The 57,671-nt window shown below is 72.8% G+C and carries 42 protein-coding genes and 1 pseudogene (1 of these 43 running past the window's edge); 21 read left to right on the forward strand and 22 right to left on the reverse strand.

What is annotated here, in order from left to right:
* Positions 1-113: 113 nt before the first annotated feature.
* Complete coding sequence (locus Dsi01nite_RS44100; protein WP_203852420.1) at positions 114-752, forward strand: hypothetical protein; 639 nt, start codon at positions 114-116, stop codon at positions 750-752.
* Between the two features lie 28 nt (positions 753-780).
* On the opposite strand, the gene Dsi01nite_RS44105 is transcribed toward Dsi01nite_RS44100, so the two are convergent.
* Positions 781-1,989: an MFS transporter gene (locus Dsi01nite_RS44105; protein WP_203852421.1), complete on the reverse strand. Its 1,209-nt coding sequence runs from the start codon at positions 1,987-1,989 to the stop codon at positions 781-783.
* Positions 1,990-2,155: 166 nt separating this feature from the next.
* Between Dsi01nite_RS44105 and Dsi01nite_RS44110 the strand changes: the two genes are divergently transcribed.
* The gene (locus Dsi01nite_RS44110; RefSeq protein ID WP_203852422.1) at positions 2,156-5,383 is read left to right on the forward strand and encodes an alpha-L-rhamnosidase-related protein; all 3,228 of its coding nucleotides are present in this window, start codon (positions 2,156-2,158) and stop codon (positions 5,381-5,383) included.
* A 41-nt stretch (positions 5,384-5,424) separates the two neighbouring features.
* On the opposite strand, the gene Dsi01nite_RS44115 is transcribed toward Dsi01nite_RS44110, so the two are convergent.
* Both Dsi01nite_RS44115 and Dsi01nite_RS44120 read right to left on the reverse strand, forming a co-directional pair.
* Positions 5,425-6,426 carry an acetamidase/formamidase family protein gene (locus Dsi01nite_RS44115; RefSeq protein WP_203852423.1) on the reverse strand — a complete coding sequence of 334 codons (1,002 nt, stop codon included), beginning with the start codon at positions 6,424-6,426 and terminating at the stop codon, positions 5,425-5,427.
* The gene (locus tag Dsi01nite_RS44120) at positions 6,423-7,838 is read right to left on the reverse strand and encodes an APC family permease (RefSeq protein WP_203852424.1); all 1,416 of its coding nucleotides are present in this window, start codon (positions 7,836-7,838) and stop codon (positions 6,423-6,425) included. The genes Dsi01nite_RS44115 and Dsi01nite_RS44120 overlap by 4 nt, the downstream gene beginning before the upstream one ends.
* A 561-nt stretch (positions 7,839-8,399) precedes the next feature.
* On the opposite strand from Dsi01nite_RS44120, the gene Dsi01nite_RS44125 reads away from it, so the two are divergent.
* Positions 8,400-9,833, forward strand: a complete 1,434-nt coding sequence (locus Dsi01nite_RS44125; protein WP_203852425.1) for a phenylacetate--CoA ligase family protein — start codon at positions 8,400-8,402, stop codon at positions 9,831-9,833.
* Between the two features lie 941 nt (positions 9,834-10,774).
* Here Dsi01nite_RS44125 and Dsi01nite_RS44130 read toward each other — a convergent pair.
* The 4 genes from Dsi01nite_RS44130 to Dsi01nite_RS44145 all read right to left on the reverse strand — a co-directional run bounded on the left by Dsi01nite_RS44130 (position 10,775) and on the right by Dsi01nite_RS44145 (position 17,500).
* The gene (locus Dsi01nite_RS44130) at positions 10,775-13,801 is read right to left on the reverse strand and encodes an AfsR/SARP family transcriptional regulator (protein ID WP_203852426.1); all 3,027 of its coding nucleotides are present in this window, start codon (positions 13,799-13,801) and stop codon (positions 10,775-10,777) included.
* A gap of 113 nt (positions 13,802-13,914) precedes the next feature.
* Positions 13,915-15,357 (reverse strand): FAD-binding oxidoreductase, encoded by a 1,443-nt coding sequence (locus Dsi01nite_RS44135; protein WP_203852427.1) that lies wholly within the window; start codon positions 15,355-15,357, stop codon positions 13,915-13,917.
* Between the two features lie 202 nt (positions 15,358-15,559).
* On the reverse strand, positions 15,560-16,306 hold the full coding sequence (locus tag Dsi01nite_RS44140; RefSeq protein ID WP_239136622.1) for a sulfite exporter TauE/SafE family protein: 747 nt from the start codon (positions 16,304-16,306) through the stop codon (positions 15,560-15,562).
* Positions 16,307-16,339: 33 nt separating this feature from the next.
* Positions 16,340-17,500, reverse strand: a complete 1,161-nt coding sequence (locus Dsi01nite_RS44145; protein ID WP_203852428.1) for an MFS transporter — start codon at positions 17,498-17,500, stop codon at positions 16,340-16,342.
* 64 nt (positions 17,501-17,564) lie between these two features.
* On the opposite strand from Dsi01nite_RS44145, the gene Dsi01nite_RS44150 reads away from it, so the two are divergent.
* Positions 17,565-18,587, forward strand: coding sequence for an ArsR/SmtB family transcription factor (locus tag Dsi01nite_RS44150; protein ID WP_203852429.1), 1,023 nt, complete (start codon positions 17,565-17,567; stop codon positions 18,585-18,587).
* Here the strand turns inward: Dsi01nite_RS44150 and Dsi01nite_RS44155 are convergent.
* The 12 genes from Dsi01nite_RS44155 to Dsi01nite_RS44210 all read right to left on the reverse strand — a co-directional run bounded on the left by Dsi01nite_RS44155 (position 18,570) and on the right by Dsi01nite_RS44210 (position 30,783).
* Entirely contained in the window at positions 18,570-20,099 is a 1,530-nt protein-coding gene (locus Dsi01nite_RS44155) for a S8 family serine peptidase (protein WP_203852430.1), read from the reverse strand. The two genes, Dsi01nite_RS44150 and Dsi01nite_RS44155, sit on opposite strands and share 18 nt — an antisense overlap.
* Before the next feature lie 280 nt (positions 20,100-20,379).
* Complete coding sequence (locus Dsi01nite_RS44160; protein ID WP_203852431.1) at positions 20,380-20,937, reverse strand: hypothetical protein; 558 nt, start codon at positions 20,935-20,937, stop codon at positions 20,380-20,382.
* On the reverse strand, positions 20,937-21,578 hold the full coding sequence (locus tag Dsi01nite_RS44165) for a hypothetical protein (protein ID WP_203852432.1): 642 nt from the start codon (positions 21,576-21,578) through the stop codon (positions 20,937-20,939). Before Dsi01nite_RS44165 ends, Dsi01nite_RS44160 begins: the two co-directional genes overlap by 1 nt.
* The gene (locus tag Dsi01nite_RS44170; protein ID WP_203852433.1) at positions 21,575-22,918 is read right to left on the reverse strand and encodes a cation:proton antiporter; all 1,344 of its coding nucleotides are present in this window, start codon (positions 22,916-22,918) and stop codon (positions 21,575-21,577) included. The genes Dsi01nite_RS44165 and Dsi01nite_RS44170 overlap by 4 nt, the downstream gene beginning before the upstream one ends.
* Positions 22,918-24,189: an ATP-grasp domain-containing protein gene (locus Dsi01nite_RS44175; RefSeq protein ID WP_203852434.1), complete on the reverse strand. Its 1,272-nt coding sequence runs from the start codon at positions 24,187-24,189 to the stop codon at positions 22,918-22,920. Before Dsi01nite_RS44175 ends, Dsi01nite_RS44170 begins: the two co-directional genes overlap by 1 nt.
* A 13-nt stretch (positions 24,190-24,202) precedes the next feature.
* Positions 24,203-24,586, reverse strand: coding sequence for a nuclear transport factor 2 family protein (locus Dsi01nite_RS44180; protein WP_203852435.1), 384 nt, complete (start codon positions 24,584-24,586; stop codon positions 24,203-24,205).
* Positions 24,587-24,733: 147 nt separating this feature from the next.
* Complete coding sequence (gene gntD, locus Dsi01nite_RS44185) at positions 24,734-25,765, reverse strand: guanitoxin biosynthesis L-enduracididine beta-hydroxylase GntD (protein WP_203852436.1); 1,032 nt, start codon at positions 25,763-25,765, stop codon at positions 24,734-24,736.
* Positions 25,747-26,643, reverse strand: a complete 897-nt coding sequence (locus Dsi01nite_RS44190) for an MBL fold metallo-hydrolase (RefSeq protein ID WP_203852437.1) — start codon at positions 26,641-26,643, stop codon at positions 25,747-25,749. The genes gntD and Dsi01nite_RS44190 overlap by 19 nt, the downstream gene beginning before the upstream one ends.
* Complete coding sequence (gene ddaH, locus Dsi01nite_RS44195; protein WP_203852438.1) at positions 26,640-27,449, reverse strand: dimethylargininase; 810 nt, start codon at positions 27,447-27,449, stop codon at positions 26,640-26,642. Before ddaH ends, Dsi01nite_RS44190 begins: the two co-directional genes overlap by 4 nt.
* Before the next feature lie 11 nt (positions 27,450-27,460).
* A complete protein-coding gene (locus tag Dsi01nite_RS44200) occupies positions 27,461-28,711 on the reverse strand; it encodes an ATP-grasp domain-containing protein (protein WP_203852439.1) in 1,251 nt (416 codons plus the stop codon).
* Positions 28,712-28,716: 5 nt separating this feature from the next.
* Positions 28,717-29,793, reverse strand: a complete 1,077-nt coding sequence (locus Dsi01nite_RS44205; RefSeq protein WP_203852440.1) for an NAD(P)/FAD-dependent oxidoreductase — start codon at positions 29,791-29,793, stop codon at positions 28,717-28,719.
* A 21-nt stretch (positions 29,794-29,814) separates the two neighbouring features.
* Positions 29,815-30,783, reverse strand: coding sequence for a TauD/TfdA family dioxygenase (locus tag Dsi01nite_RS44210; protein ID WP_239136623.1), 969 nt, complete (start codon positions 30,781-30,783; stop codon positions 29,815-29,817).
* Positions 30,784-31,051: 268 nt separating this feature from the next.
* On the opposite strand from Dsi01nite_RS44210, the gene Dsi01nite_RS44215 reads away from it, so the two are divergent.
* From Dsi01nite_RS44215 to Dsi01nite_RS44270, 12 genes and pseudogenes are all read left to right on the forward strand, one after another.
* On the forward strand, positions 31,052-32,332 hold the full coding sequence (locus Dsi01nite_RS44215; protein ID WP_239136624.1) for a SidA/IucD/PvdA family monooxygenase: 1,281 nt from the start codon (positions 31,052-31,054) through the stop codon (positions 32,330-32,332).
* A gap of 19 nt (positions 32,333-32,351) precedes the next feature.
* Positions 32,352-32,726, forward strand: coding sequence for a cupin domain-containing protein (locus tag Dsi01nite_RS44220; RefSeq protein ID WP_203852443.1), 375 nt, complete (start codon positions 32,352-32,354; stop codon positions 32,724-32,726).
* A 1-nt stretch (position 32,727) separates the two neighbouring features.
* Positions 32,728-34,380 (forward strand): class I tRNA ligase family protein, encoded by a 1,653-nt coding sequence (locus Dsi01nite_RS44225; protein ID WP_203852444.1) that lies wholly within the window; start codon positions 32,728-32,730, stop codon positions 34,378-34,380.
* 8 nt (positions 34,381-34,388) lie between these two features.
* Positions 34,389-35,657: an MFS transporter gene (locus Dsi01nite_RS44230; protein ID WP_203852445.1), complete on the forward strand. Its 1,269-nt coding sequence runs from the start codon at positions 34,389-34,391 to the stop codon at positions 35,655-35,657.
* Between the two features lie 77 nt (positions 35,658-35,734).
* On the forward strand, positions 35,735-37,525 hold the full coding sequence (locus Dsi01nite_RS44235; RefSeq protein ID WP_239136625.1) for an ABC transporter substrate-binding protein: 1,791 nt from the start codon (positions 35,735-35,737) through the stop codon (positions 37,523-37,525).
* Positions 37,522-38,790 (forward strand): ATP-grasp domain-containing protein, encoded by a 1,269-nt coding sequence (locus Dsi01nite_RS44240; RefSeq protein ID WP_203852447.1) that lies wholly within the window; start codon positions 37,522-37,524, stop codon positions 38,788-38,790. The genes Dsi01nite_RS44235 and Dsi01nite_RS44240 overlap by 4 nt, the downstream gene beginning before the upstream one ends.
* Positions 38,787-39,260 carry a cobalamin B12-binding domain-containing protein gene (locus Dsi01nite_RS44245; protein WP_203852448.1) on the forward strand — a complete coding sequence of 158 codons (474 nt, stop codon included), beginning with the start codon at positions 38,787-38,789 and terminating at the stop codon, positions 39,258-39,260. The genes Dsi01nite_RS44240 and Dsi01nite_RS44245 overlap by 4 nt, the downstream gene beginning before the upstream one ends.
* Before the next feature lie 56 nt (positions 39,261-39,316).
* Positions 39,317-40,570, forward strand: a pseudogene (locus tag Dsi01nite_RS59020) (methylaspartate mutase); the annotation flags it as partial.
* Between the two features lie 39 nt (positions 40,571-40,609).
* A complete protein-coding gene (locus Dsi01nite_RS59025) occupies positions 40,610-41,623 on the forward strand; it encodes an asparagine synthetase A (RefSeq protein ID WP_203852493.1) in 1,014 nt (337 codons plus the stop codon).
* The gene (locus Dsi01nite_RS44260; RefSeq protein WP_239136627.1) at positions 41,620-42,876 is read left to right on the forward strand and encodes a glutamate synthase-related protein; all 1,257 of its coding nucleotides are present in this window, start codon (positions 41,620-41,622) and stop codon (positions 42,874-42,876) included. The genes Dsi01nite_RS59025 and Dsi01nite_RS44260 overlap by 4 nt, the downstream gene beginning before the upstream one ends.
* On the forward strand, positions 42,873-43,208 hold the full coding sequence (locus tag Dsi01nite_RS44265; RefSeq protein ID WP_203852449.1) for an avidin-fold protein: 336 nt from the start codon (positions 42,873-42,875) through the stop codon (positions 43,206-43,208). Before Dsi01nite_RS44260 ends, Dsi01nite_RS44265 begins: the two co-directional genes overlap by 4 nt.
* Positions 43,209-43,216: 8 nt before the next feature.
* On the forward strand, positions 43,217-44,227 hold the full coding sequence (locus Dsi01nite_RS44270) for an asparaginase domain-containing protein (RefSeq protein ID WP_203852450.1): 1,011 nt from the start codon (positions 43,217-43,219) through the stop codon (positions 44,225-44,227).
* Between the two features lie 6 nt (positions 44,228-44,233).
* Here the strand turns inward: Dsi01nite_RS44270 and Dsi01nite_RS44275 are convergent, their stop codons facing one another.
* Positions 44,234-45,688 carry an AAA family ATPase gene (locus Dsi01nite_RS44275; RefSeq protein WP_203852451.1) on the reverse strand — a complete coding sequence of 485 codons (1,455 nt, stop codon included), beginning with the start codon at positions 45,686-45,688 and terminating at the stop codon, positions 44,234-44,236.
* Positions 45,689-45,874: 186 nt separating this feature from the next.
* Between Dsi01nite_RS44275 and Dsi01nite_RS44280 the strand changes: the two genes are divergently transcribed.
* The gene (locus Dsi01nite_RS44280; protein ID WP_203852452.1) at positions 45,875-46,027 is read left to right on the forward strand and encodes a hypothetical protein; all 153 of its coding nucleotides are present in this window, start codon (positions 45,875-45,877) and stop codon (positions 46,025-46,027) included.
* Between the two features lie 10 nt (positions 46,028-46,037).
* Here Dsi01nite_RS44280 and Dsi01nite_RS44285 read toward each other — a convergent pair whose 3' ends face one another.
* Positions 46,038-49,019, reverse strand: coding sequence for an AfsR/SARP family transcriptional regulator (locus Dsi01nite_RS44285; protein WP_203852453.1), 2,982 nt, complete (start codon positions 49,017-49,019; stop codon positions 46,038-46,040).
* Between the two features lie 466 nt (positions 49,020-49,485).
* Here Dsi01nite_RS44285 and Dsi01nite_RS57850 point away from each other — a divergent pair, with 466 nt between their 5' ends.
* Complete coding sequence (locus Dsi01nite_RS57850) at positions 49,486-50,931, forward strand: ricin-type beta-trefoil lectin domain protein (RefSeq protein WP_239136628.1); 1,446 nt, start codon at positions 49,486-49,488, stop codon at positions 50,929-50,931.
* A gap of 93 nt (positions 50,932-51,024) precedes the next feature.
* Positions 51,025-51,921 carry a TIGR04222 domain-containing membrane protein gene (locus tag Dsi01nite_RS44295; protein ID WP_203852454.1) on the forward strand — a complete coding sequence of 299 codons (897 nt, stop codon included), beginning with the start codon at positions 51,025-51,027 and terminating at the stop codon, positions 51,919-51,921.
* Between the two features lie 2 nt (positions 51,922-51,923).
* On the opposite strand, the gene Dsi01nite_RS44300 is transcribed toward Dsi01nite_RS44295, so the two are convergent.
* Entirely contained in the window at positions 51,924-52,475 is a 552-nt protein-coding gene (locus Dsi01nite_RS44300) for a restriction endonuclease (protein ID WP_203852455.1), read from the reverse strand.
* A gap of 56 nt (positions 52,476-52,531) precedes the next feature.
* On the opposite strand from Dsi01nite_RS44300, the gene Dsi01nite_RS44305 reads away from it, so the two are divergent.
* Positions 52,532-54,355 carry a WD40 repeat domain-containing protein gene (locus Dsi01nite_RS44305; protein ID WP_203852456.1) on the forward strand — a complete coding sequence of 608 codons (1,824 nt, stop codon included), beginning with the start codon at positions 52,532-52,534 and terminating at the stop codon, positions 54,353-54,355.
* Positions 54,356-54,361: 6 nt separating this feature from the next.
* Positions 54,362-57,671, forward strand: partial view of a CHAT domain-containing protein gene (locus Dsi01nite_RS44310; protein ID WP_203852457.1) — the 5' portion only. 128 nt of this gene lie beyond the right edge of the window; only the first 3,310 of its 3,438 coding nucleotides appear in the window; its start codon is at positions 54,362-54,364; the stop codon falls past the right edge of the window.

Below are 57,671 nucleotides of genomic sequence, written 5' to 3' on the forward strand. Positions count from 1 at the left end.
TCGGTTTCGGGGCGCCTGAGCCTCGGCACGCATCCGCCGAGCGCCATGCCGTCCCGGAGCCGCGTCACGGTGTTCCCGCGCGGCACCACGCCGTGTCGGACCTCGACCATGTCGTGTCGGACCTCGACTCCACCGTGCCGGGCCCCGACTCCACCATGCCGGGCCTCGACCGAGCCGTGCCGGGCCTCGACCATGTCGTGCCGGGCCTCGACCGCGCGGTGCCGGGCCTCGACCATGTCGTGCCGGGCCTCGACCGCGCCGTGCCGGACCTCGACCGCGCCGTGCCGGACCTCGACCGCGCCGTGCCGGACCTCGACTACACCCTGCCGGACCTCGATCGCGCCGTGCGGGAGCCGCGGCACGCGTCCGCGCGGCGTCATGCGGTGCCGGACCCGCACTACGCCGTCCCGGAGCATCGCAACTCGGGGTCCGCGCGGCACTACGCCGTGCCCGAGCCGCGCCACGAGGTCTCCGCGCAGCACTACGCCACGCGGTCCCCGCGCCACTCCGTCCCCGGGCGGCACCACGCCGTGCCGGAGCCACGCCACGCCGTCCCGGAGCCGGTTCACGAGCTTCAGGAGCAGAGCCGCGCGGTCCCGGGCCCGCGCCACGCCGTCCCCGAGCCGCGCCACGCCGGTCCCGTCCCGGACCACGGGGTCCCCGCACCGGACAGCACCGGTCCCGTGCCGCAGCCGTCCACCCACTCGCACAGGGACTGGTCAATGCCCGGGGACGAGCTCTTCGGTCCGTGACCCGAGGCCTCCGTGACGGCGGGCGGGCTCAGTCGCGCTCGGCGGGGCGCAGGGCGCGCAGGCCGGTCAGGGCGAGCGCCGTCGTGCTGCCCGCCGCGGCCACCGCCACCAGCAGCCCGCCCCGCGCGCCCGCCCCGTCGACCGCCAGGCCCGCGACCGTCGCCGCCACCGCCCCGCCGGCCGCGCTCGCCGAGCCGAGCCACGCGAACGCCTCCGTCAGCACCCCACGATCGACCACGGCGTCGGCCAGCGTCGAGCCGAGGACCAGCACGACCGGCACGGCGACCGCGGTCAGCAGCACCCCGGCCGAGACCCCCGCCAGGACCACGGCGGGGGAGCCGCCGGCGAGCAGCGGCAGGCTGCCGAGACCCAATGCGAGCGCCGCCACGGCGAGCTGGATGCGGGGTTCCGCGTGCCAGCGGCGCTGGCCGTACACCACGACCGCGAGAAGCCCGGCGCCGTTGGACGCGGCGAACAGCACCGCCGCCAACCCCGGCGTGCCACGCTCCAGGGCGAACGCCGTCACCGCGATCGACATCGTGCCGAAGAACCCGCCGATCGTCGTGTTGACCCCGACCAGCAGCATGAACCCGGGTCGCAGCAGCGCGCGGCGGTGGTGCGCGTGCCCGCCGTCCCGCGCGAGGACCGGGGGCTCGGTGCGCCGTTGCAGCGCCAGCATCGACCCGCCGGCGACCACCAGCGCGGCGGCACTCAGCGTGCCGAGCACCGGCCGGCCGGCCGCGGCGATGGTGCTGACCAGGGCCGGGCCGACGAGGTACGCGACGCTGTTGCTCAGCGACTCGAGGGCATACGCGGTCGGCAGCGCCGGTTTGCGCTCCCCGTCCAGCAGCGCCGACCAGCGGGCCAGCGCCGCCGCGCTCAGCTGCGGCAGGCTCGCGCCGACCAGCGCACCCGCGGCGGCGAGGACCCAGCCCGGCGCACCGTAGCCGGCGCTGAGCACGAGCGCGGCGACGGCGACGGCGTGCACGAGGGCGGCCGGCAGCAGCACGCGGCGCTGCCCGAACCGGTCGATCAGCCGCCCGACCTGCGGCCCGACCAGGGCGTCGGCGACCGCGAACGCGCCGGTGACGACGCCGGCGGTGGCGTAGGAGCCGGTGGCGGACCGGACCAGCCAGACGATGCTGAGGCTGGTCATCGCGATCCCGACCCGGCCCGCGGCGGTCGGTATGAAGAAGGCGGCGGCGCCCGGTGTGCGCAGCAGCTCCCGGTACGTCATCCGCTCGAAGCCTACGGCAACCGCCAGCGGTACGCCTGCCAGCCGAGGTGCGCGGCGACGACCGCTGTGCATTGACAGTGGGGATCGACCCTCTTAACGTAATGCCAACACCGTCGACTGAAACGTTTCATCACCTTCGACACGGCCGCCACCGTGGAGGTTCACCATGACCATCCGTCGCCTCGTGCTGCTCGCAGTGCTGACCGTCCTCAGTGGCGCCCTGGTACCCCTCGGCTCTCCGACTGTTCCAGCTCACGCCGCATCCACCTGGGGCGCCGGCCGGTGGATCTGGACCGGGTCGAGCACCACCGACCAGTGGGTCGCGTTCCGAGGGGTCGCTGACGTCGGCGCTGTGCCGTCCAGCGCGGTCACCCGGTTCGCGGCCGACAGCAAGTACTGGCTCTGGGTGAACGGCACCTTGGTCACGTTCGAGGGTGGGCTCAAGCGTGGGCCCGATCCGACCGGCACGTACTACGACGAGCGGGACCTCGCGCCGTTCCTGACCACCGGACGCAACACGATCGCGGTGCTGGTGTGGTACTTCGGCAAGCAGGGTTTCTCGCACAACAGCAGCGGCCAGGGTGGTCTGCTGGTCGACGGTGACGTCTTCCGCTCCGGACCGACCTGGAAGGCGACCGTCCACGCCGGCTACCAGCATGAGACCGGCGGCACGCAACCCAACTACCGCCTCGCCGAGTCCAACGTCTTCTACGACGCACGCGCTGCGGCGTCGATGGCCGACTGGCAGAGCGGCGGCTACGCGGATGGCACGTGGGGTTCCGCGGTGGACAGGGGAGCGCCCGGCGCCGCGCCGTGGAACGGATTGGTCAAACGCCCGATCCCACCGTTCCGGTTCAGCGGCCTGCGTGACTACGTCAACGCCGCCACCCTGCCCACCGGCGGCACCGGCGGCACTGTCGTCGCCACCCTGCCGTCCAATCTGCAGGTCACCCCGTACCTGCGGGTCGACGCGCCGGCCGGGGCCGTCATCGGCATGCAGACCGACCACTACACCGACGGCGGCGAGCCCAACGTCCGCGCCACCTACGTGACCACCGGAGGCGTGCAGGAGTTCGAGGCGCTCGGTTGGATGAGCGGGACCGCCGTGCGGTACACCGTGCCCAGCGGCGTCAGGATCCAGGCGTTGCGGTACCGCGAATCCGGCTACGACACGGACTTCGCCGGCGGGTTCGACAGCGATGACCCGTTCTTCGACACCCTGTGGCAGAAGGCCGCGCGAACCATGTACGTCAACATGCGCGATACCTACTTCGACTGCCCGACCCGGGAACGCGCCCAGTGGTGGGGCGACGTCGTCAACCAGCTCAAGGAGGGCTTCTACACCTTCGACCCGCGCTCCCACGATCTGGGTCGCAAGGCGATCGCCGAACTGGCCGCCTGGCAGAAACCGGGAGGGCAGCTGTACGCGCCGGTGCCGGCCGGAAACTGGGGCAGCGAACTGCCCACCCAGATGCTCGCCTCGATCTGGTCGCTGTGGACCTTCTACACCTACACGGCCGACGCCGCCACGGTCAGCGCCGCATACCCGGCCGTCAAGCGGTACCTGAACCTGTGGACGCTCGACGGCGACGGGCTGGTCGCCCACCGGGCCGGCGACTGGGACTGGGAGGACTGGGGCGGCGACATCGACGCGCGGGTGCTCGACAACGCCTGGTCGTATCTCGCCCTCGACACCGCGATCAAGCTGGCGGAGTTGTCCGGCGACACCGGCGACGTCAGTGCCTGGCAGGCCCGGAAGGCCAGCATCGCCGCCAACTTCAACCGGGTGCTGTGGACCGGCACGGCCTATCGCTCGCCCGGCTACAGCGGCGACACCGACGATCGGGGCAACGCCCTGGCCGTCGTTGCCGGGCTGGCCGAGCCGGCGCAGTACCCGGCGCTGAAGGAGGTGCTGCACAGCCACTTCAACGCCAGTCCCTACCTGGAGTTCTACGTCCTGGAGGCGCTCTACCAGATGCAGGATCCGCTCGGCGCGGTCGCCCGGATGCGGGCCCGCTACGCCGACCAGGTCAACGACCCCGGATACACCCTCTGGGAGGTGTGGAACAAGAACGGCGGCACCGACAACCACGCGTGGAACGGCGGCCCGCTCTATGCGCTGTCCGCGTATGCCGTCGGCGTTCGACCGACCGCCCCCGGGTATCGCACGTTCCAGGTGAGCCCGCAACCGGGCGCATTCACCACCCTGCACAGCGTGGTGCCGACGGTGCAGGGCAGCATCGATGTCCGCTTCGACCGGCCCACCCCTGCCGTCGCCACCCTGCGGGTCAGCGTCCCAGCGGGCACCAGCGCCCGGGTCGACGTGCCGACGCTCGGACTGACCGGCGTGACCATCAGCCGCGACGGCACCACCGTCTTCACCGCACCGGCACCACCCGCATCCGTGCCCTTCACCGTGTCGTCCGGAACCACCACGTTCCAGGTCACCGGCTCTGCGGCGGGTGGGCTGGCCGCCACCAGCAACAACTCGCTGGAGAACAGCGACTGGGGGATCAACCGTCTGGTCGACGGCCTGACCGGCGGCGTCACCGGCGCCAAGGGATACACCAGCAACGGGTTCAACGATCCGGACGTGAGCGGCTCGCCGGTCTGGGTCGAGGTGGACCTCGGCGCCGACCGCGACGTCGACGCGCTGCGGCTGTTCCCACGCACCGACACGGCGGCCGCCGGTGGCGGCTCGGCCGGCTTCCCGGCCGACTTCAGCATCCAGGCCCGCCCTGCCGGCGCGGCGAGTTTCACGACCGTCCGCACCGTCACCGGGGCGGCGAACCCGCAGGGCGCGCCGCAGACCTACGGCTTCGCCCCGACCAGGGCCAGGTACCTCCGGGTGCAGGCGACCAGGCTCGGCGCCCGGGCCGGCGACGAGGCGTTCTTCCGCCTGCAACTGGCCGAACTGACCGTGCCTGCCGCCGGCACGGTGGTCACCAGCAACAACAGCCTGCGCAACGCCGACTGGGACACCACCCGCGCCTACGACGGCATCACCACCAGCGTCGCCGGCGCCAAGGGCTACACCAGCAACGAGTTCAACGGTCCGGACATCACGGGCTCACCGGTGTGGGTGGAGCTGGACCTCGGCGCCGACCGGCCGCTGGGAACGGTGACGTTGTTCCCGCGCACCGACACCGCAGCGGCCGGCGGCGGTTCCGCCGGATTCCCCACCGACTTCACCATCCAGGTCCGCAGCGGCAGCGGCACCGGATACACCACCGTCCGCACCGTCACCGGACAGCCCAACCCGGCAGGTGCCGCGCAGACCTACACCTTCGCCACCACGACAGCGCGATACGTGCGGATCCAGGTGACCCGGCTCGGCGCCCCAGCGAACGACGAGCCGTACCACCGACTACAGCTGGCAGAGATACGGCTCTGACGAGCCGACGTGCCACCCTGAGCGCCGCGATCGCCGCCCGGTCACCCCACCGGCCGGGCCAGCTCACGCAACCGCCGGTGCGTCCCGTCGTATGCCGGCGCGCCGCGCAGGACCGCGGTGTCGACGGCGGCGTGCATCGTGTACAGCGGGTCGCACACGTTGCCCGGCGCGGCCCGACCCGCCTGCGACACCAGCTGATACGCGTCGAGGACGTCGAGACCCGTCAGTGCCGCGCTCCAGGTGACCAGGTCGTGCTGGCTGATCCGGAACGCGTCTTCGAGGGGGCGGGCGGCGCCGATGCTGATCAGCTGGTGGTCGGTTTCGATCCGCGGCCACGGCGTCGACACCCCTTTGATGACATCGACGGCGACGGTGACGTGCATCGCGGTCTCCACCGCGACGCCGCACACCTCGCCCTGCCCCTGCCGGGCGTGGCCGTCGCCGAACGCGAACATCGCCCCCGGCACGTTCACCCCGAGATACACCGTCGTCCCGGCCCGCAGCTCGGGCGTGTCGAGGTTTCCGCCGTGCTGGTCCGGGACGATCGTCGACCGCGCCTCACCAGCCGCCGGGGCGACCCCGACGGTGCCCAGCATCGGATCGAGCGGCAGGTCCACCGTGTAGTCGGACCGGCGGGCGTGGTACCGCACCACTCCAGCTGCGGTGTCGATGTCGTACCGCCAGACGACTTCCGGCAGCGGCGGCTGCAACGTGGCCGTGGTGTGGGTGCCGGTCAGCGCCCCGAAGTGCGGGAACGTCGCCGACATCGCCCAGTCCCGGGCCGGGGTGATGGCGATGAAGTGCAGGGCGAGGGTGTCGCCGGGTTCGGCGCCGGGGACCCGGAACGGGCCGGTGACCGGGTTGAACTGCCGGCACACCCGCGACGGCAGATCGTCCGTGCTGCGGACCGCGCCGCCGAAGCAGTCCTCCGTGCTCGTGGACAACACCTGACCGGGCAGCACGTCCGCGATCGGATGGCGTGCGCCGCCGAACAGGTACGTCAGGTCCGACTCCGTCATCTTGTGCTCGATCACACCGCTCATGCCACGTCCCCTGTTCCCGACAGTCCCGACAGCTTCGGCCGGCGCCCGGCCGCGTACAGGCCGATCAGGACGACGACACCGACACCGATCCAGACGAACCCGAGCCGCTGCGCGGCCACGTTGGCGTTGATGACGACGTAGGCGAGGATCGCGAACCCAGCCGTGGGCGCCAGCAGGTGCGACCATACGTTCCGGGACCGCTGACGGATCAGGTAGTGCCAGACAACGGCGACGTGCAGGACGAGGAACGCGGTCAACGCCCCGAAGTTGATCAGCGACGAGAGCAGGGCGATACCGTCCTCGCGCCACGCCATGTACAGGCCGATCGCCACGGACAGCACCCCGGTCACCGTGATCGCGTTGCCGGGCACACCGGACCGGGCCGACACCTTGCGCAGGAACGACGGCAGCTGCCGGTCCCGGGCCATCGCGAACAACAACCTCGACGTGGCGACCTGCGCGACCAGGGAGTTCGCGACCCCCCACGCGATGGCGGTCGCGACCGCGCACAACGTCGCCAGCCACGCCCCACCCGCCTGCCGCGCCGCGTCATAGAACGCGACCCCGTCCGGATCGCCGCCGGCGAGCAGCCCATCCGGGTCGGGCACGAGCAGCGCCGCGACCCACGTCTGCACGATGAACAACAGCCCGGCCACGCCCAGCGCCGCGGCCATCGCCCGGCCGATCTGACCCGCGCCGCCGGTGTTCTCCTCGGCCAGCATCGAGATGCCGTCGAAGCCGAGGAACGACAACACCGCGATGGACACCGCACCGAACACCAACTGCCACGTGAACGTGTCGCCGTTGAACAGCGGCTCCCACGAGAACCCGCGACCTCGCCCGTCCAGCAGCGCCCACACGCCGACGGCTACGAAGACCGCCAGGACGATCAGCGCACCGATCAGCATGATCCGGGTGATCAGCGCGGTCATCCGGATACCCCGCAGATTCACCACGGTGTTGAACGCCACGAACCCGAGCAGCCACGCCCACACCGGGATCGCCGGGACGGTGGCGTGCATCGCGACCGCCGCGATCAGGTACAGCAGACTCGGAACGAGCAGGTAGTCCAGGAGGACCGCCCACCCGGCCAGGAACCCGACCGGTGCGCCGATCCCACGTCCGGCGTAGTTGTAGACGCTGCCGGCGAGCGGGAACGCCTTCACCATCTGCGCGTACGACGCGGCGGTGAACACCATCGCCACCATCCCGACCAGATACGTCAGAGCGACCATGCCACCAGAACCGCTGTACACCGACCCGAAGATGCCCATCGGCGCGATCGGCACCATGAACACCAACCCGTAGAACACCAGATCCTTGAACCCCAGCGTCCGCCGCAATTCCGGACGATAGCCCGCCGTCGCGGCCTGGCCGTTCTCGTCGACCGGCACCCTCTGTTCAGTACTCATGCTTCGCCTCCCGTGGTCGAGATCGCCGCAGGCCACACCGTCTGCGGGCACGGCACATCACACGCATCACCGCCCTGATGCGTGGACGCGGAAACTCGTTCGCCTGTCGCCTTCCGGGTTGTGTCCACGTGCGGACCCACCGTGACGGGTGAACCAATTGACCATCCCGGTTCAACGCATCAACGTCAATATGTTTGATGCGGACAGACGTGTCTGTGCGACCCGCGGTCACGCATTGGCAAGATCGCGATGTCCCGGGACTCAATCGCGGCGGTGGAGCGACATTCTGGCCGGCCCGCACGGGAACGAAACGGCCGGAACCGGTGGCGTGTATACGCCATATCCGTTTCGTGTACGGCAGGTGTTTAGTCTCATTGATCATTCCCAATTGATGAGGGAGGACCGAATGTCCCGGTTCGTCTGCACGGTGAAGCACACCAGGTACGTCATCGGCGCCATGGCCGGCGTCTTCTTCGCGACCTGCAGCTCGTCCTGACCCGAAGCCGGCCGGGGCGGCGTCGTGCCGCCCCGCGCCGGTGCCCGTCGACCGGTGGAGGCCGGATGTTCACGACCGCGGTCCGGCAGATGCGGGTGGCGTTCTCCACCGTGCTCGGCCGTCCCTTCTCCGTCCCGGTGGTGCAAGGACTGGTCCGGGACGCCCTGGCGACGCTGGAGGAGTTCGGCACACCCGGCGACGATGTCGGCCAACTGGTCGACGGACCCTACGCCGACCCCACGATGCGCCGCGAGCTGCAGACCAGGGCGCTGCAACGCACCGCGCGGCACCTCACCACCGGCGCACCGTACTACCGGGACCGGTTCGCCGCGGCGGGTGTCGACCCGGCCGGGCTCACCCCCGAGACGCTGCTCCGGCTGCCGGTGATGACCCGGGCCGAGCTGGTGTCCAGGCAGCGGGACCTGCTGTGCGGCCGCCCCTACCTGTCGACCCGCAGCACCGGCAGCACCGGCGCCCCGGTCGAGGTGTGGCTGTCCCGGCAGGAGATCACGCTCTGGCCGGCGCTCATCGCGCTGTCGCTCGTGCTGCGCGGGGAGCTCACCCCCGACGACCACGTCCAGCTCAGCATCAGCTCCCGGGCGACCGCGGCGATCCAGGAGGACGTCGAGCTGTGCGGCCTGGTGGGCGCCGGCTGCAGCGTCGTGGGGCTGGTGCCGCCGGACGAGGCCCTGGACCGGCTGTGCGAATCCGCGACGGTGCTCAACACCTACCCGAGCTACCTCGGCCTGCTCGTCACCGCCGCCCGCAGGCGTGGCCTGGGCCCGGACGACTTCGCGTTGCACACCGTCAACGCCGGCGGCGAGGTGCTGTCGGCGGCGCTCGTCGCGGCAGCCGAGGCCACGTTCGGCGCGCGGATCAACGACGCGTACGGCGCCACCGAGGTCCTGCCGGTCGGTGGGCGGTTCTGCACGCACCGGCACCTGCATCCCGACCCGAACATGGGGTACGCCGAGACGATCGACCTCGAGACCGGTGCCCCGGCCGAACCTGGCCGGCTCGGCACCCTCGTGGTCACCCCGTACCACCCGTATCGCGAGTGCATGCCGGTGCTGCGCTACGACACCCGCGACCTGGTGCGCGCCCCCGCCGCCGACGAGCCGCCGTGCGAACTGGCGGCCACCCCCGGGATGTCGCACATCCTCGGCAAGGCCCGCGACCTGCTGACCACCGCATCCGGGCCGGTCACCCCCCGCGACGTGGTGGAGGTGATGGACGCGCTCCCGGGGGTCCGCTGGCCGGTGCGGTTCGCCGCCGAGGAGGCGGGCGGGCGGGTGCGGGTCACCGTGCCGGACGACCACACGGGCGGCCTGTCGACCGGCGAGATCGCGGGACGTTTCGCCGACCACGGCATCGACGCGCAGGTCGTGGTGGTCCCGATGGGGCAGGAAGACGCCCGGCGGCTGCGGCCGCTGCGCTGCGACCTGCTGGAGCAGACCTTCACCAGGCCCGTCCCGACCCTCGTGAGGGAGTTCGTATGAGCGGCCAGCGAAGCGGCTCGGGCCGCTCATCGTGTGACAGGTTTAGCTCGGGCCGACGCCGGAGCGCAGCGGAGGTGGCGGCATGAGCCGGACGGCGTTTCTGGTCCTGGTCACGTTCTGCTTCGCGCTGGCCGCGCCGCTGGCCGCCGCCGCCTACTTCCGGTGGGTCCGGGCGGCCAGGCCGGCCGTCGGGGTCTTCGGAACCGGCGACGTGTTCGTGATGATGGGGTTCGTCGTGGTGCTGCCGTTCGCGTATCTCGCGTTGCCCGGCTGGGGTCTGCCGACGGTGCTCGGGCTGGTCTTCGCCGGTGGACTGTCGGTCGGGTACGAACGGGTCGTGACACACCGCTGGCTGCGGCGGGGCCTGATCCTCGGCCTGCTGGGCGCGGACCTCGCGGCGTGGGCGGCGTGGCGGGCCGGCGCGGCACCGCTCTGGTTCACCGCCGTGAACAGCGTGGTCGTGCTGCTGATCGCGGTCTCCGCGGCCAACCTCTCCGCGCAGGGCGGCCTGCGGCTGCGGCACGCGGCCTGGTTCACGCTCGGCCTCGCGGTCTACGACCTGACCTTCGCGACCGCGATCCCCATCACCCAGAAGCTCGCGGCGGCGATCCAGGGCTACCCGTTCGCGCCGTCGGCCGGGCTGCGCGTCGGCGACCTCGGCGCGGTGATCGGGATGGGTGATCTGCTGGCGTACGCGCTGTTCGGCGTCACCGCCTACAAGGCGTACGGCCGGACCGGCCTGCGGGTGGCGCTCGTCGTCGTCGCCGCCTTCGGCGCGCTGGCGCCGGCGCTGTCCCCGCTGGTCATCGAGGCGGTCTCCGGGCACCGGCCGTCGCTCATCCCGGCGCAGGTGTTCTTCGGACCGGGAGCGTTCCTCGGGTACCTGCTGCTGCGGCGCCTCGGCCCGGAACGCCGCATGGCGGAGATCCTCGGCAACCCCGTCAACCGGCCGGCTGACCGCCGGGCCCGCTGGCTCGGGCCACCGGCTCCGGCGGTTGCGCCGGCTGCGTCCGTTGCGCCGGCGCGGCCCGCCGAGGTTCGCGGGCCGGTGCGCCTGTCCTGACCGGCGGCCAGTCGTCGTCCGGCGCGACCGGACCGGCCGGCCGCGGTGCCCGGTCCGGCACGACCGCCGCCCGGCGCCGGCACGCCTCGGCCCGCTGGTCCTGGCCGCAGTCGTGCCACACCGACGCCAGCAGGCGCAGCACGTAGGCCTCACCGACCCGCAGGCCGGCGTCGCGGCAGACGGCGAGCGCCGCGGTCAGGTCCGCGACGGCCGCGTCCAGCCGGTCCAGCCGCCGGTAGGCCTCGGCCCGCCACAGCAGCGCCTGCCACGCGCTGTCCTGGGCGCCGGTCTCCTGGCAGCGTCGCAGCCCCAGGGTGAGCAGGTGGGCGCCCTGGGCGGGGCGGCCCAGTCGCACGTAGGCCTTGCCGAGCCCGGTCAGGGTGATGCCCTCGCCGACCAGGTCCCGTTCCGCGCGGCGGATCTGCAGGCTCTCCAGCAGGTATCCGAGCGCCCGCTCGTAGTCGCCGAGCTGGAGCAGGACCTCCCCGGCCTCATACCGGGTGATCCCGACCGCGGGACGCCGCCCGGCCGAGCCGTACCGCGCCGCGCTCTCCTCGAAGCATCGCAGCGCCGCGGCCGGGTCACCCCGCCGGGCGTGGGTGAGGCCGAGGTGCGAGAGCGTGGCGGCGATCCCGCGCTCGTCCTGCGCGGCCCGCCGGGCGGCGAGGACGTCGTGCAGGTGGTCGAGGGCTGCGGCGTATTCGCCCCGTTCGCGGCACACGATGGCCAGCATGGTCCGCGCCGTGGACTCGGCCCGCCAGTCGCCGAGCGCCGCCGCGACCCGCCGGCTCAGCGTGCCGAGGGTGGCGATGTCGTCCCAGCGTCCGCGCATCGGCAGGTACTGGATGGTCGCCGTGGACAGTCCGAGCACGAACCGCGCGTGTTCGGGCTCGCCGTCGGCGACGTGCCGGGCCACCGCGAGCAGGCAGGGCCACTCGCTGTCCAGCCAGTGCAGGGCTTCCGCCGGGGTGGTGACGGCCACCCTCGCCGGCGCGCCCTCGAGCTGCGGGACCTCCTCCCGCCGTTGGTTGGGGCGCAGCACGTCGACGGCCTGCTGCACGGTGCCGAGGTAGAACGACAGGGCACGGGCCACCGCAGCCCGACGGTCCACTGTGGACTCCATGGCGTCGGCGAGCTCGGCGGCGAAGCAGCGCAGCAGGTCGTGCATGGCGAACCGGTCCCCGCCGGTGCGGCTCAACAGGTGCGCCTCGGCCAGCCGGTCCAGGGCCGGCTCTGCCTCGGCGGTGCACACGTCCAGCAGCGCCGCCGCGACGGCCGGCTCGAACGTCGGGGTCCGGACCAGGGCGAGCAGCCGGAACAGCCGCGCCGCGGTCGGATCGCCGAGCCCCTGGTAGCTGACCTGGAAGCAGGTGCGGACCGCGAGCTCGCCGGCACGTAGCCCGTTGAGCCGGTGCCGCTCCTCGCGCAGCTCGTCGGCGAGCGCCGCCAGGGGCCGGTCGGGGCGGCCGGCCAGCCGGGCGGCGGCGATGCGCACCGCGAGGGGCAGGTGCTCGCACTGCCGGACCAGCTCGACGGCGCGCGCACCGGCCGTGGCCACCCGCTCGGTGCCGCACAGCCGGCCGAGCAGCGCCAGCGCGCCCCGCGTGGACAGCGCACCGAGCGCCATGCTGTGCGAGGACTCCAGGGTGACCAGCATGCGCCGGCTGGTCACGATCGCGGCGCACCCGGGGCCGGCCGGCAGCAGCGGCCGCACCTGGGCCTCGTCGGCGGCGTTGTCGAGCACGACCAGCAGCCGCCGGGCCGCCGTCAGCGACCGGAACCGGCCGGCCGCCTCCTCGGGGTCCGACGGCACCTGCACCTCCGGCACGCCCAGCGCGCGCAGGAACCGGCCCAGCACCGCGGCGGGTTCGGCGGGCGGCATCGCGGCGGCGCCGTGCAGGTCCGCGTAGAGCTGCCCGTCCGGGAACCGGGCCGAGACCTGATGCGCCGCCCGCACCGCGAACGTGGACTTGCCGATCCCGCCGGGTCCGTGCACGACCACCACGGCAGGCCCGCCGGGCGTCTGCAGCGTCGCGCGCATCGCGTCGAGCTCGGCGGTACGCTCGACGAACGCCGGATTGTCCAGCGGCAGCTCACGGGGCGGCACGAGCACCGGACCCGCCGCGGTCGGCGTCGCGGCCAGCAGCGTCTCGTCCCGGTTGAGGATCGCGCCGTGCAGCCGGGTCAGCTCGGCGGCTGGTTCGATGCCGATCCGTTCGGCAAGGACCGCCCGGGCCCGCTGAAACGTCGACAGTGCACCGGCGGCGTCGCCGCTGCGGTACTGCGCGATCATCAGCAGCTCCCACAGCCGCTCCCGCAGCGGGTGGGTCACGACCTCCCGCCGCAGCTCGGCGACGACCTCGGCGTGGCGTCCCTGGGCCAGGCGGGCCGCGGCGAGCGCCTCGACCGCGTCGCCCCGCTGCTCGTCGAGGGTGTCGAGCAGGCCGCTGAGGGCGGCGTCGCGCCGGACACCCGCAGCCGCCGGACCTCGCCAGTGCGCGAGCGCCGCGCTGAGCCGCTCGGCCGCGGCGTCGACCGCCCCCTGCTGCTGCAACATCCGGCCGGCACCGAACTCCCGGTCGAACGTGTGCAGGTCGAGCTCCCCGTCGCGGACCTCGACGAGGAACCCCGGGCGGCGGGTGACGAGCCGGGTCCCGCCGGCATGGTCCGGATCGGCGAGGACCCGACGCAGCCGCACACAGTAGGTGCGGACGTTGGCCTGCGCGGACAGCGGCGGGTCTTCCTGCCACAGCAGGTCGGTGATCCGGTCCAGCGACAGCACCTGGTTGGCGTGCAGCAGCAGCACCAGCAGCAGCATGCGCTGCTTCGGCGGGCCGAGCGCCACCGTCGCCCCGTCGCGCCGGATCTCGACGGGCCCGAGGATCCGGAACTGGAAGTGACTCACGCACCGACCTCTGCCGCGGTAGGAAAGCCTATCTATGGCCATCATGCCGGAAGCTCGCCACCACCGTCGGCGCGAGACGGCTCCGCTGCTTCGCGGCCAGGTGGCCGGGCTCGTCAGGATCTGTGGTCGGTGGGCCGGATGTTGTTGTTGAGCCGGAAACGGTTGTCGGGGTCGAAGTCCTGCTTGATCCGAGCGAGCCGGTCGAGATTCCCGCCGAACGCCGCCTGTCTGCCCGCGCTGTCCAGGTCCAGGTCGCTGCTGAAGTTGAGGTAGGTGCCACTCGCCGAGGGCAGGGCGTTCACCTCGTTGAAGGCATCCCGCACCCACCTTGTGTTGGCCTCGGTGTCGGCGGCATCGGTCCAGTTGCCGTCAATGCTCACGATGTATTCCGCACTCCGATCGCCGAAGGCGGTGTCATGCGTCCCCACACGCTGCACGGCGCCCCCCAGCTGCGGCACGTGGACGAGTGTGCTGGGGTGCGGTCGCCCAAGTCCTCTGCGGAGCAGCACCTCGAGCACGTCGTCGCCGAGCTCGCGGACGTTCACCGACTTCCAGTAGCTGCGCAACTGCCCCTTTGGAAACATCCAGTCCAAGAGTCGCTGTACGTCCCGGAATGGCCTGGGTCCGCTCAGGTCGGCGAGTGGAGTACCGAATTCGCTGATCGGTCGGAGGATCGTCGTGGCGTCCTCAGGCGGACCCGCATAGACGGCGGCGGTGATGAATACGTCCCGGTTCTGCACCTCCTGCGGCAGCAGTGGCGTGGCAGGCATCGACCAGAACATGGCACGGCTGGTGACCTCGTCCGGCAGGCCGGCCGTCCAGTCCCGCCAGGCTGGAAGGATCTCCTCCGCGTCGGAGGCGGCGTACATCGCGGCCCCGTACATGACGATGGGTCCGATCGGGTGGGCGTGGAACTCGAAGGCGGTGACGACGCCGAAGTTGCCGCCGCCGCCGCGCAGCGCCCAGAAGAGCTCCTCGTGCTCGGTCTCGCTGGCTCGAAGGAGCGTCCCATCGGCCGTGACGACCTCGACGGCGGCAAGGTTGTCGCAGGTGAGGCCGTACTTGCGGTGGAGCCACCCGAGTCCGCCGCCGAGCGTCAGACCGGCGACGCCCGTCGTCGACACGACGCCGCCCGGCACGGCCAAGCCGAAAATCTGACTCTCCCGGTCGACATCTCCCCAGGTCGCGCCTCCCTGGACGCGGACGATCCGCTCGGCGGGGTTCACCCAGACCCCCCGCATCGCCGAGAGGTCGATCATCATGGCTTCGTCGCAGGTGCTGTGGCCCGCGATTCCGTGGCCACCGCCCCTCACCGCGACCAGCAGATCGCGTTCGCGAGCGAGGTCCACCGCGTCGATCACGTCCGCTGCCCCCGAACACCGGGCAATGAGTCCAGGGTGCCGGTCGAACATGCCGTTGTGCACGGCGCGACTCTCGTCGTAGCCGGGATCATCCGGTGTGATGAGCGGACCGTGGAAGGCCGTCCGAAGTGCGTCGATCCGCTCGTCGGTGACGGCCGTTTCACCGCCGTTGAGCCTGCGGAGCCTCACCGTCATTGCCAGGTCCTCCAGCCAGTCGAGTCCCGAACCCGCATGGGACTATCACCGGCAATCCGGACCTCAAACCCAATTGGGTCGTTGCCCCGCAGGAAGCCACCCCGCTCGGCGAGGCCTCGCCACTCCCGCACCTGCTGCCACGACCCGCACGCCGTGACGCGTCGCGGCCGGCACGTCATCCGTTCGGAGCCCGCGGCAACGGTCAGCGGTACGCCTGCCAGCCGAGGTGCGCGGCGAGCCCGAGCCCGAGCACGGCGATGACGCCACGCAGCGCCGCCGGTGGGCTGCGGCGGATCACGGCCGGCCCGAGCCGCCCGCCGATGAACAGCCCGGCGCCGAGCGGCAGGACCGCCAGCCAGTGCACCGGGCCGAACAGCGCGAACGCGCACGCGGCGACCAGGTTCGCCGCGCCGAGCAGCACGTTCTTCGCCGCGCTGCCCCGGGCGAAGCTGTCCGGTGTCATCGCCAGGAACAGGGCGAGCAGCACGATGCCGGCGGCGGCGCCGAAGTAGCCGCCGTACACGCCGACGACGGCCACTCCGCCGGCCAGCAGCCACCCCTGCCGGGGGTGCCGTTCGGCGTCGGGGGCCTGCCGGGGCAGCAGGATCGCGAGGGACGCGGCGGCGATCAGCCACGGCACCACGAACTCGAACGTCTCCGCCGGTGCGAGCAGCAGCAGCGCGCTGCCCGCGGCACCCCCGGCGACGGCGGCGAGCGCGAGCCACCGCAGCCGCGCCGCCTGCCCGTCCAGCTCGGGCCGGGACCCGACCACCGAGCCGGCACTGGCGAACACGAGCGAGACGCTGTTGGTGACGTTCGCGGTCACGGGCGGCAGGCCGATCGCCAGCAGCATCGGGTAGCTGATCAGCGACGCCAGCCCGGCCACACTGCCGACGAGCCCGGCCCCGATGCCGGCCAGGGGCAGCACCACGTACATCCACCATGTCACGCGCCAGAGTCTGCCCTGCTCCGCGCGGACCGATCAAAGGGCCCGGCGGTAGTGCAGCAACGCCGGGACGGCCAGCGCGACCGCGACCGCGCGGACGGTCCCGGCGACGAGGAACGGGGCGCGCAGCCCGTAGCGGTGGGCGATCAGCCCACCGAGCACGGTCCCGGCCGGGACCAGCCCCCAGCCGAGCATCCTGGTGACGCCGATGACGCGGCCCAGCAGGTCCGCCGGGACGAGCTCCTGCCGCAGGCCGACGGTCACGACGTTCCAGGTCGTGGTGGCCAGGCCGTTGACCGCCAGGCACACCCCGAGCAGCGGCACGGTGTGGCTCGCGCCGGCGCCGAGGATCGCCGCGGCGTTGACGGCGAGCGCGCCGATCAGCGCCGGGATCGCGCCGACGCGCCCGGCGAGCCGCCCGGCGGCCAGCCCGCCGGCGACCCCACCGACCGCGGCCGCGGCGAGCAGCAGCCCGTAGCCGCGGGCGCCGACGTGCAAGGTCCGGGTCGCGAGGAGCACGAGGACGGTGTTGGCGAGCTGGCCGCAGCACAGGTTGACGCTCACCAGCACCGCGAGGGTGCGCAGGAACCGGTGCCGCGCCAGCCAGCGCACGCCGTCCCACGTCGAGGACCGGGAGTTCCGGACCGCGGCGCGGGTGGGCAGGGTGGCGAGCAGGCCGGCGGACAGGGCCAGCGCGGTCGCGTACGCCACGAACGGCCACCAGGTGGCGAGCGCGAACAGCAGCCCACCCAGCGGCGGGCCGATGAACAGCTGCCCGGCGACGATCGCGGTCTGCTGGTGGCCGTTCGCCCGGTGCAGCAGCGGCCTCGCGACCAGCTCCGGCAGGACCGCCTGGGCCGCGGTGGAGGACACGACCGCGCAGCTGCCGAGGGCGAACGCGGTGACCACGAGCACCGGCACGCCGGCCGGACCGCCCGCCAGGAAGAGACCCACCACGACGACCTGGGCCAGCTGCGCCCGCCACATCAGGGTGGTCCGGTCGAGCCGGTCGGTCAGCGCGCCGGCCGGCACCGACACCAGCAGCCACGGCAGGTACGCCGCCGCGGCGACCAGCGACACCAGGCGGGGGTCGCCGGCGACCGCGGCCGCGAGCAGCGGCATCGCAGTGACGTACGTGCCTTCGCCGGCGCTGCTGAGTGCGGTCGCCGACCACAGCCGCCAAGAGGTCCGGGTCATCCACGCATGCTCGCCGGACGGCGACGGAATCCGGCAGCATGTAGCCGGAGCCTAAACTGCACGGGTGGCGTTGACGGTCGAGCTCGACGTGACGGACCTGGCCGCGACCCGGTTCGCGACCTCGCCGCTGTCGGAGACCGTGGCCTGCCTGCAGCAGCTCGGCGGGCACGAGCGGCGGGTCAGCACCCGCCCCTGGCTGCGCTGGGCGCGGGAGCAGCTGGCCCGCGACCCGGTCAACCTCGCCTGGACCTGGCCGCTGCTGGTCAACGGCCGGCCCACCTGGCCGGAGTTCCTGGTGCCGGCGCCGACCGGGCCGCATCCCACCGTCGAGGCGGAGCTCGCCGCGCTCCGGCAGACCCCGGCGCGGCAGGTGCGGGCCAGCCTGACCCGGGTCTTCGGCGCCGACCTGCCACCGGCGGCCGCGGCGCTCGCCGCCGACCCGGCCGAGGGGCTCCGCGGCATCGCCGGCGAGCTGCGCACCGCCCACCGGCGGCTCATCGCCCCGCACTGGCCGCGGCTGCGGGCGATCCTGGACGCGGACGTCCTGCACCGCGCGGAACGGCTCGCCACCGGTGGCGCGGAGCGGCTCTTCACCGGCCTGCATCCCGAGGTGCGGTGGCGGGACGGCCGGCTGATGCTGGTCGGGCGGCGCTGGCCGGTCGAGGTCACGGTGCGGCACGCGCCGCGCGGGCTGGTGCTCATCCCGGTGGCGCTCGGCCAGCCGCACGTGTCCATCAAGCAGCACACGTCGACGCAGACCACGGTGCGGTACCCCGCCCGGGGGACGGTGCGCCTGAGCGTCGAAGCCGAAGCGCCGGATGCCGTGGCGCGGCTGCTGGGCCGGGCGAAGGCACACATCCTGGAGGTGCTGCGCGCCCCCACGACGACCACCGAACTCGCTCGCGCGCTGGGGGTCACCCCGAGCGCGGTGTCGCAGCATCTCGCCGTGCTGCGCGACTGCGGGCTGGTCCAGGGGCGGCGGGCCGGCCGGACGGTGCTGTACCGCACCACCGCGCTCGGCACGGCACTGCGCGCCGGGCCGTTGCCGGCCCGGCGCGGTGACGGTGCTTTACGACCAGGACGCTGACGCCCAGTCGTCGCTGGACCAGTAGTGGCCGGACCAGTAGTGCCCGGACCAGTAGTGACCCGACCAGTAGTGCCCGGACCAGTCGGGGTCGGTCCACGTCGTGGCGCCGTTCCACGGCTTGCCGGTCCACGTCGCCGCAGCCCACGTCTTGGACGCCCAGGAGGTGCCGGTCCAGCCGTCGCCGGCGACGCGGTAGCCCATCCAGGTCCCGCCGGACCAGCTGGTCACGGCGGCGCTGCGCTCGGACCAGGTGGTGGTGTTGAGCGCGCCCCAGACGGTGTTGTCGCCGCTGAGGGCCACGTTGTCGCGGACCAGGCGGCTGGCGCCGCGGGCGTCGTCGAGCTTGCCGGTGCCGGTCGAGCGGTTCCAGCCGGTCGCGTACAGGTTCTGCGAGGCGAGCGCCGCGTTGAGGTTCAGCGCCTTGATGTTGCGCTGCATCGCCAGGCCCGAGACGAAGCTGGCCGACGTGGTCAGCACGGTCTTGACCTGGTCCGGGGTGAGCGTCGGGCGGGCCTGCAGCAGCAGCGCGACCGCCGCGGAGGTGACCGCGGCCGCCTGGGAGCTGCCGCTGCCGCGCAGCAGGGTCGTGCCCACCTTCGCCGACGGGTACGTCAGGTCCACATTGGACCCCGGATCGGCGAGGGACACAATGGACTCACCGGGGGCGAGGACGCTGACGCTGCGGTTGGTGCCGCCGATCGTGGTGAACGAGGCGAAGTCGTCGTCGGCGGCGGTCGCGGTGCCCTTGGTGGTGCTGGCGGCGACCGCGATGACGGCCGGGTCGCTGGCCGGGTCGCTGACGACGGTGTCGCTGTTGCCCTCGTTGCCGGCCGCGGCGACGACCACGATGCCCTTCAGCCAGGCCTGCTCGACCGCGTACTGCACCGGGTCGGACCACGAGTTCGGGGTGCCGCCGGTGCCGTAGGAGATGTTGATGACCCGGATCGGGTTGGCGGGGTCGTCGTTGCGGTGGGCCACGACCCAGTCGATCGCCGCGATCATCTGCGACACGTCGACCGCGCCGTTGGCCGTGCCGACCTTGATGGACGTCAGCTTCGCCTTCGGCGCGATCCCGACGGTCCCGGTCGAAGGGTCGTTGCCGACGATGATGCCGGCCATGTGGGTGCCGTGCCCGTACGTGTCGAGGTAGCGCAGGTCCGGGTCCTGCGACTCGAACGACAGGTCGGGGCCGTTGACGATCTGCGTGGCAGGCAGCCCGTCGACGGGGGCGACGCCGGTGTCGATGAGCGCGACGCCGACGCCGGCCCCGGTCAGCCCGGCCGCCGCGCCCGTGGACGCGTTGATGGACGCGCGCACCGCGGCGAGGGTGGTGCCACCGCTGCCGGTGCTGCTGCCGAGCCAGGCGCTGGAGGCCCAGCCGCCGTCGCCGACGGTGTGGTGGGTGGGTGCCGCGGCGGCGCCGAGTCCGGCGACGGCAGCGGCTGCGGCCGCGAGGGCCGCCACGATCCGGCGTCCTGCCGCCGCCCGCCGCCGCAAGGCAGATCTAGGCATGAGGTGCTCCGTTCCTGCCGCTGATGATCAGCGACGCGTGCTCCACGATGACCCGTCGCGGCCGGGAAATCACTGGCCGTGAGCCCTCTCGGGCCGCACGGCCGCCGGATCTGCCCGACCATCCGACGCGATGTCAGGTGGTGACCGTCGCACCGCACCCGTCCCGCACCCGTCCGGCCACCGTTCGAGCAAGGAGGCGAGACTCAGATGTCGAGGAGGGCGGCGTCGTGCCGGACGTCCTCGTGGTCCGGTGGCAGCGCCAGGTAGGGCAGGAACGCCCTCATTGATGGGCGCGGCCCAGGGCGTGATCGGCGAGGATGCGGTTGTGGCCGCGGGCGAACAGCACCCGGCCCGAGCCCATCACCCGCTCGGCGAGCGCCTGCGCGGCCTCGGCCACGACCGGGTCGCGCAGCACCGCGGCGATCTCGTCGTAGGGGCCGCGGACCATCATCTGGTCCTCGCCCGCGCCGTAGTACTGCGAGTCCACGAACTGCAGGTGCGGGTAGCGACGGGCGGCCTTCGACCGGCCGCCGAAGCCGGACTCCAGGGCGGAGCGTTCGACGATCATCAGCGCGTCGACCGGCGACCCGGGAGTCTTCGGCAGCGTCTGGTAGATGACGACGATGTCGGTGGCCCGCATGGTCAGCGCGGACAGCCGGCCCGGAGTGGTGCCCGGCAGGCAGGACAGCGCCCAGTACTCGCCCTCGGTGGCCGCCGCCTCGGGCAGCGCCGCGGCGACGTAGGCGGTGGCGACCTCGACGACGGGCGTGAAGAACTCGCCCCGGGCGAGGCGGTCGTACTTGCGTTGCATCGTCATGCCGCTGCTGGGTCTGCGCATCAGGAAGTCCCACCCCCGAGCGTGATGAAGACGTAGGTGTACTCGTCGAGGACCTTCGCCAGCGAGACGCCGGGGCGGCCGAGGTGCGCGGGCAGTGCGGCGTCGTCGATGCCGGTCGAGGCGACCAGGTCCGCGGCCCAGGCGCGGCCGAGCGTCAGGTGGCGGGTGAAGGCCGCCCCGTCCCTGGCCCCGTGCAGGGTGACCGCGATCGCGGCGTCCCAGGGCATCACGGTGTCCGGGCGCAGCGCGTAGAGGGCCTTGGCGGCCGCCGTCGGTCCCAGCGTGCGGCTGGGACCGGCCGGGGTGGCGGCGAGGGCCGCGTAGGCGGTGCCCAGCAGCGCGAGGTCGTCGTCGGCGGCCAGCCGCAGCGACCCGGTCGGCAGGGTGGCGCCGAACGCGTCCCACCAGGCCGCGGTGCCGGCGTCGAACACGTCGGGCTCGCCGTCGCGCGGGTACCGGATCCGGCAGCCCCACGAGTTGAGCCAGCGGTGCAGGAGGTGGCGGTGGTCCGGCCGGTCGAGATCCGGACCCGGCGCGGTCCGCGCGACGAACTCGTGCCAGGTCCGGTCCACGTTGGCGTAGCCGTTGAAGACCCCGACGGAGTGGGCGAGCCGGTCCGGGGTCGGAGCCTCCAGGATCACGCCGCCGATCCTACCGGGACCGAGGCGGGCGAATCGTCACGGTCGAGGCCGAGTCGCACCTCGCGGTCGTGCTCGTCCTGGGTCGTCGCGACGCGGCCGAGGGTGTAGCGCAGCATCGGCGGTGCCATCACCGAGGTGGCGAGGGCGACCAGCACGATGATGGTGTAGCCGGTGGTGTCGACGACACCGACCCGCAGCCCGACCGAGGCGACCACGATCTGCACGATGCCGCGCGCGTTGAGCCCGGCGCCGAGGCTCAGGGCGTGCCACCGGTCCAGGCCGATCATGCTCGCGCCGGCGTACGCGCCGCCGAACTTGCCGGCGACGGCGACGGCGAGGACCACGATCGCCGACAGGGCGACGACCGGATTGCCGAGCAGGGTCAGGTCCATCCGCAGGCCGGCGGTGGCGAAGAAGACCGGGGCGAAGACGCCGAGGACGACCGTGCGCAGCGAGGCGAGCCTGGCCGGCTCGACGAGCCTGGTGGAGCTGATCGCGATGCCGCACAGGAACGCGCCGAGCACCGCCTCCATCTTCAGCGCCTGGGTGCCGGCCGCGGCCAGCAGGATCAGCACCGCGACGACGCCGACGACAGCGCCCTGGTCGGTGACCCGTAGGACGACGCGCAGCACAGGCCGCAGCACCAGCGCGGTGAAGAGCAGGATGCCCACGAGGGTGGCCACGCTGAGCGTGACCGCGCCGGTGCTGACGCCGACGGTGGCCATGGTGGTGACGACCGCGAGCAGGAGCCAGCCGACGGCGTCGTCGACCCCGGCCGCGATCAGGATCAGCTGGCCGAGGTCGCGGTGCAGGATGCGCAGGTCGGTGAGGATCTTCGCGATCACCGGGATCGCACTGACGCACAGGGCGACGCCGATGAAGCCGGCGAACACCACCCGGTCGCCGCCCGCCGGCATGATCACCGCCGGCAGGAGCAGGCCGCAGGCGATGCCGAGCCCGAGCGGGATGACCAGGCTGGTCAGGCTCACCACGCCGGCCCGCGGGCCCTGCCGGCGCAGCAGGCCGACGTCCAGGCACATGCCGGCGACGCCGACGAGCAGCAGCATGCCGACCTGCCCGACGGCGTCGAGCATGTTGAACTGGCCGGCCTGGTGCGGGAACAGCCACCCGGCCACCGGCGGGGAGAGGTGGCCGAGGACCGACGGTCCGAGCACCACGCCGGCGAAGAGCTCACCCACGATGGCGGCCATGCCCAGCCGGGTCGCCAGCCGGCCGAGCAGGATGGCGGCCAGCAGCAGGACGGCGACCTGGGTCAGGAACACCAGCAGGGTGGCGGCCGCCGCCGGCGGCATCGGGCTGGAGGCGAGCACGCTTCCCATTACTGGTCGTCTCCGCTCTCGAAGATCGGGTCCACGTCGACCTCGACGGCCGCGGCCGCCGCGTCGAGTGCGGCGTCGCATTCCTCGGGGGACCCGGCGCGGCAGATGACGTAGGCGAACCGGGCGATGTAGTCGTGCGGGGGCAGCCGCAGCACGGCGCCGGGCTCGACCATCGCGACGGCCTCCTCGAGGCCGGGCACGTCGCCTGGCGCGGGCAGGCGGATGTCGAGGATCCGCCCGTCGACCGGCGGGTTCAGGAATCTGATGCCGACCGTGCCGGTGGTGCGCGTGCGGGTCAGGTCCGGCCCGAGGCCGGTGGCGAGGTCGACGGCAACGAACGCGGGATCGATGCCGGTGGCGAGCTTGCCGATGTACGGGATGAGGTCGCCGCCGAGCCGCGCGTTGACCTCGATGATCGCCGGGCCGCGGTCGGTGAGCCGGATCTCGGTGTGGGTGATGCCGTCGCGGACCCCGACGGCGCGGTGCGCCTCGGTCAGCACGCGCAGGATCTCGGGGTCGCGCAGGAGCGGGTCGTCGACGCTGACCGTGTGTCCGATCTCCTCGAAGTACGGCGGCGCGCCGATGCGCTTGCGGGCCAGGAAGAACGGCTGGTACTCGCCGCGGTGCAGCGCGCCGTCGACGCTGATCTCGGGGCCTTCGAGGTACTCCTCGACCAGCACGCCGCCCTCGTACGCGGGGGCGCCGGTGTGGCTGGCGGCCTCCGCCACGGTGAAGGCCGCCTCGATCTCGCCGGCGTCGGCGGCCCGGACCACGCCGATGCTCGCGCCGCAGCCACGGGGCTTCACCACCACCGGGTAGCCGAACCCGGCCGCGGTCTCGACCGCCTCGGCCAGGGTGGTGACGTAGGCGAACCGCGGCTGGGGGAGCCCGGCGGCGGTCAGCGCAAGGCGGTTGCGGTGCTTGTTGCGGCAGTTCTCGACGCCGTCCACGGACAGGCCCGGCAGGCCGAGCGCCTCGGCGATGTGCGCGGCGGTGACGACGAGGGTCTCGTCGTAGGTGAACACGCCCGTGACCCGGTGCTCCGCGGCGATCTCCTGGGCGGTCTTGACGAGGAGCTCCCGGTTGGGGATGAGACGCTCCTGGTCGACCAGCGGGACGACGGAGGTGTGCCGCACGTAGGGCCGCTGCCACGTGTTCGGCGCGCCGTCGAGCAGCCACAGGGGTTGCCGCCGGCTGGCCGAGTCGAGCAGGTACTCCCGGTAGGTTTGTCGGGCGCTGCCGACAACGAGGACGACACCTTCACGGTCCATGGCCAGGAACCTCTCAGTTGGGGGCGACGTAGTAGTAGCGGCGGTAGCCGAGCAGCAGCCCGAAGTCCGACAGCGTGAAGACGTCGACGAACTCGACGTCGACGGGCGGGCGGACGAAGCGGCCGGTGACGACGATGCTGTCGCCGTCGGCGATGATCCGGTCGAGCAGGTGCCGGCCGGGTGGTCCGGTGACCTCGGCGTGCAGGCGCTGCACCTGCACACGACCCCGGCCCTGGGCCGCGTCCGGCCGGCGCACCTGGACGTTGTCGTCCAGCAGCGAGCCGTACGCGTCCAGGTTCCCGGCGTCCAGGTAGTCGTAGGACAGCCGGACATGGTCGACGCCGATCGACGTGACGGCCGCGGTCCGTGCCGGTCGCCTTGCGCCATAGCCGGCCATGTCAGGTCCTCCGATCGGTGTACGGCCCAAATCAGAGCCCCGTGCTGTCACAGTGCGGGAGGGCGCCAACCGTGCGTTATCACGGCGCTATCACGCCGGGTGGCGGTGCGGTCCGCCCCGCCACCCGGCGCCCGATGCAGCAACGGCTCAGAACACGACGCGGGCGGTCGCGGAGGCCCGGGAGTCGCGCGACTTGCGGATGTCCCGGGTGATGTTGACGCGGCGCAGCCAGCGGTCCCGGCCGTCGAAGTTGGCCTTGAACGGCTGCCGGCCGTGCACCGCCCGGTAGTTGTCGACGAACATGATGTCGCCGGGCTCGAGCACGACCCCCCGCAGGTGCTTGTCGACCTCGGCCATGAACGCGTCCAGGGCCGCCACCGCGAGGGGATCGTCGATGTCCCGTTCGATCGCGTCGGAGTCGAGCCGGATGTACGGCGCCGACGGGTCGCCGAACAGGACCGCGGTCTTCTCCGGGTTGCGGCAGATCTCCTCGATCCGTGCGTAGCTGCGGGCGACCGCGGCCTCGGTCCCCGGCGCGACCACCATGTTCGGGTCGCGGTTGACGGGCAGGTGCGCGTCGTCCGGACGGAACACGAACCGCTGCTCGAAGAGCACCTTCGACACTTCCTCGGCGATCGGCACCTCGTCCATGCACGCGAGCATCGTCGCGGTGCGGTCGGGGTTGCGCATGCACATGAGGCCGATGTAGTCGGCGCGGTACGGGTGGAACGCGTCCTCGGTGTGCCACAGCAGCTCGCTGGTGCTGCCGGAGTTGATCTGGCGGTCCTCGTCGCCCTTGATCGGCACCACCTCGTTGACCAGCCGGCCGCCCTGCTGGCTCGACCAGCAGAACACGTCGCCCAGCAGCGTCGCGCACAGGATGAAGAAGAACTCCTCGCGGACCGTGCCGGACTGCCGCAGGGTGTCCGCCCAGTGCTGCGGCGTGTCACCGATGCGGTCGTCGTCGACCTCGAAACCACTGACCAGCAGGGCGCCCGAGGTCTCCTGGTGGCGCAGCCTGTGCGCGGTCGCCCGCAGGCGTTCGGGCATGCGCTGCGCGTAGAGGGTCACGCGGCGCAGAAACGCGGCGTCGTTGGCGTCGGGGAACGTGTCGATCAGCTCGGCGAGGATCGCCTCGACCTCCGCACACTCGGTCGGGCTCAGGCGGACTTCCAGCACGACTGGACTCCATTCGGGTCAGTGATGGTGAAACCGTGCCCGTCGCGGGCGACCAGGACCGCGGTGGGCGACGGGAAGTGGGAACCGATCAGCAGGGTGCCGGCGTCGGCGCACCGGCCGAGCAGCTCGACGCGGGTCCGCCGGGCGAGCCCGGGATCGTGGTCGGCGTGGACGGTCCACTCCGGGTGCGCGATCTGGCACGGGTGATGGATCGCGTCGCCGGAGATGAGGGCGCGCTCGCCGGCCGACTCCACCTCGACACTCACGTGGCCCGGGGTGTGTCCCGGGGTCGGGACCAGCCGGATGCCCTCGTGCACCCGGTGCTCGCCGTTGACGAGGTCGAGCAGCCCGGCGTCGAGCACCGGCCGCACCGAGTCCTCGAAGCCGGCCCGGTCGTCCGCGGACTCGCGCTCGGGCCGCGCCGCCCAGTACCGGAACTCCGTCTCGCTGACGAGGTGCCGGGCCCGGGGGAACGTCGGGGTCCACCCGGCATCGAACACAACGGTGTTCCAGCCGACGTGGTCGAAGTGCAGGTGCGTGGAGACCACGGTGTCGACGTCGCCGGGCTTCACCCCGTGCCCGGCGAGCCGCTCGAGGAAGTCGGTGTCCAGCCCGCTCCACGCGGGCAGGCCGGGCCGGGGCTTGCCGTTGCCGATGCCGGTGTCCACCACGACCACGGCGTCGCCCAGCTCGATGACGAACGCCTGCACGACACTGCGCAGCTCGCCGTCGTCGGTGATGAAGTCCGGTCGGAGCCAGGGAATGCGTCGCAACCGCGACGGGGTGGCGTCGCGCATGCCGGACTGGATGATGCAGCCGGCGACGGAGGTCTCCACGATCGGTGTGACGCGGGCCGCGCCCACCTGCCATCCGGTCATGTCCGCAGTTCCAGCGTGCAGCACTTCACGCTGCCGCCGGCCTTGAGCAGCTCGGACATGTCGGCGCCGATCGGTTCGAAGCCGCGCTCCCGCACCTGCGCGATGAGCCCGGTCGCGGCCTGGGGCAGCACCACGTGCCGGCCGTCGGAGACCGCGTTGAGGCCGAACACGGCGGCGTCGAGGTCGCCCGCCCGGATGGCGTCCGGGTACAGCTCCTCCAGCAGCCGGCGGCTGTCCGGCGAGAAGGCCCGCGGGTAGTACATGACGGTGTCGGCGTCGAGCACGCACAGGGCCGTGTCCAGGTGGTAGTAGTGCGGGTCGACCAGGGTCAGCCCGGTCACCGGCACGCCGAAGAACTCCGCGGCCTCGCCGTGCGCCCTGGAGTCGGTGCGGAAGCCGGTGCCGGCCAGGATCCGCCCGCCGGCCACCAGGTAGTCACCCTCGCCCTCGTTGACCCAGCGGGACTGCCGCACGTCGCGGTAGCCGTGCTCGCGGAACCAGTCGAGGTAGGCGCCGGCCTCCGGCTGGCGCTGCGGATGCCGGAACCGCGCCACGAACGCCTGGCCGTTGAGGACGGTCGCGCCGTTCGCGGCGAACACCATGTCGAGCAGCCCCGGCCGCGGCTCGAGCTGTTCCACCCGGTGGCCCAGCTCGAGGTAGAGGTCGCGCAGCCACTCCCATTGGGCGATCGCGAGGTCGGTGTCGGTGGGCTTCTTCGGGTTCATCCACGGGTTGATCGAGTATTCGACGTCGAAGAACGTCGGTCTGACCATCAGATAGTGCCGCGGGGTGGCTGTGCGGGGCATGCGGGTCCTCCTCAGTGAGTCCCGGTCAGGCGGACGTCGATCTTTCCGGCCAGGTCGAGCGCTGCCCGCATGGCGTCGTCCAGGGACGTGCCGAGCGCGCCGATGCCGCCGATGATGCTGTTGCCCTCGGGAGGCCGGCGGATGATGTCGCCGGGCTGGGCCGTGATCTTCAGGAAGTACAGCTGCTCGGCCTCGGTCACCTCGGGCGGCGCGGTCACCGACTCGATGGTGCCGCCGGGGCAGATCAGGCACATCGCGGCCGTGTGCACCTCGGTGGGCTGGAAGTGGTGCACGTCGGGGTGCACGCCGGCGGCGACGTCGGCGACGGCCCGGATCGGGTCGTAGCCGGCGGAGATGCGGGCCATGTAGTCCAGCCCGCCGCCGCCCGGCCGGACCGCGATCTCGAGGATGAACGGCTTGCCCCGGTGGAAGCGCACCTCGGCGTGCATGACGCTGCGGTGCAGGCCCTGCGCCCTGACCGCGGAGCGGACCAGCGCGTGGACGTCGGCGACCTGCTCGGCGGTGAGGGCGGTCGGCGCGTGGTGCACGTCGTCGTCGAACGTGTCGCCCTCGACGGTCACCCGGTCCACAATGGAGCCGAGGTAGACCTCGTCGTCCCAGACGAGCGCCTCGATGAGGTGTTCGTGCCCGTCCAGGAACGACTCGACCAGCAGCCCGTGCGGGCCGAGGTCCAGTCCGCCGGCCTCCATCTCGTACCACGACATCCGCTGGATGCCGTCCTCGGCCTGCCGGTACCGTTCGCGCAGCTGCTCCTCGTCGTCGATGCGGAACACGAAGTTGCTCGCCGCGCCGAGGGTGGGTTTGAGGATGACCGGGTAGCCGAACGCCGTGGCCGCGTCGAGGGCCGCGTCGAGGTCGGTGACGAACGCGAAGCTCGGGTGTGCCACGTCGCCGCGTTCGTGCGCCTGCCGCATGATCAGCTTGTTGCGGCTGGCGACGGCCGCGTCGACGCCGATGCCCGGCAGGCCGAGCGCGGTCGCCACGGCGGCCACGGCGACGACCGCGGACTCGGAGAAGGTGAAGACGCCGTCGAAGTGCTCCTCCGCGTGCCACGCCTTGGCGTCGGCGATGAGGTCGTCGATGTGGGTGCTGCCGGCCCGGCGGTAGCGTTCCGCCGGCCAGAAGTCGTCGGAGCCGACGCCGTTGAGCACGTACAGCTCGACACCGAGCGCGGCGATCTGCTGATAGCGGGACAGGTAGTAGTAGGCGTTCTGGCTGGCTTCCAACCCGAGCAGTTTCACGACCCTCACCTCACTGGGACCTCGTTGGACACTTGCTGCAGAAGCGAACGGGCGATGAGCGGGGCGAACTTGAACGACCCGCCGCCGCACGCCGCGTAGGACACGACCCGGTCGCCGAGCACCGCCGACATCGGGCCGCCGGTGGAGCGGCGCATCAGGTAGTAGGCGTCGCGGCCGCCGGTCACCCAGCCGGCGTCGAGGCCGCGGACCAGCGGCACGAACTGCTCGACGAGGTGGTCGCGCCAGTACGGCGGGGTGTCGGTGCCACCGACCTCGGTGACGACCCGGCACGCGCTCGCGGCGCTGAGTTTCAGGGAGGTGCCGGCGACGGGTGGCACCAGCCATCCGCCGTTGCTCGTGCCGAACGTCGAGATCGGCGGGGTGGCGGACCACACGGCGGTGTCCCGCTCCGGCACCGCGCAGACGACCATGCTCTGCCGGCACAGGACGAGGTCGCCGGCGAGGTGCGCCGGCAGCAGGCGCCGCGACCACGCCCCGGCGGCCAGCAGCACCGCGTCGGGGCGCAGCACCTCGCCGTCGGCGAGCTGGACGGCCGCGTCGTCGGCGTCGACCGCGACCGCGGCCCGGTGCGGCAGGAGCTCGGCCTCCGGGGCCGCCCGCAGCCAGCCGGCGCAGGCGATGAGGATCCGGTCGGCGAGCAGCACCCCGGCGAGGTCCTCCAGCACGGCGGTCGCGCCGTCCGGGAACCGCACCTGCGGGTAGGTCGCCGCCAGCGACAACGGGCCGAACAGGTGCGCCCCGGATCCCGCGCCCGTCAGCATCCGTTCGGCGCGGGTCAGGTCCTCGGCCGGCAGCACGTGCAACGCGCCCACCGGCTCGTAGATCCTGGTGCCGAGCAGCCGCTGCAGGCGCAGCCACTGGTGGTGTGCCCGGACCGCCGCGGCCGTCGCCGCCGGGTCGTCCAGGTGCAGCGCACGGATGACCCGTTGCTGGTCGAACGAGGTGGCGCCGGCATGGGGGATGCCCGCCTGGTCGACGAGCACCACCTGATGCCCGGCGGTCACGCACTCCACGGCGCTCAGCAGGCCGACGACTCCGGCGCCGACGATGACGATCCGCACGACACGACTCCCGTCAACAGGTCAGTGCACCCGGCGGCTGCCCGCGGCACTGCGGTAGCGGATGTCCCACAGGCTGCGGCGCAGGTAGGTGCGCTGCAGCCAGCGGTCGTGGCCGTCGTGCTGGGCGAGGAACTGCGACCGGGCGTGCAGACCCTTGCGGTTGTTGATGAGCAGCGCCGTCCCGCGTTCGAGGCGCACCTCGTGCGCGACGGCGCGGCACGACCGCTGCAGCTGCGCCAGTGCGGTGTCGGCCTCGGCGGTCAGTCCCACCACGCCGTTGGCCGACACGACGATCCCGGGAGCCGCCGGCGGGCCGGAGATGATGGCGATCGGGTCCGACAACACCGCCGCGCCGCCGGCGTGGTCGCGCACGTAGCTGCCCGGCGCGTTCAGCCGGAACTGCGGGGTGCGCAGCGTCTCCTCCACGTCGGCGGGCAGGTCGCCGACCACGTCGCGGGCGTCCGCGTAGTAGGTGACGGCCTCCCGGTTGCGGTCCTGCCGGAGGCAGTTGAGCACCAGGAAGTCGGGGTTCGGCAGGTCGAACCGGCCGAACTCGTCGAACACGATGTCGCTGTGGAAGTTCAGGAACGCCGCTGAGCTCTGGTTCGTCTGCGACCTCGCGCCGGTGGACACCGGCACGACGTCGTGCACCAGCCGGCCGGCCTTCTCGGTGGTGACGCCCACCGGCTCACCCAGCAGCTGGCTGAGGCCGAGCAGCACGCCCTCGGCGACGAACGTCCGCTTCAGCGGGCTCGGCTCGCCGTTGACCGGCGTCATCGGCAGTTCCGGGTCGACGGGCAGGTTGCGCACCAGCGCGACACCGGCGGTGTCCGCGTGCCGCCCGAAGTCCAGGATGCCCTGCAGCAGGTCGATCGGCAGCGCCGAGAACACCACCCGCAACCAGGTCAGTGAGCGGTCGATGTCCTCGACCGGGTCGGGCGAGGACTCCAGCAGTTCGCCGATCGCGTCCCGGACGCTGTCGGGAAGCACGAATTCGGTGAATGTTCGGTCCAACGTGCGGACATCCGCATCGGCAAGCATGGCCAACAATCCTCTCCAACGAGAAGGGGGCGTTGGTGGCAAGACAACCGTCTCGTCGAGACGACGTCAATGAATGCGATGACCGAGATTGTTGGTCGATGGTGGATTGATTGTTCTGTGCCCGGCGGGGTTCCGGTCAACGCCGTCACGGGGTGAAGTAGCCGGCAGCGAAGCGTGGTCCCGACGACGGTTGGAGCACTCTATGGCGGATCGAGACGTGGAACTACTGGCGATCGGGGCGGGACCATCGAACCTCGCACTCGCCGTGGCACTGGAGGAGCTCGCTCCGGATCTGGCGCGCGACTCCCTCATCATCGAGCGGAACAAGGAGGTGAGCTGGCAGCCCGGAATGCTGTTTCCGGAGGCGCTTTCCAATACGTCGTTCCTGAAGGATCTGGTGACGTTGCGGAATCCGCGCAGCCGATTCTCGTTCCTCAATTATCTGCACGCCACCGGCCGGCTCGACCATTTCGTCAACATGGGCAGCCTGACGCCCTACCGGGCCGAGGTGGCGGACTACCTGCGGTGGACGGCGCGCTCGCTGGCGCTGGTGGAGCTGCAGTACGGCCGGCAGTGCGTGGACATCGGTCCGGTCTGGACCGGCGGCACGCTCACCGGCTGGACGACCACCCTCGCCGACGGCCGGACGATCGGCAGCCGGTACCTGGTCCTCGGCACCGGCCGGGACATCCGGATCCCCGAGGTGCTGCGCGCCGTCGACCGGGACCGGGTGGTGCACAGCACCCAGTACCAGAAGCGGATCGGCGGCCTGCGCAAGGACCTGCCCTACCGGGTGGTGGTCGTCGGTGGCGGGCAGAGCGCGGCGGAGCTGTTCTACTCGGTGCAGATCGACCTGCCGGAGTGCCGTCCCACGATGGTGATGCGCTCGGTGGGCCTGAACTGCTACGAGTCCAGCAAGTTCACCAACGAGCTGTTCTTCCCGTCGTTCGTCGACGAGTTCCACGCGTCCCGGCCGGAGGCGCGGGCGCAGATGCTCGCCGAGATGCGGCCCACCAACTACGCCGGCGTGGCGCCCGGCATGATGGATTCCCTCTACCGCCAGGTGTACCTGGACCGCCTCTCCGGCCGGTCCCGGCTGCAGATGATCACCATGCACGACATCACGTCGGCGCGCGACGACGGCGACGAGATCGTCCTGGAGCTCACCGACTGGCGCACCGGCGCCATCCGTGAGCTGCGCACCGACCTGGTGCTGCTCGGCACCGGGTTCTCCCCGCAGATGCCGTGGGCGGTGCGCCGGCTGGCGGAGCGGATCGGCCTGTCCGACGTCGCCGTCACCCGCGACTACCGCCTCGTCGTCGACCGGCCGAGCACGGCGGCCTGCTACCTGCACGGCGTCAACGAGCAGACCCACGGCATCGCCGACTCGCTGCTGTCGGTGATGGGGAACCGGGCCAACGACATCCTGCGGGACGTCCTCACCGGCGACCACCTCGACCTGACCCCTGTCACGGCGCCCGCCGTGGCGGCGACCTGACGAAGGAAGGAAGGCAGTCATGGAGCTTCGACCGTTGGTGCGGGAGCGCATGAACCACGAGAACGGCGCGGACGCGCAGCGGCTGGTGCCGTGGCCGGTGCTGAACGCCCCGTTCGAGGGGTCCTGGTGCGTGGTCGCCCCCGGCGGCGCGACCGGGACGCACGCGCACCACGAATACGAGATCTTCATCGCCCTCAGCGGCGAGGCGGTGCTGGACTCCGAGGGCGAGCGCAAGCCGTTCAAGGCCGGCGACATCGTGCACTTCCCGCCGCACACGGCGCACCGCGTCATCAACGAGAGCGACGAGGACTTCCAGCTGTACTGCGTGTGGTGGGACACCGAGATGTCCGAGAAGTTCATGGCGCGGCACACGTCCGAGCAGGCGTTGGCCTGAGATGGCGACGTCTGACGGTGGGAAAGGCCGCCCGGTCCTCGTGATCGGCGGCCCGCCCACGACGAACGGCGACCTGCACGTCGGGCACGTCGCCGGGCCGTACGTGGCGGCGGACGTGTGGTCGCGCTACCAGCGGGCCCTCGGCCGGGACGTGGTGTTCGCCTCCGGCGGCGACGACAGCCAGACCTACGTCACGACCACCGCCGCCCGGCTCGGCACCTCGCCGACCGAGCTCATCACGAAGTCGTGGTCGCAGATCAAGAGCACGTTCGAGGCGATGGGGATCGCCGTGGACGGCTTCGCGCCGACCGACGACGACTACCGGTCCACGGTGTACGACTACGTGAACCGCCTGCACGCGCTGGGGAAGTTCCGGCTGCGCACGGTGCGCCTGCCCTACAGCGAGGCGCACGGCACGTACCTCGTGGAGGGTCTGGTCGGCGGCGACTGCCCGACCTGCCTGGCGGACAGCCGCGGCGGGATCTGCGAGGCCTGCGGGCACTGGATCGACTTCGACGGGCTGCTCGACCCGTGGAACCTGCTGGACCCGTCCGACGAGGTCACCTACCGCGAGGCGGAGATCCTGGTCTTCCCCCTCGAGGAGTACCGCGAACGGCTCATCGCGTTCCACGAGGAGAAGGCCTCCACCTGGCGGCCGCACCTCGTGTCGCTGATGCGGGAGCTGCTGTCGAAGCCGCTGCCGGACTACCCGATCACCTACCCGGTCGCGTGGGGCCTGCCCGCGCCGTTCCCGGAGACGCCGGGACAGACCATCAACGCGTGGACCGAGGGCATGCCGGCCTCGATGTACTGCAACCACTACGGCCGGCTGCAGCAGGGCCACCGGCCGCCGACCACCGACGACGCCTGGCGCGCCGAGCACGACGCGGAGCTCGTCTTCTTCGTCGGGTTCGACAACCTGTTCATCTGGGCGCTGGTCCACGTCGCGGAGCTGATGGCGCACGAGGGCCGCTACGTCCTGCCGAGCACGATCCTCACCAACGAGTTCTACGAGCTGGAGAACGAGAAGTTCTCCACCAGCAAGGGTCACCTCGTGTGGGCCCGGGACCTGGTGGCGGACGTGCCGCGGGACGTCGCCCGGTTCTACCTGAACCTCAGCGCGCCCGAGCACGCCCGCACGAACTTCAGCCAGGCGGTGCTGGACAAGGTCGCCGGCGAGCGTCTCGTCGAGCCGTGGAACGAGCTGGGCACGACGCTCGCCAAGCTGGCGGTCGACGGTGAGCCCTTGCCCGTCCCACCGGGGACGCAGGCGCGGATCGCGGCGATGATCTCCCGGTTCCGGCACTGCTTCGAGCTGGACAGCTTCAGCCTGAGCCGGGCCGCCGACCTGGTGGTCCAGCACACCGCGCGGCTGCGCGCCGACGCGCAGCTCGCCCTGACCGCGGAGCCGGACGCGCTGCCGATGCGCGCCGGTGACCTGTTCCTGCAGACGCGGGCGCTCATCACCTGCGTGTCGCCGATCCTCGTCGACGTCGCGGCCCAGCTGGCCGGGAACGGCGAGTTCGAGCCGCGGATCTCGGCCGAGGCGTTCGACGTCACGCACACCACCGCGTTCACCGTGCCGGGCCTGAGCCTGCGCACGGCGGGCGCCGACCGTCCGGCCGATCCGGCCGTCCCGACCAGCATCGTTTGAGGCAGAACATGGCTATCGACACGTCATCGTCCACCACCACCGGCTCCGACCGGCGGTCGAGGCTGACCGAGCGGCAACTCGTCGCCGCCGGATTCATCACCACCGCGGGCAACGCGTTCCAGATCACCGCGGCCGCCATCATGGTGTTCCGGGCCGAGAACACCACCCTGTCGGTCGGCTGGCTGTTCATCGCCGTGTCGATCCCGCAGGTCGTCCTGTCGGTCATGTTCGGCCGCCTGGTGGACCGGATGGACCGCCGGCTCCTGTGCGTCATCGCCGACGTGGTGAGCGCGGTGACCGCGTTCGCGCTGCCGCTGTGGATGTGGTTCGGCGGACCCGTCAGTCTCGGGTCCTACCTGGCGAACTTCCTGCTCGCCGTCACCGCGGCGCTGTTCATGCCGGCCAGCAACGCGCTGGTCAAGGAGCGCGTCCTGGACGGGCGGCTCGGCCGGTTCAACAGCCGCTACGAGATGGGCACCAACACCGGCATGCTCCTGGCGTCGTCCTCGGCCGGGTTCCTGATCGTCATCTTCGGTGCGACGCCGCTGCTCGTGTTCAACGCGTTCACCTTCGTCGCGTCCGCGGTCCTCACCTGGTTCGTGGGCACGAAGCCGGCCGGAGCAACGCAGCCCACTGTGGACGCGTCGGCGGCCGGTGCGTCGGCGGCGCCGGTGCGGCGGCAGCCGATCAAGCGACTGGCGCTGCTGTACACCGCCGGAAACGCCAACCTCATGGTCAGCAACGTCATCCTCACCACCATCGTCCTGCAGCACTGGAAGCAGAGCCCGTGGGTGATCGGTGTGGTCGACGCGCTGGCCGGGGTCGGGTTCATCATCGGCGCCGCGTGCTACCCCTGGATCAGTGCCCGGATCAAGGGTCTGCACCTCGCGGTGCTCGGCCAGCTCGGGTGCATGACGATGGTCATCTTCGAGCCGCTGCACTACATCGCGCTCATGTCGGTCATCCCGGTGGCGGCGTTCTGCTTCGCCAACGGGCGCATCGCGGCCCGGACCCTGCTGATGCAGGCCAGCCCGGTGGACCGGGTGGGCCGGATCTTCGGCGGCGCGCAGGCGTTCGGGCTGGCGCTCGGCGTGGCCGCGACGGTCGGACTGTCCGCCGTCGCCGACGGGATCTCGGTGCCCTGGGCCTTCTGGGGCCTGGTCATCCTCGTCGACGCCATCGCCATCGGCACCTACCTGAGCCTCCGCAAACCGCTGGCGGCGACCGAGAAGGCGCCCGAGCCGGTCGCCGCCGAGCCGGTGGCCGTCCCCGCCTGACGGACGGCGGCGCCCGGTCCACCCGGGCCGGGCGCCGCCCGACCAGCCGGATCACCGCATCCACGAGAGAGGTCATGATGGACCAGCAGTTGACATCCGCGGCCCGCTCGGCACAGGACGGCGTCGCCACGTGGGCCTGCCTTCCCGGGTTCCCACCGGCGGTCATCTTCCCGTTCACGCCGCCCGAGCGGTACGGCATGCGCAGCACCTACGAGTTCCAGATGCTCATGTACCGCCCGCTGTACTGGATCGGCCGGGACGGCAAACTGGAGATCGACTTCGACCTGAGCCTCGCCGACGAACCGGAGTGGAGCGAGGACGGCCTCACCGCCACGGTCCGGATCAAGCCCTGGAAATGGTCCAACGGCGAGACCGTCTGCGCCGACAACGTGATCTTCTGGGTGAACATGCTCGCCCGCAAGGGGCCGAGGTTCGGCGCCTACGTCGAAGGCCTCTTCCCGGACAACCTGGTCTCCTACGCCAAGGTCGACGAGCAGACGGTGAGCTTCACCTTCGACCAGGTGTACTCGCAGTACTGGGTCCTGATGAACCAGCTGACGATGATCACGCCGATGCCGAAGGCCTGGGACCGGACCGCCGACGGCCCGGCCGACGCCAGCCACGACATCGAGCAGGTCGAGGCGGTCTTCGACTACCTCCTGGCGCACAACGGCAGCCCGACCGCGGAGAGCAACGCCCATCGCATGCTGTGGCCGCAGAGCCCGATCTGGAGCGTCGTCAACGGCCCCTGGAAGCTGACGGAGTTCACCGCGGAGGGCGCCGTCACGTTCGTGCCGAACGAGCACTACAGCGGCCCGAACCCGGCCCGGCTGGCGGAGTTCCGGCAGCTGCCGATCGAGACCGACGAGCAGGAGTACGAGCTGCTGCAGCAGGGCGACTCGATCCAGATCGGCTACCTGCCGATGGGCCTCGGCAAGCAGCCCAGCGGCGACCCGACCGTGGGCGGCCCCAACCCCCTCGGCGACCGGTACGACCTCGTCCCGCAGGTGCTGTTCAGCCTGCACTTCATGGCCCTGAACTTCTACAACCCGAACATCGCCGGCAAGCTCATCCACCAGCCGTACATCCGCCAGGCGCTGCAGAGCTGCCTCGACCAGGACTACGGCTCGCGGGAGATCTACCAGGGCTACGGCTGGCGCCAGGACGGCCCCGTCCCGAGCCTGCCGGACAGCGACCTGATCTCGCCGCGGCTGCGCAACGGCAAGGCGATCTGGCCCTTCGACCCGGACCGGGCGCGGGAGCTGCTGGAGGCCAACGGCTGGGACGCCAGCGTCTCGCCGGCCGTGTGCGTGCGGCCCGGCACCGGCCCCGGCGAGGCCGGCGAGGGCATCCCGGCGGGCACGCGGCTGAGCCTGTCGCTGCGCTACATCGAGGGCCGCCCCGCGCTGACCCGCCTGATGGAGCAGTTCCGCGCCGACGCCGGCAAGGCCGGCATCGAGCTGCGGCTGTCGGAGATCTACGCGTCGGTCCTCGTGGCCCAGGACGGTCCGGGCGCGCCGACGCCGGAGAACCCGCGCACCTGGGAGCTGTCCTGCTGGAACGGCGGCTGGGTCTACAACCACCCGACCGGCGAGAACCTCTTCCAGAGCGGCGCGGCCTGCAACTTCAGCAACTACCGCGACGCGCGCGCCGACGAGCTCATCGCCCGCACGGTGACCACCGACGACCCGCAGGCGCTGTACGAGTACCAGGAGTACATCAGCGAGCAGGCGCCGGTGCTGTACACGCCGAACTTCCCGCGCCGGCTGTTCGAGGTCGCCGCGAACCTGCGCGGCTTCACGCCGGTCAACCCGTACGGCCTGATCAACCCGGAGAACTGGTACTACGCGGAGGAGGAGGGATCATGAGGCCGGTCATTCTCGTGGGCTTCGTGGGTGCCGCGCTGCCCACCCTGCCGAACATCCAGCCCGACCAGTCGGTGATCTTCGTGGAGGAGCCCGACGTCGTGCGCAAGCGCGACGTCCGGACCAAGGTCGCCGGGTGCCCGACCGTCCGGGAGCTCGTCGAGTGGGAGTTCCACCTGCCCGGCAAGGCCGACGAGTTCTATCACACCTACCGCGACCTGGACCCGGAGGCGGTCATCCCGCTGACCGAGTACGCGACGCCGTTCGCGGCCCGGCTCGCCGAGCGCTACGGCCTGCCGGGCGCCGGGTTCGCCGCCGCGTCGCTGCTGCGGGACAAGGCGCTGCTGCGCAATGTCAGCCGGGCGGCCGGGGTCACCAACCCGCGCAGTGTCCGGGTGGACGGCCCGCACGAGGTGCTCGCGTTCATGCGGTCGGTCGGCGGCCCGATCGTGCTGAAACCGGCCAACCGGCAGGCGTCCGTGGGTGCCTGGCTGATCCACGACCCGGCCGAGGTGCCGGAGGCGTGGGACGCCTGCGTGGTCCAGGACGAGGGCGTGTTCGTGCCGGACCGCCCGATGGAGCTGCGGATGCTCGCCGAGGAATGCGTGCTGGGGGAGCAGTTCAGCGTCGAGATGCTGGTGCGGGCCGGCGAGGACCTGTTCACCAACGTCACCCGCGCCCGCCTGGTGCCCGGGCCGATCCCGGCCGAGGAGTCCCACGTCGTCCCCGCCGACACGACACCGGAGCTGATGGCGCTGCTGCGCGAGCAGACCCGCCGGATCGTCGACGCGGTCGGCTTCCGGGACGGCATCGTGCACTGCGAGTGGATCGTCAGCGACGGCGTGCCCAACCTGGTCGAGTGCGCCGGCCGGTTCGCCGGCGACGGCATCATCGAGCTGATCGAACGCGCCTACCCGGTGGACCTGGTGCGCGCGTACTACGCGGTGATGAAGGGCGTGCCGATCCCGGTCGTGCTGCCCCGCGCGGCGCGGCGTGCGGCGGCCGTGCGGTTCCTGACGATCGGCACCGGCGTCGTCCGCGACGTGCGCGGCGTCGACCGGGCCGCCGAGGCCGACGGCGTGTTCCTCTGCGACGTCACCGTCCAGGCGGGGGAGCGGTTCGGTGGGCTGCGCAGCTCGTGGGACCGGGTCGGCGACGTGATGGTCACCGGCGACACCCCGCAGGAGGCGCTCCGCCTCGCGGACCGCGCCGCCGCGCTGATCGAGATCGACGTGCTGGTCCCGGAGCTGGAGACAGTGGCGCCGTGACGACCCAATCTGCCGGGACGCTCGTCGCTCGGACCCGCCTCGACGTCGTCGTCACCGGCCTGTCCTCCGACGCGCACACCTGGAACCTGGTCTACCTGCAGCTGCTGCTCGAGGAGCTCGGCTGCGGGGTGACCAACCTCGGCGGGTGCACGCCGGACGAGGTGATCGTGCGCGAGTGCGCCGACAGCCGGCCGGACCTGGTGGTGATCGGCAGCCTCAACGGCCACGGCTGCCAGGACGGCGTCCGGCTGATCGCCGCCATGCGGGCCTGCCCCGCCCTGGCGGCGACGCCGGTGGTGATCGGCGGCAAGCTCGACGTGGCGGGCGGCGGCGACGGCCACAACGGCGACCGGCTGCTGGCCGCCGGCTTCGACGCCGTGTTCGAGGACACCGGTGGGCTGCACCCCTTTCGGTCGTTCGTGCGGACCCTCGCCGGGCGACCGGCGGCGGCCTCGGTGGGCGCCAGATGACCGCCGACGTCACAGAAGCTCGGTCCGGTGCGCTGTCACTCACCGGGACGACCACCCTGCCGGCAGCAACGACGCTGCCGCGGGTGCCGTCCTTCGGCGAGGTGGTGGCGGCGCACCGGGCCGCCGGCCGGCTGGTCGTCCAGCCGAGGATGGGGTTCGCCGACCCGGCCCGCATGCGCCAGGGGCTGCTCGCCACCCGTGACGCCCGGGCGGCCACCGTCGGCACCATCACCCTCGACAGCTACACGAGGGTCGGTGACCACGACGCGGTGACCCGGGCCCTGGCGGCCGGCGCGGACCTCAACGGCTATCCCCTCGTCGACGCCGACCCGGTGGCCACCGCACGGATGCTGGCCGACGTGCTGACCCCGGCGTTCCCGGTGCAGGTGCGGCACGGCTCCGCCGACCCCCGGCGGATCGTGCGGACCCTGCTGCGGCAGGGGTTGCACGCCACCGAGGGCGGGCCGGTGTCCTACTGCCTGCCCTACAGCCGGATGCCGCTGGTCACCGCCGTGGAGCACTGGCGGCAGAGCTGCGAGCTGCTCGCGGCGGCCCGGGAGCACGGCAGCGAACCGCACCTGGAGACCTTCGGCGGCTGCATGATGGGCCAGCTGTGCCCGCCGGCGCTGCTCGTCGCGTTGAGCGTGCTGGAGGGCATGTTCTTCCGGCAGCACGGGCTGCGCTGCATCTCCTTCAGCTACGCCCAGCAGACGCATCCGGGCCAGGACGAGGAGGCCGTCGCGGCGTTGCGGCGGCTCATCCGCCGGTACGTGCCGGACGTGCGCAGCCACGTCGTGATCTACACCTACATGGGGGTGTACCCGCGGACCCCGGGCGGCGCGCGGGGCCTGCTCGCCGCGTCGGCCCGGCTGGCGGTGCGCACCGGCGCCAGCCGGCTGATCGTCAAGACCTCGGCCGAGGCGCACCGGATTCCGACCGTCGCCGAGAACGTCGCGGCCCTGGAACACGCCGCGGTCGCGGCCCGGCACGCCGACCTCGGCGACCCGCCCATGGACACCGGCGTCCACGCGCAGGCGCGGGCCCTCATCGACAACGTGCTCGCGCTCGACGACGACCTCGGCCGGGCGCTGACGGTCGCGTTCGCCCGCGGCCACCTCGACGTGCCGTTCTGCCTGCACCCGGACAACGCCGGCCGGGCCCGCGGCTACCTGGACCACGACGGTCGCCTGCAGTGGCAGCGCATCGGCGCGATGCCGCTCGGGGGTCTCGTCGCGGTGCCGGCCACCGAACCGATGACGTCCGCCGGGCTGCTCGACGCGCTGCAGCACGTGCAGCGGACCTACGACGCACAGCACTCCGTCAATTCGACCGGAACTTGGGAGAGCCGCATGACCATCACCCCGCTGGACAGCAGGATCTCGGCCGGGCAACGGCCGCCCGGCACCCGCGCCCACCTGACCTCACCGGTGACCCAGGCGGCGCTGCGCATCCAGAACTCCGTCCTCGCCGGCAGCCGTGAATACCTGAGCACGCTGGGCTTCCAGGAGATGATGCCGCCCATCATCGGCCCGGTGACCGACCCCGGCGTGCGCGGCGCCAAGCAGATCGACGTCGACTTCTACGGGCACCGGTACAAGCTGATGACCAGCGTCATCCTGTACAAGCAGGCGTCGCTGCTCGCCTTCGACAAGATCTTCTATGTCGCGCCGAACGTCCGGCTCGAACCGCTCGAGACCGCGGGCACCGGCCGGCACCTGGCCGAGTTCACCCAGATCGACGTCGAGGTCGCCGACGCGAGCCGGGAAGACATCCTGGACCTGCTGCAGGGCCTGCTACGGCACATCGTCCGGCACGTGCTGCGGGAGAGCAAGGCCGACCTGGCCGCGCTCGGCCGCGACCCGGACGTGTTCGAGGCGCTGCTGCGCGAGGAGTTCGAGCGGATCAGCCACCCGGACGCGGTCGCGCACCTGCGCCGCCTGCAACACCTGCAGAGCACCGACTCCGAGATCGACTGGGAGGGCGAGCGGCTCATCTCCGAGCAGACCGACCGGCCGTTCTTCATCGTCGGCTACCCGAAGGGCTCCCGCGGGTTCACCGACGGCGAGTCGAGCACCGAGCCGGGCGTGCTGCGCAACTTCGACCTCATCGCCCCGGACGGGTTCGGCGAGCTGTGCAGCGGCGGCGAGCGCACGTACGAGTACCGCCGGCTCATCGAACGCATGCGCGAGACCGGCGAGAACCCGGCCAAGTACACGTGGTACCTGGACCTGGCCCGGGAGGGCCTGCGCCCCAGCGCCGGCTTCGGTCTCGGCCTGGAGCGGGTCACCCGCTACCTGGCCGGTCTGGACGCGGCCTGGCAGGCCAACGCCTTCCCCAAGCTGCCCGGGATCGTGTCGCCGTGAGCGGGATCCGGGCGCCGCAACTGCCGGAGGCGGCGATCCGGGCGCGGGCCCGCGACGCCACCGCGGCCGCCTTCCCCGACCTCACCGAATACGGGCACTCGCTGTTCGGCGCGACCCCGGGCCCGCCGTCCGGCGACGAGCTCGACCTGGCGCGGATCGTGCCGCCGGTGTTCATGCCGCGGCGGCTGGAGCGGATGTTCGACCTCGGCCGCGAGCCGCTGCCCGGCGACGCCGTCCTCGGCTGCGAGATCGGCGGTTTCCAGGCGCCGCTGCCGGTCTTCCTGTGCGCGTTCGGCTCCACCCAGGTCGCCGGCCGCGGCCTGGGGGTCGACGCGAGCGAGCAGGCCGGCCGGCTCGGCATCCCGATGGTCATCGGCGAGAACGTGGTGCCGATGCACGGTTACGGCCGCACCGCAGACGATCCGCCGCCGGACGGTGGCCTGCTGGGCCGGATCCGGGCGTACGCCGACGCGGTGCCCGACGGGCTCGGCGGCGTCGTGGTCCAGCAGAGCACCGAGGACGCCGATGCCGAGGTGTGGAACCTCGTCTACAGCGACCCGTTCGCGACCCGGCTGCTCGACAGCGGCCGGCTCGCGTTCGAGCTGAAGGTCGGGCAGGGCGCCAAACCCGGGCTCGGCGGGATGACGGTGATGTCCCGTGGGGCCGCCGCCGCCGTGTCCGAGCAGTACGCCATGGACGAGGCGTTCGGCCGGGACACCGGCATGGTGCTGCGGTGCAGCAGCCCCGGCACGTTCACCGAGGAGATCCTGCGCCAGCAGGTGCACCTGATGCGCAACAACTATCCGCGGGCGCGGGTGTGGGTGAAGCTGCACCCGGGTCGCGACGTCGGGCACGCCGCCGAGGTGGCCTGGGCCGCCGGGGCGGACGCGGTCACGGTCGACGGCGCCGAGGGCGGCACCGGATGGGCGCCGTCGGTGTTCCTGGAGCAGGTCGGCCTGCCGCTGGCCGAATGCCTGCGCCGGGTCGGCAAGCACGACGCGTCCCTGCTGGTCTCCGGCCGCGTCTGGGAGGGCAGCCGGGCGCTGAAGTGCCTGGCGATGGGGGCGTCGGCGGTCGGGCTCGGACGGGCGGCCCTGATCGCCGTGGACGAGGACGCCGCCGACGGGCTGGTGCGGCTGGTGCGCTGCCTGGAGCTGGAGCTGCGGCTGCTGCTCAGCGCGCTCGGCAAGTACGACATCCATGAAGTGACCGAGGACGACCTGTGGTTTCCCGGCAAAGAGGAGTCCCGATGACGATCAACTATGACGGCCGGACGTTTCGCGCGGTGCACGCCGACCCCTCGCTGCCCGCGTCCTCGGCGGTCTACCGGCAGAAGGACGACCTGGTGTGGGCGGAGTTCGGCGGTGGCGAGATCCGCCGGGGCTCGCTGACCGGGCTGTGCCGCGGGGACGGCGTGGTCGAGTTCGCCTACACGATGGTCCTGGCCGACGGCGCGGTGATCTCGGGGCGCAGCGTCAACACCCCGGAGTTCCTGCCGGACGGCCGGATCCAGCTCAACGAGGAATGGGAACGCTACGGCTCGCACGCCGACCGGGGGTTCTCCGTCATAGTGGAAGTCCCATGATGACCAGGGTGGGTCTCGTGCTGACCGGCGGCACCGTGGGGGCCCGGCGGACCACCCGGGCCGGCGAGACGGTGGTCAGCGTGGCCGCCGACTCGCCCGGCCCCGGCCTGCTCCGTTCGGCCGTCCCCGCGGGACACGACATCGAGTTCGCGACGCTGTCGACGCTCGCGCTCGCGTCGGAGGACATGCGGCCCGACGACTGGCGCAGGATCGCCGGCGCGGTGCGCGCGCACGTGGCCGCGGGCCTGCGCCGGGTGCTCGTCCTGCACGGCACCGACACGATGTCCTTCACCGCCGCGGCGCTGTCGTTCCTGCTCGCCGACCTCGACGTCACGGTCGTCATCACCGGCTCCAACGTGTCGCCGGACCAGGAGCACTCCGACGCGCGCAAGAACATCCACGACGCCCTGGTCGCGCTGCTGGAGCTGCCGCGGGGCGCGTACGTCGTGTTCGCCGGCGGCGAGGACCTGCCCGGCCTGGTCCACCTGGGCACCCAGGTGCGGAAGGTCCGCATCTGCGGGCAGTCGTTCGAGTCGGTCAACCGGGGTCCGGTCGCGAGGATCCACGACGGCGCGCTCACCTGGATCGACCGCTGGCGGCCCGGACCTTCCGGCGCCGACCCGCGCGGCGACCTGGATCCCGGGGTGCTGTCCTTCCGGCTGTATCCGGGGCTCGACTTCGACGCGATGCGGCACGCGCTGGAGACCGGCGGGCAGCGGGCCGTCGTCATCGAGCTGTACGCGGCGGTGACCGGGCCGAGCTTCGCGCTGCCGGAGTTCATCCGGAAGTGCCGGGACGGCGGGGTGAACGTGTTCCTGACCGCGTCCGCACCGGCGGCGGAGGACCTCAGCGTCTACGACTCGTTCGTCGCGCTGCGCGAGGCCGGCGGCCGGTACCTGCCGGGAATGATCCCGGAGACGGCCATCGTGAAATGCATGTGGGCGCTCGGGCAGACCAGGGATCCCGTCTCGGTCGCCGCGATCATGTCGACGCCGGTCGCGGGTGAGGTCACCGGCTGAGCGCCGCTACGCGAGCACGTCGCCCCGCGCCGCGAACGACAGCGCGTTGGCCCGCACGCGCGGCGGCAGGTTGGCGCGGCCGAGGTTCATCCGCCGGGTCACGATCGTGTCTGCCCCGGGTTGCTCCGCCGTCGGTACCGGTACCGGCACCGGCACCGGTGCCGGGGCGGCGTGCGGCGTGCTCATGGCGAACGCGCGGACCAGGGCCGACATGCCGTACCGGCCGGTGCTGTCGGCCCTGGTGAGCAGCCCGCTGTCCACCAGTGACTCGAGGAGCTCGTCGGCCGCGTCGACACCGGTGCCCATGCTGGCGGCAAGCGCGTCCGCGGTGGTGCCGGCGGCGACGAGCTCGTGCAGGGCCTGCCGGGCGACGGGCGCGAGACGGCGGTAGGCGGCGGCGAAGATGTCGCGCACCTTGACGTCGCCGACGCTGAGGCTCGCCATGACCCGTTCGGCGTCGGCGAGCGCCCCGGCCAGTCCGGCCACCGTCCATTCCGGCCGGGCGGCGATCCTGCGGCCGACGACGCTGACGGCCAGGGGCAGGTCGCCGCAGAGCTCGGCGAGCGCGTCGGCGGCGTCGAGCTCGGCCTGGATCCGCTGCTCCCCGGCGAGCCGGCCGATCAGGGTCAGGGACTCGGGCCGGGTGAACGCGCCCAGGTCGATGCGGTGCACGCCGTCCAACCCGAGCAGCCGGGCCCGGCCGGTCACCACGATCAGGCTGGAGGTGGACCGGCCGAGCAACGGCCGCACCTGCCGTTCGTCGGTGGCGTTGTCCAGCAGCACGAACAGCCGCCGCTGCGCCAGCATCGTGCGGAACAGGCCGATCGAGGTCGCGTCGTCGGGCGCGTGCGCGGGGGGCACGCCCAGCGCGTGCAGGAACCCCTGCACGACACCGGCCGCCGACGACGTGGCGGCGCTGAGGTCGGCGTAGAGCTGCCCGTCCGGCAGCGCGGCGGACAGCTCGTCGGCGAGCCGGAGCGCGAACGCGGTCTTACCGGCCCCGATCGGCCCGCTGATCATCAGCGCCGGACCCGCGTGGGTGGCCGCGTCGACCAGGGCCTGATCGCGGCCGACGAAGGTGCTCGAGCCCATCGGCAGCTGCGCCGGCCGGGTCGCCGCCGGTGCGCTCACAGTCCGGTCCACCGTGGACGGTGCACGCGGCGGGGCGTCCTGCTTCTCCGGCGGCGGCGGGGTGCCCTGCGCCACCGCGAGGTCGCGCCACCGCCGCTCCCAGACCGCCGGCTCGCCCCCGCAGGCGGCCACGAAGGCGAGGGTCACCGGCAGCGACGGCAGCCGGTGCCCGCTGGCGGCGCTGGAGAGCACCGACGGCGCGAACATCGCCGACCGCGCGAGCCGCCGGTAGCTCGGGTTGCCCGCCCGGCCGCGCAGCGCGCGCAGGTCGGAGGCGAACTCGCCGATCGGGTCCTGCACGCTGTCCAACGGTCGTTCCGGCCTACCCATCGCATTTCTCCCTTGTGAGGCAGCGTGCTCAGTTCTGCCCGCACGAGGTATCGGCCCGGCATCACCGCGCCAACCGGCCGTGATAGCGCCGCCGATAGCGGCGCGATAACAGCGGCGATAGTCCCGCGATTACCGCCCTTCCTACGTTGTCGTCACCAGCCGGAACGAACGAAGGAATGGCCCGCCATGCGTGCTTTCACAGTCGCCAGAATCATTTTCGCCGTCACCGTCGCCGCCGTTCTGGCGATCGGGGCGGGCGTCGCGGACACCGGCACCTCCACGTCCGGCGGCGCCTTCGCGGCCGGCGGCCCCAGCACCAACAACAACCCCTGGGACTGATCCCGGTGCGTCAGCGCCGAGCGGTGAGCGTTGCCAGCAGCCGCTCGGCCTGGCCGCGCTCGGGTTCCATACTGCGGTCCTGGAACGTCGCGATCGCGCGTTCCAGCAGTTCGGCGGCCGCGGCGGGTTCACCGATCCGGTCCATCAACCGGGCGAGGTCGAGCCGGATGAGCGCCGCGCCGCCGTGGTCCAGGACCTGCTCACGGACCGTGAGGCCCCGCACGTACATCTCCCGGGCCTGCGTGAAGCGTCCCAGCTCGGTGTTCACCTGGCCGAGGTTGCGCAGCAGGTGACCCTCGCCGATGACGTCGCCGCTGCGCCGGACCATGGCCAGCACGTCGGTCAGGATCTGCTCCGCCTGCGCGCTCTCGCCGCGCTCGGCCAGGACCTGGGCCATCCGCCGCAGCGCCTGCGCCTGACCGCCGACGTAGCCCGCCGAGCGGTAGATGTCGAGCGCCTCCTCCAGCTCCGCGTGGGCGATCGCGCTGTCGCCGCGGCGCATCCGGATGTGCGCCCGCTGGGTCAGCACGGACGCCCGGCCCACGACGTCGCCGACCAGGTCGAAGCCCCGCAGCGCCTGCTGGTAGCTGTCCAGGGCGGCGTCGTCGGCGCCGCGCTGCCGGTCGAGCAGGCCCAGGTCCCGGTGGCACATGGCCAGCCCGTGCCGGTCGTCGAGCTGCTGGAACAGCGCCTGTGCCCGGGCCAGGACGGCCCGGGCCCGGTCCGGCTGGCCGCGGCTGATGTGCAGGGTGCCGACCGAGCCGAGCAGCACCGCGGTGCCGCGGAGGTTGCCGGCCCGGTCGGTCGCCTCGAGGGCCTGCCGGTGGCTCTTCTCCCACTGCTCGTGATAGCCGCGCGCCTCGAACAGGGTCACCAGCGTCGCGGCCAGGTCCCAGCACAGTTCGTGGAGCTGCTCCGCGGCGGCCTGCTCGACGGCGGTGCAGAGGTTGACGTGCTCGCTGTCCATCCACTCGAGCGGATCGGCGAGGACCTGCTCCACGTATCCCGGCGGGGGCTGCCATCGCGGCGCGCTGCCGTGCAGCACCGTGAAGTCGCCGCCGTAGATCCTGCGGTGGGCCTGCTCGGCGATGGCGAGCCAGCCGCCGAGCATCCGTTCGCGGGCGGCCACCCGCACCATCGCGTCGTCGAGCGCCACGAGCTGCTCACGGGCGAACACCCGGATGATCTCGTGGAACCGGTATCGGAACTCGCCGGTCGGCTCGACCGCGACGGCTTCGAGCATCTGCACGTCGACGAGCGGCTCGAGCAGGTCGGAGGGGAACGGCCGGTGGTCGTCGACGGCCGCGCCGGCCAGCCAGCCGGGCATGCTCGGCCCCTCCGCGAGGCTGAGCAGCCGCAGCAGCGCCCGCGCGGACCGGTCCAGCCCGTCGTGGGTCAGCGACAGGCTGGCCCGGATCGTCATCTCGCCGTGCGCGAGCTCGTCGAGGCGGTGCCGCTCGTTGGCCAGCCGGTGCACCATCGACGCCAGGGACCAGTGCGGCCGGGCGGCCAGCCGGGCCGCGATGATCCGCAGGGCCAGGGGCAGCCCGCCGACGGTGCGCACCAGCGCGACCGCGGCCTGCGACTCCTTGGCCACCCGCCCGGCGCCGATCACCCGCCCGAGCAGTTCGAGGGCCTGCGCGGTGTCGAGGATGTCCAGCTCCAGCTGGTGCGCGCCGGGCAGCGCGGTCAGCCGGACGCGGCTGGTCACCAGCACCGCGCAGCTCGCGCTGCCGGGGAGGAGCGGGATGATCTGCTGCTCCGACGCGGCGTCGTCGAGCACCACCAGGACCCGCCGCTGGGACAGCAGGTTGCGGTACATCTCCGCGCGCTCGTCGAGCGTGTCCGGGATCATCGGACCGGGAATGCCCAGCGCCCGCAGGAACCGGCCGAGCACCTCCACCGTCTCGACCGGCACGGCCCGGGTGCCGCCCAGGTCGCAGTAGAGCTGGCCGGTCGGGAAATGCTCCCGGCCGAGCCGATGCGCGATGTGCCTGGCCAGGGTGCTCTTGCCGACACCGGGCATCCCGACGATCACCACGACACCCATGGCCCGCCACGCGTCCGCGCCGGTGAGGATCTCCTCGGCGGCGTGGATGAGGTCGCCCCGGCCCACGAAGTCGGCGGTGTCGGCCGGCAGCTGGTGCGGCTGTTCCACCGGCGGCGGGCTCGGCACGACCGGCGCGGCGGGCTCGATCGGGCCCTGACCGGGCAGCTCGTGCAGCGCGGCGTCCCCGCCCAGGATGGCGGCCTCCAGGCTGCGCAGCTCGTCACCCGGGGTCAGGCCCAGCTCCTCGATGAGCAGGTCCCGGCCGGTGCGGTACACCTCGAGCGCCTCGGCCTGGCGACCGGAGCGGTACAGCGCCAGCATGAGCTGGCCGCGCAGCCGCTCCCGCAACGGATGCTCGTGGACCAGCCGGCCGACCTCACCCACCAGCTGGTGGTGCCGGCCGAGTTCGAGCTCCAGGTCGAGGTAGGTCTCGATGGCGTTGAGGCGGTCCTCGTCGATCCGCAGCGCCCTGGCCCGCAGCGCGTCGCTGGGGATGCCGGTGAGGAACGGGCCACGCCACAGCGCGACCGCGGACCGGAGCCGCTCCGCCGCCTCCGCCCTGGCGCCGTTGCCGGCGAGCACCCGCGCCTCCGCGACCAGACGGTTGAACACGTGCAGGTCGATCGCGTCGTCGGTGGCGCGCATCAGGTAGCCGGGGGACTTGGTCGCGATCGACGCCTGGATCCCGGCGTCGGCCAGATTCCGGCGCAGCCGTGACACGCAGATCTGGACCTGGGTCCGTGCGGTGTCCGGCGGCTCCTCGTCCCAGATCAGGTCCACCAGATGGCTGCTGCCGACGACCCGGTTGATCTCCATCAGCAGCGCGGCGAGGACCACTTCCTGCCGGCCGGGCGGGACCCGGACCGGCCCGTCGCGGCCGGTGACCTCCAGTGGTCCGAGCACCCTGAAGTCGATCCGCGCGCGCTCCGGCAGCCCCACCACCGGGGAACGATACCGTATCTCCACGGTGACGGCGCCCTCACAGGAATTGGGGAACGTTGATGTAACGGTCGCCCCCCAATCGCCAGCTGTCTATCAGGCAAAGGACACTCGATTCGGCCCGGACGAGGGTTGTGCGAGTGTGATTGGTGCGTTACTGGCGTCGAGTCGTGCATTCCTGTGCTTGTTGTTGGGCGACAAATGGCTTTGCGTAATGACATCAGTCGATCGGCTACCTGGCGTCGGCCGGTCCGTGGTGGTCAGCGGTGGTCGGCCGCCGGGTCGATGCCGGCCGGGAGCAGCCCGGAGCCCTGCCGCCGGCGCGCCACCCGTGCGCCGGGTTGGCTGATCATGAAATCTCTCTAAAGAAACTTGTCTATTTCGACGGATGTGCCCATCCTGGGTCCGTTCGTCCGTGTGGCAACGATGTCATACGGGTCCATGCATTCCTTCCGCCAAGGGAGTGTCCTTGAAGACGTTCTTCCGACCGAAACGGTTCCTGCTCATCGGGGCGGCCGTCCTGCTGGGCACCGCCGCGCTCAACATCCCGAACTCCCTCGCCGGCACCGCCGCCCGGGACGGCGGCTCGACCGCCATGCCGGCCAACGACGCCGCCCGCGGGCTCGTCTACGACGGTTTCCGGGCCGGGACCGGCCGCTGCAAGGGCATGATGGAGGTCAAGAGCATCCCCGGCGCCTGCACGCACGGCCCGGACGCCACCTTCCCGGGCATGACCGTGTCCGAGTCCGTCGCGCCGCTGCCGGCGAACCTCGCGGCCGCCGGGACGGCGGCAGCCGCCGTCGTCTGTGACGGCGACGGGCAGAGCGGCAACCGGGTCCAGGTGCTGTACGTGCGCGGCTCCGGCAACGCCGACCGCTACAACCAGTACCTCGCCTCGATCCGCACCTGGACGCAGGGGGTCGACGACATCTACAGCGCCAGCGCCGCGCAGACCGGCGGCACCCGGCACATCCGGTTCGTCACCGACAGCGGCTGCAACATCGCGGTCACCAACGTGGCGATCGCCAACAGCGCCCTGAGCGACTTCGGCAACTCCGTCAACGCGATCAAGGCACTCGGCTACAACCGCACCGACCGCAAGTACCTGATGTACGTGGACGCCACGGCGCTGTGCGGCGTCGCGTACGTGACGCTCGACGACCAGCCGGGCCAGAACAACGCCAACAACTCCGGCGCGTCCTTCAGCCGGGTCGACTCCGGCTGCTGGTCTCCCGGCCCGGCCGCGCACGAACTGACCCACGCCATGGGTGCCGTGATGAGCTCGTCGCCGAACCACACGGCCTACGGCCACTGCACCGACGACTACGACATCATGTGCTACAACGACGGGCCCGGCACCTCGGTCCGGATCGTCTGCGCCGACCAGGCCCAGGACAACCGCCTGGACTGCAACAAGAACGACTACTTCAACACCAACCCGCCCGCCGGTTCCTACCTCGCCACCCACTGGAACGTCGCCAACAACCGGTTCCTGATCAACGGCGGCAACGGCGGCGGCGGTGCGAAGACCGGGCCGCTGACCATGACCGGCGTCGGCAAGTGCGTCGACGTCAACGCGGCCGGCACCGCCAACGGCACCCGCATCCAGATCTGGTCCTGCAACGGCAGCGCCGCCCAGCAGTGGACGGTGCAGGGCGACGGCTCGATCCGCGCGGTCGGCAAGTGCCTCGACGTGGCCTCGGGCGGCACCGCCAACGGCACCAAGCTCCAGCTGTGGGACTGCAACGGCACCGGCGCGCAGCAGTGGACCTACGTCGCCGCCAGCCAGGCACTGCGCAACCCGCAGTCCGGCCGCTGCCTGGACGACAACGCCGGCAGCACCACCGACGGCACCCAGCTGCAGATCTGGGACTGCAACGGCTCCAACGCCCAGCGGGTGACCCTGCCCGCCTGACCCGGCGATCCGGCGGCCCGGTGCACCACCTGCCGGGCCGCCGGTCTCCGCCACCCAGCGGGTGGGGTGGCGCCGCAGACCTACCCTCAGCGCATGGCGGGTCTGGATCCCCGGAATCTCGGCGGCGTGCGGGAACTGGTCGCGTACGCGGCGGCCGTGCTGGTCGCGTGGCTGACCGCGCTGCTGCTGCGGGCGCTGCTGCGCGGCAGTGGCCGGGTCGCGGAGCCCGAACCGGGTCCAGAGGACGTCGCCTACCTGACCGGCGGCCCGTGGCAGGCCGTGTACGCGGCCGTCGCGGCGCTGAGCAGCACCGGCAGCCTCCTCGCCGCCGGCGGCCGGATGCACGCCGGCGGCCCGCTGCCCCGCGGCGCGGGTGAGGTCGCCGCCGCCGTCCATGCCGCGGCCCGGACCGGCACCCAGGTCAACCTGCTGCCGGCGCACCCGGCTGTCCGCGCCGCGCTGGACCGGGCCGGCGACCGGCTCCGCGGGCAGGGTGCGCTGCTGTCGCCGGGCCGGCGCCGGGCGATGGGCCTCACCACGGTGCCGTTGTTCGTCCTGGCGGTGTTCGGCGCGGTGCGCTTCGGGCTGAACCTGCCCTCCGACGACAGCGCGGCCGCAGCCGCCTCCGTGCGGAGCCTGCTCACCCTGGTCTGTGCGATGCTCGCACTGGTCACGGGCATCGTGGTGGCCGTCCGGGCGCAGATCCGTAACCGGGGCGGCGACCGGCTGGTCCGCGACCTGCGCCGCCGGTACACCGCGCTCGAACCACGGCGCAACCTCTCGCTGGCCGGCAATGGTCCGGCCGCGGCCACGCTCGCCGTCGGGCTGTTCGGCACCGCCGCCCTGTGGACCGCCGACCCGGCCTTCGCCCGCGCCGCGGACGTGCCGCAGCAACGGGCCACCTCGGGCGGCGGCTACGGTGGCGACGGCGGGTACCAGAGCGACAGCGACTCCAGCTGCAGCACCGGTGGCAGCTGCGGGAGCAGCTGAGCTCAGCCGGGGATCAGGGTCGCCCGGGCGGCGCCGTCGAGCGGGGTGAAGTCGTAGGAGTCCTCGCCGTCGGCGGTCATCGCGTAGGCGGAGTACCCGCCGGTGGGGACGGGTGGAGCGGCCGTCGCGGGGTGGCGGGTGAGGTACGTCCACGCCGTGTCGACCAGGCGGACGCAGGCGATCCCGTGGGCCTCGGCGAACTGGAGGGCGCCGCTCTGGAAGCCGGTGGCGGCCACCACCACGCCCTTCTGCGCGCCCGTGGACTGGAGCTTGGCGAGCAGGACCTGCACGTCGGACCGTTTGACCGGGTCCTTGTGGCGCTTGCACTCGAACAGGATCAGGAAGTCCATGCCGGCCAGCCGGAAGCGGGCCGTGACGTCCATGACGTAGGTCCCGTCCAGCCCCTCGACCGGATCGAGGTGGTTGACGTTCCAGCCGACCAGGTCGAGGTCCATCGACGTGGCGATCGCCGCGACCGCCTCCTCGTAGGCCTTCGGCGTGACGTCGAACGCCGGCCAATGGTCTTCCTCGCCGGCCACGAAACCGTTGCTCACAGCGGACACGGTACGGGGAACCGCCGGCCACGCATCGACTGGCTAGGATGCCGTGGGTGGCGGTTGACCGGGGCGCGATGATCGATCTGGAGCACGAGGCGCACGAGCCGGTCGCGCAGTGGAAGCTCCGCGACCACGGTCCCCTGGGCATGGCGGTCGCGATCCAGGTCGGCACGGCCGGCGACGGCTGGTACGTGCGGCACCAGGCGTTCGGTGGCCGGCGCTTCGCCGGCAAGGAGGCCGCCTGGCAGGCGGTCCGCGGGCTGATGGGACAGCACGACGGCAGCTGGGAGCGGGTCGACGTCGACGCCGGGCCGTTCGCGGTGCTGTGCCGCCCGGACGGTTCGCGGACCCTGTACGACACCTACGACGACGCATCGCTGCACGCCGCCTGGGGGCACCGCCAGGACGAGCGCTGGGACGCCTACCTGGCCGCGATGGGCGCGGGCGACACGCTGCGGCGCACCGAGACGCACTCGCTGCTCGAGGGGTTCATCGAACTGGTCAGGTATCGCGACCCGGTCGACGGCACGCAGCGGTTCGCGGTCTCCACGGCGGTCGAGTCGGGCTGCGACTGGCGGGTGGTCGACTACCGCGAGCGCGGTCCGGCCGAGGCGGAGTACGAGGACGAGGTGTGGTCCAACGTCAACCCGGAGCTGCCGTACCGGTCGAGCGACATCGTCGACGTGCCGGTCAGCCGCCGGTCCAGGCCGCCGCACGGCCTGAGTGTCACCGCGTGCGGGGTGGTCGGCGTGACCGACGAGTTGCAGTACCTGGGCCTGCTGCCGCCGCGGATCAGCTGGCCGCGGACACCTCCGGCGGCCGGACCGCCGCGCCCGGTGTGCGGCATGACGGCCCGGCCGAGGGGCTGGGGACCGGCGGCGGTGGACGTCCGCGACGTCACCCCGGCGGCGTGGCGGGAGGCGGCCGACCCGCCGCCCAATCACCTGGCGCTGGCCGCTCTGCCCGACGGGCGGCACCTGCTCGCCGTGGCCGAGGACGCCGCGGCCCAGGTCTGGAGCACCGGTGACGGTCGCCGGATCCGCACGGTCGCCGGGCACACCGACCGGGTGCTGTCCGTCGCGTTGACCGCGCTCGCCGACGGCGAGGTGGTGCTGGCCACCGGCGGGCAGGATCACGTGGCCCGCGTCTGGACCGTCCGGGACGGCGCACCGGTCGCCGAGTTCACCGGGCACCACGGACCGGTCAACGCCGTCGCCTGGGCCTGCCCGCCCGGCGACGTGCCGTGGCTGATCACCGGCGGCGACGACGCGACGGTGCGCGTCTGGGACGTCAGGACGCAGGAGACCCGGGCGGTCCTCGAGGTCGGCGAGCGCAGCGTCGACCTGGTGTGGTCGGTGGCCGCGGCCGTGCGGTCCGACGGGCACGTCTGCGTCGTCGCGGGCGTCGACGACGCGCGCAGGTCCACCGTGCACGTCTGGGACGCGACAGCCGGCGCCGCGACGCACGAGCTCGGGTTCGAGCGGGCCGGATCCGGGGTGCAGCCGCTGCACGTGGCGGTGGCGACGCTCGCCGACCGCTCGTTGCGGGTGGCCGCCGCCGCGGGCGACGTGGTGCGGGTGTGGGACGGCCACACGGGTGAGGTGGTGCGGACCTTCCCGGCGCCGGGGCGGGACGCCGACGGCGTCGCCCTGGCCGTGCTGCCCGACCTTCGCGTGGCCGTCGCCGCGACCGGCGGACGGCAGACCATGGTCTGGGACGCCGAGTCGGGCGCGCCACTGGCCACCGTGGACCACGCGGCCGACGGCTGGCCCCAACCGGTCGACCTCCTCGCCCGGCCGGACGGTGCGCTGCTGCTGGCGACCGGCCGGGCGAGCGACCCGCCGGCCCGTGTCCTGCGGCTGAGCCCGCGCTGGTAGCGGCCGGTGTCCACGGAGGAGCTCACCGAGCGGGTCTCCGCCTGGGTCGAGGAATACCGGTGGTCCGGCGACCCGGCCGCGATCCTCGACGCCACCGCGGGGCGGGACGCGGCGGCGCTGTGGCGGGCGGTGCGCGGCGTCGACCTGGACACCGCCCCGCCGGCGCTGGAGGCGCTGTTTCTCCGGGCGTGCCGCGCGCTGGGCCGGCTGCACTACTGGCGGCACCGGGAATCGGCCGGCGATCGACGCCAAGCCGAGCTGGCCCGGGCGCTGGTGTGCCTGGAGGCCGTCGCGGACGACCACCACGCGGTGCCGCCCGAGCTGCACCCGCTGGTCGGGCGGTTCACCGACCCCGACGCCCAGGCGGAGGCGGCGGATGCGCTGCTGGCGGCCTCGGCGCGGCTGCCCGACCCGGCCGTGCTGGACGCGGCGATCCTGCTGATGACCCCGGCGGTGCGGGCGGTGCCGCGGCGGGACCCGCGCCGCGGCGTCCGGCTGTCGCACCTCTGCCTGGCGCTGCGCCGCCGGCACGAACGGGACGGCGCCGCGGCCGACCTCGACGCCGCGGTCGCCGCCGGTGAGGAGGCGGCCGACATCGCCGACGGGCGCGGCGAGCCGGCCCCGGCGGCGTGGGCGCACCTGGCCGCCGCCTACCGGTGCCGCCACCGTCTCCGCGGCCGGGCCGGCGACCTGCGGCGGGCCGTCGCCCTGCTGGAGCGGCGGCTGGCGGTCACCGGGGCCGACGTGACCGCGCTGGCCGAGCTGGCCGGGGCCTGCCGGCAGCGGTACGAGCAGACGGGCGACCCCGCGCACATCGAGCGGGCCGTGGCACTGGCCGACCAGGCCGTCCAGTGCGCCGGCGACCAGCCGGGCGCGGCGCTGCTGGTCAGCCTCGGCGGCGCGCTGCTGCTGCGGTACGAGCGGACCGGCGCCTGGCCGGACCTGTGCCGCGCGGCCGACCTCAGCGAGCGGGCCCTGTCCGCGCTGCCGCCCGACCACCCGGACCGTGGCGCTCACCTGGCGGCGGCCGCGTCGGTCCTGCTCAAGCGGCACGAGCACAGCCGGTCGCCGCAGGACGTGCGGGCCGCCGTCGACCTCTACGAGCAGGCGCTGGCGACGCTGCCCGACGACGACCGCGCCCGCCCGGGGCTCCTGCGGGGCCTTGCCGGTGCGCTCCATCAGCGCCACCTCAGCACCGGCGGCGACGCCGACCTGGACCGGGCGGTGACGCTGGCCGGCTGGGTGCTCGCCGCGGTCCCGCCCGGCCATCCCGACCGGGCCGCGGTGACCATGGAGGTCGCGGCCGTCCACCTGACCCGGCATGCCCACACCGGCGTGCTCGCCGACCTGGCCCGCGCCATCGACCTGGCCGGGCCGGTGCTCGCGGCCGGCGGACCACCGCCGTGGCTGTCCACCCTGGGCGACGCCTACCGGCAGCGGCACGGCGTCACCGGAGACCTCGCCGATCTCGACCGGGCGATCGCGCTCGGCGAGCGGGCGGTGGCCGGCACCGACGTCGGGCTGGCCGCGCGACAGGTGCGGCTCGCGACGGCATACTGGCGCCGCGACCGTGAGCGTCACCTGGACCGTGAGGACGACCCGGGCCGTGAGGGCGACCCGGGCCGTGGGAGCGACCTGGACCGCGAGGGCGACCTGGACCGTGGGAGTGACCTGGACCGGGCGGTCGAGGTGGCCACGCGGGCCGTGGCCGGCACCCCCGCCGATCACGCGGAGCGGCCCGGCCGGCTGTCGCTGCTCGCCGAGCTGCGGCTGGACCGGTTCCGGCGCGGCGGCGCGCCCGGCGACGCGGACGAGGCGGTCCACCTCGGCGAGCTGGCGCTGGCGACCGCCCCGGCCGGGCACCCCGGCCGCGCCCGGTTCATCGCCACCGTCTGCGCCGCCCACCTCGAACGCGACGCCGGGCTGGTGGACCCGGACCGGCTCCGCGACCTGGCGGCCGGCGACACCGGCGCGCTGGGCTCGGCGCCGCTGGACCGCCTGGCCGCCGACCACGCCGCCGGCTCGCTCGCGCTCGCGGCCGGCGACGCGCCGCTGGCCGTGCGGCTGCTGGACCGGGCGGTGGCGCTGCTGCCGTCCGCGGCGCCGCGGGAGGCCGGCTGGGCCGACCAGCAGCACCGGCTCGGCCGGCAGGCCGGTCTCGTCGGCGACGCCGTGGCGGCGCACTGCGCGGCGGGTGACCCGGCCGGGGCGGTCGAGGTCGCCGAACTCGGGCGGGGCGTGCTGCTCGCGAGCCAGGCGACCACCCGCGTCGACCCTGGACTGGCCGAACGCGGGCCACACCTCGCGGCCCGGTTCGCCTGGGTGTGCGAGCGGCTCAACGCGCCGGACTTCCCGGCCGACGAGCGGCGGCGGTGGTGGGCCGACCACGACGCGCTGCTCGCCGAGATCCGGCGGGTGCCGGGTCTGGAGGGGTTCCTGGCCGCGCCCCGCCTCGCGGACCTGCGCCCCGCCGTGGAAGGTGGCTACGCGGTGCTGGTCAACCCGAGCCGGCACCGCGGCGACGCGGTCATCGTGCCGCCCGACGCCCCGCCGTGGCAGGTCGAGCTGCCCGCCCTGCGACTGTCCGACGTCGACGCCCGCGTGTCGCGGCTCCTCGGCGCGTTCGAGCGCCGGGCGTCCCCGGCCCGGCTGGTCCGCGACGTCCTGAACTGGCTGGACGAGGCGGTCGTGGGTCCGGTGCTCGCCGCGCTGCCCGCGACGGAGGCGGCGCCGTGCCGGGTGTGGTGGCTGCCGACCGGCCCGCTCGGCCTGCTGCCGCTGCACGCCGCCGGTGCCGCCCCCGACGTGCTGGTCTCCTCCTACGTGCCGTCCCTGCGGGCCCTGCGAGCGGCCCGCGCCCGGCCGGCCACGACCCGGCGCGAGCACCTCACCGTGGCGTTGCCGCACACACCGGGCCTCGCCGACCTGCCGGCGGCCGCCCGCGAGGCCGCCGCGCTGGGCGGCACGGTGCTCACCGGGGAGCGGGCCACCGCCGGCCGGGTGGTGCCGGCCATCGAGGCCGCCACCTGGGCGCACTTCGCCTGCCACGGCGTGCTCGACCCGGTGTCGCAGGCCGGCAGCGGGCTGCGGCTGTTCGACCGGACGCTGCGCCTGCCGGAGGTCGGCGGGCTACGGCTGGCCGAGGCGGAGCTGGCATACCTGTCCGCCTGCTCGACCGCCAACCACGGCCTGCGATACGCCGACGAGGTGCTGCACCTCGCGTCCGCCTTCCAGCTCGCCGGCTTCCGGCACGTGGTGGCGTCGCTGTGGCCGCTCGACGACGGCACCGCCCTGAAGGCCGCCCGCGCCTTCTACC

The organism is Dactylosporangium siamense (genome assembly GCF_016862795.1).
GTDB lineage: Bacteria > Actinomycetota > Actinomycetes > Mycobacteriales > Micromonosporaceae > Dactylosporangium > Dactylosporangium siamense.

What these genes read in the sequence shown, in the direction of transcription:
- Dsi01nite_RS44115 (WP_203852423.1), bottom strand. Translation starts at nt 6,426, where the DNA reads ATGAGCGGTGTGATCGAGCACAAGATGACGGAGTCGGACCTGACGTAC.
- Dsi01nite_RS44240 (WP_203852447.1), top strand. Translation starts at nt 37,522, where the DNA reads ATGAGGCCGGTCATTCTCGTGGGCTTCGTGGGTGCCGCGCTGCCCACC.
- Dsi01nite_RS44190 (WP_203852437.1), bottom strand. Translation starts at nt 26,643, where the DNA reads ATGACCGGATGGCAGGTGGGCGCGGCCCGCGTCACACCGATCGTGGAG.
- Dsi01nite_RS44275 (WP_203852451.1), bottom strand. Translation starts at nt 45,688, where the DNA reads ATGGGTAGGCCGGAACGACCGTTGGACAGCGTGCAGGACCCGATCGGC.
- Dsi01nite_RS44135 (WP_203852427.1), bottom strand. Translation starts at nt 15,357, where the DNA reads ATGACGGTGAGGCTCCGCAGGCTCAACGGCGGTGAAACGGCCGTCACC.
- Dsi01nite_RS44225 (WP_203852444.1), top strand. Translation starts at nt 32,728, where the DNA reads ATGGCGACGTCTGACGGTGGGAAAGGCCGCCCGGTCCTCGTGATCGGC.
- Dsi01nite_RS44105 (WP_203852421.1), bottom strand. Translation starts at nt 1,989, where the DNA reads ATGACGTACCGGGAGCTGCTGCGCACACCGGGCGCCGCCGCCTTCTTC.
- Dsi01nite_RS44235 (WP_239136625.1), top strand. Translation starts at nt 35,735, where the DNA reads ATGGACCAGCAGTTGACATCCGCGGCCCGCTCGGCACAGGACGGCGTC.
- Dsi01nite_RS44230 (WP_203852445.1), top strand. Translation starts at nt 34,389, where the DNA reads ATGGCTATCGACACGTCATCGTCCACCACCACCGGCTCCGACCGGCGG.
- Dsi01nite_RS44180 (WP_203852435.1), bottom strand. Translation starts at nt 24,586, where the DNA reads ATGGCCGGCTATGGCGCAAGGCGACCGGCACGGACCGCGGCCGTCACG.
- Dsi01nite_RS44110 (WP_203852422.1), top strand. Translation starts at nt 2,156, where the DNA reads ATGACCATCCGTCGCCTCGTGCTGCTCGCAGTGCTGACCGTCCTCAGT.
- Dsi01nite_RS44220 (WP_203852443.1), top strand. Translation starts at nt 32,352, where the DNA reads ATGGAGCTTCGACCGTTGGTGCGGGAGCGCATGAACCACGAGAACGGC.
- ddaH (WP_203852438.1), bottom strand. Translation starts at nt 27,449, where the DNA reads ATGCCCCGCACAGCCACCCCGCGGCACTATCTGATGGTCAGACCGACG.
- Dsi01nite_RS44280 (WP_203852452.1), top strand. Translation starts at nt 45,875, where the DNA reads ATGCGTGCTTTCACAGTCGCCAGAATCATTTTCGCCGTCACCGTCGCC.
- Dsi01nite_RS44265 (WP_203852449.1), top strand. Translation starts at nt 42,873, where the DNA reads ATGACGATCAACTATGACGGCCGGACGTTTCGCGCGGTGCACGCCGAC.
- Dsi01nite_RS44160 (WP_203852431.1), bottom strand. Translation starts at nt 20,937, where the DNA reads ATGCGCAGACCCAGCAGCGGCATGACGATGCAACGCAAGTACGACCGC.
- Dsi01nite_RS44170 (WP_203852433.1), bottom strand. Translation starts at nt 22,918, where the DNA reads ATGGGAAGCGTGCTCGCCTCCAGCCCGATGCCGCCGGCGGCGGCCGCC.
- Dsi01nite_RS44295 (WP_203852454.1), top strand. Translation starts at nt 51,025, where the DNA reads ATGGCGGGTCTGGATCCCCGGAATCTCGGCGGCGTGCGGGAACTGGTC.
- Dsi01nite_RS44120 (WP_203852424.1), bottom strand. Translation starts at nt 7,838, where the DNA reads ATGAGTACTGAACAGAGGGTGCCGGTCGACGAGAACGGCCAGGCCGCG.
- Dsi01nite_RS44145 (WP_203852428.1), bottom strand. Translation starts at nt 17,500, where the DNA reads ATGACCCGGACCTCTTGGCGGCTGTGGTCGGCGACCGCACTCAGCAGC.
- Dsi01nite_RS59025 (WP_203852493.1), top strand. Translation starts at nt 40,610, where the DNA reads ATGACCATCACCCCGCTGGACAGCAGGATCTCGGCCGGGCAACGGCCG.
- Dsi01nite_RS44155 (WP_203852430.1), bottom strand. Translation starts at nt 20,099, where the DNA reads ATGCCTAGATCTGCCTTGCGGCGGCGGGCGGCGGCAGGACGCCGGATC.
- Dsi01nite_RS44125 (WP_203852425.1), top strand. Translation starts at nt 8,400, where the DNA reads ATGTTCACGACCGCGGTCCGGCAGATGCGGGTGGCGTTCTCCACCGTG.
- Dsi01nite_RS44175 (WP_203852434.1), bottom strand. Translation starts at nt 24,189, where the DNA reads ATGGACCGTGAAGGTGTCGTCCTCGTTGTCGGCAGCGCCCGACAAACC.